General features: G+C 58.5%; 52 protein-coding genes and 2 tRNA genes (1 of these 54 running past the window's edge). 27 read left to right on the top strand and 27 right to left on the bottom strand.

All coding sequences use genetic code 11. The annotated features are described in order from the left end of the window. A partial coding sequence (gene rhuM / locus NG895_RS03980) for a RhuM family protein (RefSeq protein ID WP_252851157.1) occupies window positions 1-813 on the bottom strand: 813 nt, incomplete at its 3' end. 25 nt (window positions 814-838) lie between these two features. After that, window positions 839-1,198 carry an N-6 DNA methylase gene (locus NG895_RS03985; protein ID WP_252851158.1) on the bottom strand — a complete coding sequence of 120 codons (360 nt, stop codon included), beginning with the start codon at window positions 1,196-1,198 and terminating at the stop codon, window positions 839-841. 63 nt (window positions 1,199-1,261) lie between these two features. On the opposite strand from NG895_RS03985, the gene NG895_RS03990 reads away from it, so the two are divergent. Beyond that, window positions 1,262-1,678: a hypothetical protein gene (locus NG895_RS03990; protein WP_252851159.1), complete on the top strand. Its 417-nt coding sequence runs from the start codon at window positions 1,262-1,264 to the stop codon at window positions 1,676-1,678. Between the two features lie 224 nt (window positions 1,679-1,902). On the opposite strand, the gene NG895_RS03995 is transcribed toward NG895_RS03990, so the two are convergent. Then, a tRNA-Ser gene (locus NG895_RS03995) sits at window positions 1,903-1,984 on the bottom strand. 294 nt (window positions 1,985-2,278) lie between these two features. Here NG895_RS03995 and NG895_RS04000 point away from each other — a divergent pair. After that, on the top strand, window positions 2,279-2,575 hold the full coding sequence (locus tag NG895_RS04000; protein WP_252851160.1) for a hypothetical protein: 297 nt from the start codon (window positions 2,279-2,281) through the stop codon (window positions 2,573-2,575). Between the two features lie 87 nt (window positions 2,576-2,662). Here NG895_RS04000 and NG895_RS04005 read toward each other — a convergent pair whose 3' ends face one another. Then, window positions 2,663-3,289 carry a hypothetical protein gene (locus NG895_RS04005; protein WP_252851161.1) on the bottom strand — a complete coding sequence of 209 codons (627 nt, stop codon included), beginning with the start codon at window positions 3,287-3,289 and terminating at the stop codon, window positions 2,663-2,665. A gap of 494 nt (window positions 3,290-3,783) precedes the next feature. Between NG895_RS04005 and NG895_RS04010 the strand changes: the two genes are divergently transcribed. Together NG895_RS04010 and NG895_RS04015 are read left to right on the top strand one after the other, a co-directional pair. Further along, the gene (locus NG895_RS04010; RefSeq protein WP_252851162.1) at window positions 3,784-4,053 is read left to right on the top strand and encodes a Trm112 family protein; all 270 of its coding nucleotides are present in this window, start codon (window positions 3,784-3,786) and stop codon (window positions 4,051-4,053) included. Window positions 4,054-4,092: 39 nt separating this feature from the next. Next, on the top strand, window positions 4,093-4,431 hold the full coding sequence (locus NG895_RS04015; RefSeq protein ID WP_252851163.1) for a histidine triad nucleotide-binding protein: 339 nt from the start codon (window positions 4,093-4,095) through the stop codon (window positions 4,429-4,431). A 516-nt stretch (window positions 4,432-4,947) separates the two neighbouring features. On the opposite strand, the gene NG895_RS04020 is transcribed toward NG895_RS04015, so the two are convergent. The 3 genes from NG895_RS04020 to NG895_RS04030 all read right to left on the bottom strand — a co-directional run bounded on the left by NG895_RS04020 (window position 4,948) and on the right by NG895_RS04030 (window position 9,141). Continuing rightward, window positions 4,948-6,405, bottom strand: coding sequence for an oxidoreductase (locus NG895_RS04020; protein ID WP_252851164.1), 1,458 nt, complete (start codon window positions 6,403-6,405; stop codon window positions 4,948-4,950). A 90-nt stretch (window positions 6,406-6,495) separates the two neighbouring features. Beyond that, on the bottom strand, window positions 6,496-7,467 hold the full coding sequence (locus tag NG895_RS04025) for a lipase family protein (RefSeq protein WP_252851165.1): 972 nt from the start codon (window positions 7,465-7,467) through the stop codon (window positions 6,496-6,498). Window positions 7,468-7,605: 138 nt separating this feature from the next. Beyond that, on the bottom strand, window positions 7,606-9,141 hold the full coding sequence (locus NG895_RS04030; protein WP_252851166.1) for a CehA/McbA family metallohydrolase domain-containing protein: 1,536 nt from the start codon (window positions 9,139-9,141) through the stop codon (window positions 7,606-7,608). Between the two features lie 119 nt (window positions 9,142-9,260). On the opposite strand from NG895_RS04030, the gene NG895_RS04035 reads away from it, so the two are divergent. From NG895_RS04035 to smc, 6 genes are all read left to right on the top strand, one after another. Beyond that, window positions 9,261-10,232 carry a DnaJ C-terminal domain-containing protein gene (locus NG895_RS04035; protein WP_252851167.1) on the top strand — a complete coding sequence of 324 codons (972 nt, stop codon included), beginning with the start codon at window positions 9,261-9,263 and terminating at the stop codon, window positions 10,230-10,232. Beyond that, window positions 10,226-10,549 carry a hypothetical protein gene (locus NG895_RS04040; RefSeq protein WP_252851168.1) on the top strand — a complete coding sequence of 108 codons (324 nt, stop codon included), beginning with the start codon at window positions 10,226-10,228 and terminating at the stop codon, window positions 10,547-10,549. Before NG895_RS04035 ends, NG895_RS04040 begins: the two co-directional genes overlap by 7 nt. Before the next feature lie 58 nt (window positions 10,550-10,607). After that, window positions 10,608-10,940: a ribonuclease P protein component gene (gene rnpA, locus NG895_RS04045; RefSeq protein ID WP_252851169.1), complete on the top strand. Its 333-nt coding sequence runs from the start codon at window positions 10,608-10,610 to the stop codon at window positions 10,938-10,940. Between the two features lie 49 nt (window positions 10,941-10,989). Next, window positions 10,990-11,199, top strand: coding sequence for a membrane protein insertion efficiency factor YidD (gene yidD, locus NG895_RS04050; RefSeq protein WP_252851170.1), 210 nt, complete (start codon window positions 10,990-10,992; stop codon window positions 11,197-11,199). A 220-nt stretch (window positions 11,200-11,419) separates the two neighbouring features. Further along, window positions 11,420-13,183: a flagellar basal body P-ring protein FlgI gene (locus tag NG895_RS04055; protein ID WP_252851171.1), complete on the top strand. Its 1,764-nt coding sequence runs from the start codon at window positions 11,420-11,422 to the stop codon at window positions 13,181-13,183. A gap of 88 nt (window positions 13,184-13,271) precedes the next feature. Further along, complete coding sequence (smc, locus tag NG895_RS04060; protein ID WP_252851172.1) at window positions 13,272-16,871, top strand: chromosome segregation protein SMC; 3,600 nt, start codon at window positions 13,272-13,274, stop codon at window positions 16,869-16,871. A 38-nt stretch (window positions 16,872-16,909) separates the two neighbouring features. Here the strand turns inward: smc and NG895_RS04065 are convergent, their stop codons facing one another. The 5 genes from NG895_RS04065 to NG895_RS04085 form a co-directional block, all read right to left on the bottom strand. Next, window positions 16,910-17,227, bottom strand: a complete 318-nt coding sequence (locus tag NG895_RS04065) for a hypothetical protein (protein ID WP_252851173.1) — start codon at window positions 17,225-17,227, stop codon at window positions 16,910-16,912. 18 nt (window positions 17,228-17,245) lie between these two features. After that, window positions 17,246-18,088 (bottom strand): succinate dehydrogenase iron-sulfur subunit, encoded by an 843-nt coding sequence (sdhB, locus tag NG895_RS04070; RefSeq protein ID WP_252851174.1) that lies wholly within the window; start codon window positions 18,086-18,088, stop codon window positions 17,246-17,248. A gap of 125 nt (window positions 18,089-18,213) precedes the next feature. Further along, window positions 18,214-20,247: a succinate dehydrogenase flavoprotein subunit gene (sdhA, locus tag NG895_RS04075; RefSeq protein ID WP_252851175.1), complete on the bottom strand. Its 2,034-nt coding sequence runs from the start codon at window positions 20,245-20,247 to the stop codon at window positions 18,214-18,216. A gap of 18 nt (window positions 20,248-20,265) precedes the next feature. After that, on the bottom strand, window positions 20,266-21,135 hold the full coding sequence (locus NG895_RS04080; protein ID WP_252851176.1) for a succinate dehydrogenase cytochrome b558 subunit: 870 nt from the start codon (window positions 21,133-21,135) through the stop codon (window positions 20,266-20,268). Window positions 21,136-21,348: 213 nt separating this feature from the next. Then, on the bottom strand, window positions 21,349-22,932 hold the full coding sequence (locus tag NG895_RS04085; protein ID WP_252851177.1) for a tetratricopeptide repeat protein: 1,584 nt from the start codon (window positions 22,930-22,932) through the stop codon (window positions 21,349-21,351). Between the two features lie 422 nt (window positions 22,933-23,354). On the opposite strand from NG895_RS04085, the gene NG895_RS04090 reads away from it, so the two are divergent. Beyond that, window positions 23,355-24,602, top strand: a complete 1,248-nt coding sequence (locus tag NG895_RS04090; protein WP_252851178.1) for a TolC family protein — start codon at window positions 23,355-23,357, stop codon at window positions 24,600-24,602. A 124-nt stretch (window positions 24,603-24,726) separates the two neighbouring features. Here NG895_RS04090 and NG895_RS04095 read toward each other — a convergent pair whose 3' ends face one another. Beyond that, window positions 24,727-25,818, bottom strand: a complete 1,092-nt coding sequence (locus tag NG895_RS04095) for a DUF1559 family PulG-like putative transporter (RefSeq protein ID WP_252851179.1) — start codon at window positions 25,816-25,818, stop codon at window positions 24,727-24,729. Window positions 25,819-26,323: 505 nt separating this feature from the next. Between NG895_RS04095 and fae the strand changes: the two genes are divergently transcribed. Continuing rightward, window positions 26,324-26,821, top strand: a complete 498-nt coding sequence (gene fae / locus NG895_RS04100; protein WP_252851180.1) for a formaldehyde-activating enzyme — start codon at window positions 26,324-26,326, stop codon at window positions 26,819-26,821. Between the two features lie 638 nt (window positions 26,822-27,459). Beyond that, window positions 27,460-28,323 (top strand): NADP-dependent methylenetetrahydromethanopterin/methylenetetrahydrofolate dehydrogenase, encoded by an 864-nt coding sequence (locus NG895_RS04105; RefSeq protein ID WP_252851181.1) that lies wholly within the window; start codon window positions 27,460-27,462, stop codon window positions 28,321-28,323. 13 nt (window positions 28,324-28,336) lie between these two features. Here the strand turns inward: NG895_RS04105 and NG895_RS04110 are convergent, their stop codons facing one another. Further along, window positions 28,337-28,510, bottom strand: coding sequence for a hypothetical protein (locus NG895_RS04110; protein WP_252851182.1), 174 nt, complete (start codon window positions 28,508-28,510; stop codon window positions 28,337-28,339). A 374-nt stretch (window positions 28,511-28,884) separates the two neighbouring features. Here NG895_RS04110 and NG895_RS04115 point away from each other — a divergent pair, with 374 nt between their 5' ends. Then, entirely contained in the window at window positions 28,885-29,463 is a 579-nt protein-coding gene (locus tag NG895_RS04115; protein ID WP_252851183.1) for a hypothetical protein, read from the top strand. Between the two features lie 4 nt (window positions 29,464-29,467). On the opposite strand, the gene NG895_RS04120 is transcribed toward NG895_RS04115, so the two are convergent. Further along, window positions 29,468-30,019 (bottom strand): NUDIX hydrolase, encoded by a 552-nt coding sequence (locus NG895_RS04120; RefSeq protein WP_252851184.1) that lies wholly within the window; start codon window positions 30,017-30,019, stop codon window positions 29,468-29,470. A gap of 260 nt (window positions 30,020-30,279) precedes the next feature. Here NG895_RS04120 and egtB point away from each other — a divergent pair, with 260 nt between their 5' ends. From egtB to NG895_RS04135, 3 genes are all read left to right on the top strand, one after another. Beyond that, window positions 30,280-31,581, top strand: a complete 1,302-nt coding sequence (egtB, locus tag NG895_RS04125) for an ergothioneine biosynthesis protein EgtB (protein ID WP_252851185.1) — start codon at window positions 30,280-30,282, stop codon at window positions 31,579-31,581. Between the two features lie 57 nt (window positions 31,582-31,638). Next, window positions 31,639-32,607 carry an L-histidine N(alpha)-methyltransferase gene (egtD, locus tag NG895_RS04130; protein WP_252851186.1) on the top strand — a complete coding sequence of 323 codons (969 nt, stop codon included), beginning with the start codon at window positions 31,639-31,641 and terminating at the stop codon, window positions 32,605-32,607. An 81-nt stretch (window positions 32,608-32,688) separates the two neighbouring features. Then, window positions 32,689-32,762, top strand: a tRNA-Arg gene (locus NG895_RS04135). Between the two features lie 217 nt (window positions 32,763-32,979). Here NG895_RS04135 and NG895_RS04140 read toward each other — a convergent pair. The 6 genes from NG895_RS04140 to NG895_RS04165 form a co-directional block, all read right to left on the bottom strand. Next, complete coding sequence (locus NG895_RS04140; RefSeq protein ID WP_252851187.1) at window positions 32,980-33,312, bottom strand: hypothetical protein; 333 nt, start codon at window positions 33,310-33,312, stop codon at window positions 32,980-32,982. 511 nt (window positions 33,313-33,823) lie between these two features. Continuing rightward, window positions 33,824-34,621: a hypothetical protein gene (locus tag NG895_RS04145; RefSeq protein WP_252851188.1), complete on the bottom strand. Its 798-nt coding sequence runs from the start codon at window positions 34,619-34,621 to the stop codon at window positions 33,824-33,826. 42 nt (window positions 34,622-34,663) lie between these two features. Further along, complete coding sequence (locus tag NG895_RS04150) at window positions 34,664-35,173, bottom strand: hypothetical protein (RefSeq protein WP_252851189.1); 510 nt, start codon at window positions 35,171-35,173, stop codon at window positions 34,664-34,666. Beyond that, window positions 35,170-35,370 carry a helix-turn-helix transcriptional regulator gene (locus NG895_RS04155; protein ID WP_252851190.1) on the bottom strand — a complete coding sequence of 67 codons (201 nt, stop codon included), beginning with the start codon at window positions 35,368-35,370 and terminating at the stop codon, window positions 35,170-35,172. The genes NG895_RS04150 and NG895_RS04155 overlap by 4 nt, the downstream gene beginning before the upstream one ends. Window positions 35,371-35,463: 93 nt before the next feature. Further along, window positions 35,464-37,317: a PriCT-2 domain-containing protein gene (locus NG895_RS04160; RefSeq protein WP_252851191.1), complete on the bottom strand. Its 1,854-nt coding sequence runs from the start codon at window positions 37,315-37,317 to the stop codon at window positions 35,464-35,466. A 457-nt stretch (window positions 37,318-37,774) separates the two neighbouring features. Then, on the bottom strand, window positions 37,775-38,293 hold the full coding sequence (locus tag NG895_RS04165; RefSeq protein WP_252851192.1) for a hypothetical protein: 519 nt from the start codon (window positions 38,291-38,293) through the stop codon (window positions 37,775-37,777). Window positions 38,294-38,894: 601 nt separating this feature from the next. Here NG895_RS04165 and NG895_RS04170 point away from each other — a divergent pair. Further along, entirely contained in the window at window positions 38,895-39,578 is a 684-nt protein-coding gene (locus tag NG895_RS04170; RefSeq protein WP_252851193.1) for a recombinase family protein, read from the top strand. 1,053 nt (window positions 39,579-40,631) lie between these two features. Here NG895_RS04170 and NG895_RS04175 read toward each other — a convergent pair. Together NG895_RS04175 and NG895_RS04180 are read right to left on the bottom strand one after the other, a co-directional pair. Then, window positions 40,632-41,426: a DUF3825 domain-containing protein gene (locus NG895_RS04175; protein ID WP_252851194.1), complete on the bottom strand. Its 795-nt coding sequence runs from the start codon at window positions 41,424-41,426 to the stop codon at window positions 40,632-40,634. 316 nt (window positions 41,427-41,742) lie between these two features. Next, the gene (locus NG895_RS04180; RefSeq protein ID WP_252851195.1) at window positions 41,743-42,228 is read right to left on the bottom strand and encodes a hypothetical protein; all 486 of its coding nucleotides are present in this window, start codon (window positions 42,226-42,228) and stop codon (window positions 41,743-41,745) included. A gap of 280 nt (window positions 42,229-42,508) precedes the next feature. Here NG895_RS04180 and NG895_RS04185 point away from each other — a divergent pair, with 280 nt between their 5' ends. After that, window positions 42,509-43,129 carry a hypothetical protein gene (locus NG895_RS04185; RefSeq protein ID WP_252851196.1) on the top strand — a complete coding sequence of 207 codons (621 nt, stop codon included), beginning with the start codon at window positions 42,509-42,511 and terminating at the stop codon, window positions 43,127-43,129. A gap of 15 nt (window positions 43,130-43,144) precedes the next feature. Beyond that, window positions 43,145-45,733, top strand: coding sequence for a hypothetical protein (locus tag NG895_RS04190; protein WP_252851197.1), 2,589 nt, complete (start codon window positions 43,145-43,147; stop codon window positions 45,731-45,733). Here the strand turns inward: NG895_RS04190 and NG895_RS04195 are convergent, their stop codons facing one another. The 3 genes from NG895_RS04195 to NG895_RS04205 form a co-directional block, all read right to left on the bottom strand. Beyond that, window positions 45,734-46,885: a DNA methyltransferase gene (locus NG895_RS04195; RefSeq protein WP_252851198.1), complete on the bottom strand. Its 1,152-nt coding sequence runs from the start codon at window positions 46,883-46,885 to the stop codon at window positions 45,734-45,736. 141 nt (window positions 46,886-47,026) lie between these two features. Beyond that, on the bottom strand, window positions 47,027-47,701 hold the full coding sequence (locus tag NG895_RS04200) for a site-specific integrase (RefSeq protein WP_252851199.1): 675 nt from the start codon (window positions 47,699-47,701) through the stop codon (window positions 47,027-47,029). 280 nt (window positions 47,702-47,981) lie between these two features. After that, complete coding sequence (locus NG895_RS04205) at window positions 47,982-48,281, bottom strand: hypothetical protein (RefSeq protein WP_252851200.1); 300 nt, start codon at window positions 48,279-48,281, stop codon at window positions 47,982-47,984. Window positions 48,282-48,400: 119 nt separating this feature from the next. Here NG895_RS04205 and NG895_RS04210 point away from each other — a divergent pair, with 119 nt between their 5' ends. From NG895_RS04210 to NG895_RS04240, 7 genes are all read left to right on the top strand, one after another. Beyond that, on the top strand, window positions 48,401-48,805 hold the full coding sequence (locus NG895_RS04210) for a MarR family winged helix-turn-helix transcriptional regulator (protein WP_252851201.1): 405 nt from the start codon (window positions 48,401-48,403) through the stop codon (window positions 48,803-48,805). Window positions 48,806-48,830: 25 nt separating this feature from the next. Next, complete coding sequence (locus NG895_RS04215; RefSeq protein WP_252851202.1) at window positions 48,831-50,066, top strand: glycoside hydrolase family 53 protein; 1,236 nt, start codon at window positions 48,831-48,833, stop codon at window positions 50,064-50,066. Window positions 50,067-50,181: 115 nt separating this feature from the next. Next, on the top strand, window positions 50,182-51,150 hold the full coding sequence (locus NG895_RS04220) for a carbohydrate kinase family protein (RefSeq protein ID WP_252851203.1): 969 nt from the start codon (window positions 50,182-50,184) through the stop codon (window positions 51,148-51,150). Window positions 51,151-51,233: 83 nt separating this feature from the next. Continuing rightward, window positions 51,234-52,322, top strand: coding sequence for a TIM barrel protein (locus NG895_RS04225; protein ID WP_252851204.1), 1,089 nt, complete (start codon window positions 51,234-51,236; stop codon window positions 52,320-52,322). Further along, complete coding sequence (locus NG895_RS04230) at window positions 52,297-53,400, top strand: hypothetical protein (protein WP_252851205.1); 1,104 nt, start codon at window positions 52,297-52,299, stop codon at window positions 53,398-53,400. Before NG895_RS04225 ends, NG895_RS04230 begins: the two co-directional genes overlap by 26 nt. Before the next feature lie 74 nt (window positions 53,401-53,474). Next, window positions 53,475-54,608, top strand: a complete 1,134-nt coding sequence (locus NG895_RS04235; protein ID WP_252851206.1) for a formylglycine-generating enzyme family protein — start codon at window positions 53,475-53,477, stop codon at window positions 54,606-54,608. 60 nt (window positions 54,609-54,668) lie between these two features. Beyond that, window positions 54,669-56,060 carry a Gfo/Idh/MocA family protein gene (locus NG895_RS04240; RefSeq protein WP_252851207.1) on the top strand — a complete coding sequence of 464 codons (1,392 nt, stop codon included), beginning with the start codon at window positions 54,669-54,671 and terminating at the stop codon, window positions 56,058-56,060. Here the strand turns inward: NG895_RS04240 and NG895_RS04245 are convergent. Continuing rightward, on the bottom strand, window positions 56,000-57,671 hold the 3' portion of the coding sequence (locus NG895_RS04245) for a glycosyl hydrolase (protein ID WP_252851208.1). The gene runs 446 nt beyond the window's last position; the window shows 1,672 of its 2,118 coding nt (coding positions 447-2,118); its start codon lies beyond the right edge, outside the window; its stop codon occupies window positions 56,000-56,002. The genes NG895_RS04240 and NG895_RS04245 overlap by 61 nt on opposite strands.

Here is a 57,671-nt window from a genome sequence, read left to right on the forward strand (position 1 = left end):
AGCGAAGCAATAACCTACATCGCCATGATCAGCCTCATGTCCAAACGGCTGGCCATGGCGGAAAAATGAATTTTTAAAACACGTTCTAAGATAGTTCTTGGCCACCGTCACGTCGGTCTTACGAATCTTACCGTTGGGAGCGTTCTTCCAGGTGGTGAGCCCCATGTTGTCCTGCGACGCGTCGGCGCGGCTCCGGATGAGTTCGGCGGCCTTCATACCGGTGAATGCCCACTCCAGTTTGTTCTGCACCGTGGCAAAGAACTCTTGCGAAACTTCGGCCTTCGCGTCGTAGTCACTGCTGGTGGCGTAGATGTCGGTGATCTTCTGATAGAACCGTCGCTCGGACGCGCGAATATCGCGAATCCGTTCGAGCAACTCATCGAAGTGGTCTTGGCCGAAGGTTGTTTCCGCCGCCTTGAGCCGCTCGTCATCGAGCACGAACCCCTTGACCAGGTACTCCCGCAGCGTCTTGGTGGCCCACCGCCGGAATTGGGTGCCGCGGGGACTGCGGACTCGGTAGCCAATGGCCAGGATCATGTCGAGGTTGTAATGCTTGGTCTGGTACGACTTGCCGTCTGCGGCAGTTATGAAGTAATCCTTAATAACTGATCCTTCCTCTAACTCGTTTTCTGCCAAGAGGTTGCGGATATGAGTATTGATGTTCGCAACGGTCGTCTCGAACAGTTCGGCAATGGCCTTCTGCGGCATCCAGACGGTCTGGCCCTCGACCATTAGCCGCACCCGGGTATTGCCATCCTCGGTGGCGTAGAACAGGAAGTCGCCCTCGGAGGGGGTCGGTAGGTTCTCAGCCATTGCTGCTCCTTACAACTCGCACCATTCAAAGCCAGGACTTCGCGGCAAACCCCAGCGAATTCAGATTCTCCCGAATCGCCGCCTCTAGCTTCGCGCTCTCGGCAAACTGCTCGCCCAGCTCAGTGGTGAGCCGCTGCATCTTCTCGGCGAACGGTTCGTCGTCCTCCTCCACTTCGGCGGCGCCGACGTACCGACCGGGCGTAAGAACGTAGCCGTGTGACTTGATCTCGTCGAGCTTCGTCGATTTACAGAAGCCGGCGATGTCCTCGTAAGCTTTGCCAGCCTTCCAGGCGTGGTACGTGCCCCATTCACGGGCCAGGCAGTGGCTGCCGATCGAGGTTTGACATCTTGAACCGTTGGGTTCGACTCCCAACCGGTCCACCATTTTGACTCTTACGACGGCGCCCGACCGAACCGGCCGGACGCGCGCCGATCGAGGTTTGACGCTATGAGTTTACCCCACAACTTCCAGGCGGACAACAACAGTGACGCCGAATGGTACGAAGTCAGCAAATCGCACCGCTGTCCCATTTGCGAGAAGCCCGACTGGTGTAGTGCCACTGGTCCCCAGGGCGATCCCGATGCCGTTGTGTACATGCGTATCGAAAGCGACAACCAGCGTGGCAATGGGGGCTGGTTGCACCGCTTGCGGGAGAACTCGAAACGAGGCCCCGGCAACTCACCGAAGCCATCCGGCCAAACTGCGCCCGTGGCCACAGTGCCATCGCCGTCACTACCAAAGAGCGGAGAGCCAACGCCTTTTGAAATGGCGATCGACATCGAAGAGATCAACAAGGAGCACAAGCACTACGCCTGCTGCCGGGCCAGGAGGTTGAGTCCGCTGATCGTCTGGGGGCGATGGTGAGCGGCAAAGATGACCTGCCGCGGACTTTGCGTCTGACTGGGACCGACGATTGCGCAGCTTCTGGCGCAGCACGCAGGAAGCGATCGGGTGCAACTTCATGCAGTGAGGTGCAAGGCGCGGATGGCATTGCAGGCCACTAACAGAGCGAGAGGCAATCGCCGCAAGTCCAGAGCGGACAAGAGTTAACGCAACGCAGTGCAGCTCGGTGCGATGAGAAGCAGAAGCGGAGGGCAAGGGACTCGAACCCTCAACCCCTTGCGGGGCAACTGATTTCGAATCAGTCTGCTAGCCATTCGCATACCCTCCAGGGCTCGTTCCGCCGGACGCCCGGTGAAACTCGCTAGACCTGCAAGTTTACCGGCGCTTACAGGCCGAGGCAAGCGAGGCATCCGCGGCCGTAAAATCGGCAATTCCCGCAGCAAACCACGCTCAGCGCGCCGGATGTACCGGCCATGCGCGGCAGGATGAATCTGCCGGATTACCGAATGACTCGCCTCACGGCAGGCAGGTTCGCCGCTGCTGAGCTTGCTAGCAGGAAGTGACCGATAAACATTCTATCCGACCACTCCCTCCCGTTGTCCCCAGCAAGAGCCTCCCCGCATGGAACCTACGATCCGCATCGTCACCCGCGGTAGCAATGGCGAAATCCGCTCGAAAGACTACACCCACACCGAATCGGTGCTGAAAATGCATACGCAGATCGGCATCGACGACTGCAGCACGGACCTTGCCCTGCGCGGCATGCCGGTGTTTCGCGGCCTGATCGGTCCAATGCCCGAAGCAAAGGGTATCGTGCGGTACGAATCGCCCGAGGTGTTTGAGACGCTCACCAAGGAGTGGAGCGCCTCGGCCACGCCCAAAAGCCGTCGCCGACGCCGACGCACCACTGCCGAGTAGTCCGCAAAAAAACGGGGTGGCGAAGGTCGAAGTTGGCGACCCCGCACCCCGTTAGGAAATCAGCAGGTTGCTCCAAACACCGGGTGTTTAGCGATAACGACCGGGTGTGCTAGGCGAAACCCAGCCCATTCCCGTGCGAGGCGGATCGCTCTGCATCTGGGTACCACCAAGCGGGCGACTGGCAATGGCGGTGGCCGGCTGGGTGCTCGGTGCGACACTGGGAGTTGTGGTTGCAGGAGTCCCGGAAACAACCACGCGGTTGATCGTCTCCTGGGGCACTGCTTTGTAGGTGACCACCGGTGAAGAAACGGTCCGCGTACCGGCGACCCATTGCGTGTTGGTAACCGGCACCTGCACTGTGGCCGGGCGGTTCTCCCAGCGAGTGAACGGCTCGAGTTGGTGCGCCCAATAGGGCTGCACGAAGGGATTCAACACCCCGCGGCGGCGCGACACCCAGCGGTACTCGGTGACGGGCGTCAGGTAGTTCTGCTGGTACGACTGATAGGTAGTAGAAACCTGTGGCGTGTAGACCTGTTCCTGGCGGGTCTGATACTCGGTGGTCGGTACCATCCGCTGGGTGACGGTTTTGGTCTCCTGCCAGGTGACGCCATTGGCGTCTTTGACGATTTGCTGGGTGGTCTGGCTGCTAGCCGTGGCAGTAAGCGTGGCCAGACAAAGCGAAGCGAGAGCGACTGTTCTGTTCCGGTAGCACATGGCCCGATTTCCCTCCGTGGATATCGAGTTATGGGGAGAAGCTTCTCTACATGCGGGGCGGCCGTTCCGTTAGCCGCCCGCGAGTAATATACATCCTTTGGAGTATCGGCCCTCAACATGGTGGCTCATTAGCCGCCAACTGGGTCGGATTCCTACCAAGTACAAGTAGACGTTAGACAAACCGTTAGCCGTTAACGGGTTAGCGGCATGGGAAAACTAGTCGCGGACCTGTGCGGATTTTGGCAGATGTGCACGGATTTGGAGGAACCAGGCACCAACCCGGGTACCGGCAACTCATCCACTGCCAGCTAAGCTAGGTCGGACTCGTGTTTGATTAGAGTCGGTCCGATCCGTGTCCATCCGCTGCGATCCGCGAGAATCCGCGACGGATTTCTTTCCCACCGGGAGCTGGGCCGATGGCGACTTGCGGTTTCCAGCCCGATCGGTCAGCCTATCGGTAATCGTTGGCCAATACCGCATGAGTTTCCGCTAGCATGAAGCACGACCTGCCACTTCTGTTGCTCCGCTGCCCCGTCTCGGGTGGCCAGCTCGAGTGGCTGGCGGACGACAAGCTAGCGAGGCTGCAGCGATCGGTCGAGGCAGCCGCGGTTGTCGACCGCGATGGCGACCTGGTGACCAAGGTGCCCGAGGCCGCGATCGTCTGTCCCGCGTCGGGCTGGGTGTATCCGGTGCAGGGTGGCATTCCGGCCCTGGTGCCCGGCTCCGCCATCGCGATAGGGCAGTTTGCTGCTGCTGAATCGTAACATCTCCGCCTTCCTCCTTTCGCTTTCAGCTTTTGAATCATGTCCACCATCTTCAAAAAGATCATCGACAAGGAAATCCCCGCCAACATCATGTACGAGGACGACCAGTGCCTGGCGTTCCACGACGTCGCCCCCCAGGCGCCGACGCACGTGCTGGTGATTCCCAAGAAGGAGATCGCTTCACTCGACGAGGTGGCCGACGACGATGAAGCACTGGTGGGCCACATGTGGATGGTGATCCGCAACCTGGCCAAGGAGCTCAACCTCGGCGATGGCTATCGCGTGGTCGTGAACTGCGGTCGCGACGGCGGGCAGTCGGTCGACCATTTGCACTTTCACATCCTGGGCGGACGAAGCTTGAAGTGGCCACCGGGTTGAAATGACCAATGACGAATTGTCAATGACCAATGCCGAGCAGCCGAGGAGCTACATCTCGTCGGAAACTGCGTGACTTCAGCACAGTCATGTTTCGTTGTTATTCAGCCTCTACGGCCCAGAGCCACTCGCTAGGCAATACGCGATAGTTATCCACGGGGACAAGCTCCCAATCCTCGGCACTGCAAACTGGACAAACAATTGACGGTTCGGATCTTGGATCGCAAAGCAAGCTGATGTACTTGCTTAAGTCTGCAGGGTCGAAATAGAGCTGTCCGAGTTCTTGGTCTTCGACTGCAAACGATCCACAACAAGTCGTTCGTCTTAGCGAATAAAACGAGTTACTGCAGCCAGCCACACATCGACGAGCAAATTCAGATTGATTTACTTGCGGCATCGATTGCTTTTCGACGTAGTCGTTTCTTACCAGAAGAAAGCAAGTTTCTTTTCCGCGGAGACGTAGCTCCGCGGCTATTGGCTGAGGAGTGGATAGATCGCTCTCTGCTGAGAACTCTCCACTCAACCCTTCTTGATCTCGCTCTTGATGTCCGCCAGCTGCTGGTATTCGGGCATCGATTTGTAGACTGGATCGAGGGGATAGCAGCCCGAGACTAGTCCGTTTCTGGGAGCAGTAGTACAGTCGCTGAAGGTGCGGCAGATCTTTTTGTTCGCCAGTGGGCGGCCGGCCAGCACGTCGGCGGGCATCTCGGGATAGCTCAGCACCATGCGGCCCAAACCTACAAAGTCGGTCTTGCCCTGGCGCACAGCGGCTTGGCCCACGTTCGGCAGCCACTGCTGCAGGTAGGTGTAGCCCGAGCCGACAACCACCGAGTTGGGACAAGCTTCCTTCAACTTCGCGGTGATGGCAATCTGCCGCGCGACGCCGACCAGCGGGTCCTCGGGGGGTGAGTAGCCATCCGACGGAGGGAACAACGCCGGCCGCTGGAAGTGAGGGTTGTAGTAGGGGCTGCCGACCGAGATGCAAACCAGCGGTACATCGAGTTCTTCCAACAGCTTGAGAAACGCAATCGGCTCGGCCAGGTCGACATCCAGACCGGTCTGGTCCCCGCCAAAGGCGTGATGGTACTTGCCATCCTCTTCGAACTGCGGGACCCCTGCCCCGTCGTCGCCCGGCTTGAACGGCGGCCAGTCAACGGCACTCACCCGCACACCCAGCAGCAGTTCCGGACGCTTGGCTCGCAGACGAGTTACGAGTTCGCGGAGAAATCGGGTGCGGTTTTCGAAGCTGCCTCCGAACGGTCCGGGCCGATCGAACGCACTGAGGAACTCATGCCCCAGGTAACCGTGGCAGTGCTTCAGGTCGACAAAGTCATACCCCATGTCGGCGGCCATCGCGCCGACTTCGACGAACCGATCGATCAGGGCTTCGATCTCGTCGTCGGTCATGATGTGCAGCGTCTGCTCCATGCCGAACTTTTTGTCGAGCACCGGGTGGCGATACAGCACCTTGGGCTCGAGCCGCTTCTTGTCGTTTGGCCGTGCAAAGCGGCCGGAGTGCGTCAGCTGCAGACCCACCAGCAGATCGTCGGTCGAACCACAATGCTCGGCGTGCGTCTCGACCAGGTGGGTTCGCAGGTCGGAGATACCCTGGGCACTGCCGTCGTTCATCCACACCTGATTGGGGTTGGCACGGCCTTCGTGCGTGACGGCCACTGCTTCGCCACCCCAGATGAGCTTGGCGCCACTGAGACCAAAATTCTCCCACCGCCGACGGGTGAGTTCGGTGGGATTGCCATTCGTCTCGCCATCCCAACCTTCCATGGGGAGAATGCAGAACCGGTTGCCAATCTTCCGCCCCGCTACTTCCAACGACGCCCCCATGGGAGAGTCGGGCCCCGACTCGAGCTCCGCATCAAACGGCATCTCCACGCCCAGTGAGGCAAGATGAGCGAGAAAGTCTTCGGGCGTACGGAGTTTGGCAACGCGGGTATATGACTTAGCGGTCGAGTCGGACATGGCCTGTGAATACCTTCAAAAGTTGTAGTTTGCTGCACGCAACCTGGAGCACGCGGCCGCCCTCCTCGACCGCTTCTGGATACGGAGTACCTAATGTTGCTTTGGTGCGTCGACGGCGTGCTCTTTCGCGTGCTTGTGGTCGACGAAGTGGGGATGAGGGATCGAGCTGGCACGGCGTTGCTGACGTAGTTCCGCCAGATTCTCACGGTCGTGGGCTGGTTCCTCCTGCTCGATGGCCCGCCAAATGCCTTCGATGTAGCCCACCAGATTGTGATCGGAAAAGTGATCGATACGAAACCGCGCGAGCCCTTTCAGAAAGCCCCGCACTCGATCGCGGAACCGCCAGAAGCCACGCAGGTTGCGTACCTGCCCTCGATTGTCGAGGTAAACCTCCTTGCCGGCGTGCCGGTACCCCATCCACCGCGGCGGTACGCGGGGCACGATGTCGTTGTTGTTTACCCAACGATAGTAGTCGAGCCGGACGTAGTTCACGTAGCGATGGTCGCCGACGCGAGGTGAACCATAGGTGAACAGGCCGCACGGATTCGAGGCAATGTGCGACAGCTTGCAGCGGCCCGCACAGATGGCAGCCATGGCCCCGCCGAGCGAATGCCCGGCGAACCACAGTGGTCGCTCGTTGCTAAGCAGGGCCTGCTCGAGCCGAGGCCACAGATCGTCCACTTCGCGTTTGAACCCGCGATGGACGTGCCCCACCGTTTCGGCCACGGCGGCCACGGCGTCGAGATCGGCCTGGATGTCGTTCCATTCGGTGGGCTCGGTTCCGCGGCACACCACCACGGCGTCGTGCTCGTTACCAAACACGTAGGCCTGGGCGCCATCGCGATCGTAAAACCGCACGTCGTCCAGTCCCATCTCGTTGGCAAACACGCCGGCTTCGCCCCGCGACATATACGAGATATACGACAGCTCGGCGAACAATAGCGACTGGCGAAGCAGGCTCATCTCGGCGATCGGCCCTGTAACGACCGAACGCAGCGTAAAAGTGTTCGCGTCGTCCCGCTGGGGTCCGTCGCGTTTGGTGTTGTTTACGCCGCTTGCCATGTTCGTGGTGCCCTTGCCTGCAGTTGAACCACATGCAGCCGGCGACCCATCAAGCGGCCGGCAAACCGCTTGATTTTAACTGCTCAAACGACGCTCCTCAAGCTGAGGATGGCGGTCCAACTGGGCGGTTTAGAGAGGCTATTCGGCTTTAGACTTGGCAGACAACCCGCGAAAGAGCTCACGCGCGGTGGCCACTTCGTCGGTGGTGCAGCTTCTTGAATCGTCGCTGCGCGATTCCAATTCGTCGAGCCAGGACAGGAAGAACTCTACCGACTTGCGGCTGATACGGGGGCCGGCAGTCGACTCCACGTAGTAAGGCGCGGTGAGGGCAAATTCGCGTTTGTCGACCGTGTTGGTCTTCGCCCGCACGGCGAACCAGCCACTGGAGTCGAACGACACCGGCGGCAGCTTGCCGCCCTTCGACACCCAGTCCGACAGCCGGACCTCGACGTCGACCTGGCCATTCTTCAGGATCTCCAAATACTCTACCCTTTGTCGGCTCGCCATGTTCAGGGCGATTTGAAAGTCCAGCGTCTGGCCATCGTCCAGGCGAAACTTCGTGCCAGGAGGTTCTCCGCTTACACTCGGACGCAACAACGGTCCGTTGGTAACTACCACCGCACCATGGTCCACAGCATCCCACCACGCTGCGGGCGTAAAAGCATTCGGCAGGTGCGCATAGGTGCAGTTTATACCCAGAGGACTTTCGTTCGCGCCCGATCCACTGCCGGCCAGTGGCGATAGCTCGACACCGCAGTTGATGGTGTGGAAGTAAATGTCCTCGCCCCACAGCACCAGGCCAGACTTGCCGGGATAGAAGCTCTTGTCTCGCGGCCTGCCCTGCGGGTCTTTATCGACGATGCGCTTCCATTCGCTCTGCGAGGTGAGAAGACAGACACCATCCAACTCCCCGCTGGCCACCCACAGGGGATACTCCCACGCCGTAGGTGTTGCTGCCACCACATGCAGGCCCGCCTCCCGCGCCTGGTGAATCACTTCTAGCGATGTGACGCCGGCTGCAAGCTCTAGCGGTGGCTCTTCCAGCAACTCGTCGCTCACCAGCAGCAAAGTGCCACCGGCCAATTCCACTCGTGTAGTGTAGGGCCCCAGTGTGCGGCCGGCAGCCAGAGGAACTTGGTCGTCGACGGACTCGAGAACCAGAAAGTGCGACTTGGTCCATTTCTTGCCATCGAAAGTCCAGGCCGTGGAAGGTGCGTAAGAAATACCCTCGGTGGCCGCCACGATGGGCAGATCGCGCGACGAACGCTGCGAGTCGAGATCGCCGGCAAACCAGCCTTCGGCCGCCAGGTCGGCAAACCGCCGCATCTCGACGCTCTTGTCGTCGTCGGCATAGCGGTCGATGGTGAAACTGCCGTTCTGGGTACGGTATTCCGGTCCGGCGTCCATCTTGAACACATAATCGCCCCGCCGCAGGCCGAGCGTGGCCGTGCCGGAAAGGTAGAAATGGTCGCCCAGCTCGGCGGTGCCGACCTTTTTCAGCCGCATCGGGCGGCCGCGGGAATTTGGCAGCTCGACGCGTACCGGTATCGGCTGCCCGGTTTTGCTATCGATCGCCTGCAGGCGAAGCTCGCCATCGGCGGCCCACACCGCGGCCGGGGCCAGCATAATCGCTGCAATCAGAACCATCCGCCCAATTGTTGCATAGAACATCATGCCTCAAGTTTAGCATGCCCCACAGACGCGTTTCCGGGCGTTCTACAAAACGCCGGAGAACCGGTTAGAATTAGGAGTCCACAAACCAGCCCCTTTCCGACATGCCGATATCTAGCACTATGCCAACTGATCCCTACCAAACCCTAGGCGTCGACCGTAAGGCGTCCCACGAGGAGATCAGCAAGGCGTACCGGCAGCTTGCCCGTAAGTACCATCCCGATCTGAACCCCGACGACGAAACGGCCAAGAAGAAGTTCCAGGAAGTGCAGTCCGCGTTCGACGTACTGGGCGACGAGAAGAAGCGGAAGATGTTCGATCGCTACGGCGCCGGCTTCGAATCGATGGGGGGCGGCCCCGGCGGGGCTGGGCCCCGGCCGCAGGGATGGCCGAGTGGCGGGGCGGGTGGCAGTCATGTCGAGTTTGATATCAACGACCTGTTTGGCGCTGGCGCTCAGGGCGGTGCAGGTGCCGGCGGTTTCGCCGATTTGTTCAAACATTTTGGCGGCGGCCGCGGCGGCACGCAGGCTCCGCCCCGCCAGCAACAGCGCGGCGCCGATCTGGAATACGAGCTCACGGTGCCCTTCAACACGGCCGTCAAAGGGGGCGAGGCCTCCGTGTCGCTTCGCCGGGGAAATGGCAAGAACGAAACCATCTCCGTCAAAGTTCCCGCCGGTATCGACGATGGCAAGAAGATCCGCCTGAAAGGCCAGGGCGAGGAGAGTCACTACGGCGGGCCGTCGGGCGACATCCTGATTACGGTGCGCGTTGCGTCGCACCCGTATTTCACTCGCAATGGAAAACGGCTCGATGTGATGGTGCCCATCACGCTGGCCGAGGCCATCGAAGGGGCAAAGATCGATGTGCCCACACCGCATGGCACGGTGGCCGTGACCATTCCGCCTGGTACTTCTGGCGGCAAGAAACTACGACTGCGCGGCCAAGGGGTAAAACCAGCCAACGGCGATCCTGGCGACCTGTACGCCGAAGTGCAGATTGTCCTGCCCGACAATTTGACCGACGAACAGAAGAGCCAACTGGTCTCCGTGGCGAAGAACGACACGCGGAATCCCCGCTCTGATCTCCGATGGTGAATCTGTTTGCACAAATACCGATCCTGCTAGCCGACGAAACCAAGCAAACCGCCCTGGAGCGACTCGACCCCGATCGTCGGGCTGCCGTTATCCTGGCTCTGGTGGGATTGTCGCTGCTGGGGGTACTGTTGATCGTCATTGTCATGCTCGGGGCGCGCTGGGCGCGCCAGCGCAGGCCGCAGCGCCCCAAGCGGGCCGGTCGGCAGTCGGACGTCACGCTCGACACCTATCCCCAACGACCAAGAGTGCGTGGGGGCGAATTCCGCAGCGACGAAACCATCGTCAATCGCCCCGGTGATGGTGAGACCAAGGCGTAACACTTCGGCCCACGTTCGTGCATTACTGCCCTCCCCTCGTACCACCCGCAGTTGGCCTGTGTCCCACACTTTTCCCAAATCGCATCATTTGCTCAGTTCGGAACAATTCGATCGGGTATTTGCGGCGCGGAAGAGCCGGGGCGACAATCGATTGGTCGTATACACACTGCCCAACGGCCTGGGCCATCCCCGCCTAGGGCTGGTCGTGTCACGCAAGGTCGGCAACGCGGTGGTACGCAACCGCTGGAAGCGGCTCTTGCGCGAGGCGTTTCGCTTGAACCAGCACGACCTGCCGGCGGCAGATATCATCTGCCTGCCTCGCCCCAAGCACACGCCGACGCTCGAGTCGCTGAGCGAGTCGCTGCAAGCCCTCACCCGTCGGAAGAGATAGCCGCTGGGCATCTCGTCGAATCGTGAACCTACTGCGACTGCTAGCACGAGTGCCCGAATTCATTCTGGTAGCGATGGTGCGCGTATATCAGAAGTGCGTCAGTCCACTGATTGGGCCACATTGCCGGTTTCAGCCCTCGTGCAGCGAGTACTTCATTCAGGCAGTTAAGAAGTACGGCGCCATCCGTGGCAGTTGGCGGGGCGTGAAGCGCATTGCCCGCTGTCATCCCTGGCATCCCGGCGGATACGACCCTCCGTAGCGGCGGCACCAGGGGCGAGGTTCGATCGCCGTCGGTGCTAGCACGGCTGGCGATTTCAAGTACTTTTCAAACATCGCCTTGACCCCCTCGGTTGGCCTAGCTACTCTCCCCAGGCCAGATTTTTCCTGGGGCCAGGTTTGCGCGCAGGAAGCGCGAAAGGCTGGTCCCCTACCGTTTACGCCAGTGTGGGCGAAAGACATCGCCCGATGGAGCTCCCAGCATGACGCGACGAGCCAGCTTATCGTATCGTTCTTCTCTGATGCGCAGCCTCTCGGTGTGCGCCGCGCTTGCCACCCTCAGCACGATGGTTGGCTGCATGAGCCTGATCACACTGCCCGGTTTGCCGGGGCGCAGTAAGCCGGAAGAAAAGAAGACGCTCAAAGAACTGGCCGACGACGATACACCCGATCTGATCTCGAAGTTCACCCATCCGTTTGGATTGGACTACGTAAAGGTCGAGGCCCTGTCGATGGTCACTGGCCTGTCGGGCACCGGCGAAGATCCCCCTCCCACGCCGCAGCGGGCAGCCATGATGGCGGAAATGAATCGCATGCGGGTAGAAAACCCCGAGAAGGTGCTCGCCTCACCGGATACGGCCCTGGTGCTGATTCGCGGTATGCTTCGCCCCGGCATTCAGGAAGGCGATCGTTTCGACGTCGAAGTCCGCGTTCCGAGCAAGAGCGAAACCACCAGCCTCCGCGGTGGCTGGCTGCTCTCGGCACGACTCACCGAACTGGCCGTGCTGGGTGGTCAGATTCGCCAAGGCCATGTGCTGGGCGTAGCCGAAGGAGCCATTCTGGTTGACCCCAGCGCCAACGAGGAAGACGGCACCTACGCGACGCGGGGCCGCATTCTCGGCGGTGGTGTAGCGGCCAAGTCGCGTCCCATGGGTCTGGTAATCGACGATCGCTACAAATCAGTTCATCTGGCCGCCCAGATCGGCAAGAGTGTCAACGACCGCTTCTACATGCGAATCGATGGCCACAAGCGTGGTGTGGCCAATGCCAAGAACGACGAGCTGATCGAGATTGCCGTGCATCCGCGGTACAAGGATAACGTGGGACGCTACATGCGCGTGCTGCAAAGCCTGGCTGTGATAGAAACCGGCCGCGAACAACAAGAACGCGTCGAATTGCTCCGTGAACAGATCGCCAATCCGCTTACGGCGGCTTCGGCGGCACTACAACTCGAAGCCATTGGCGATGACCAGGCAAAGGAGATTCTGTTGCAGGCAATCTTGTCGTCCGATACCGAAGTCCGCTTCTATGCCGCGGAGTCGCTGGCCTACCTGGACGAAACTGCGGCCGTGGAAGTGCTGGCGCAAGTCGCCCGCGACGAACCCGCCTTCCGTGTTAACGCCATGGCCGCCCTGAGTGCGATGGACGACCTGGCGGCTTTCGATGCATTGCACGGCTTGCTGTCGGTCGACAGCGCCGAAACCCGATACGGCGCCTTCCGTTCGCTGTGGGCCATGAACCCGCACGATCCGCTGGTGGCCGGCGAGAACATGAATGGCAACTTCACGCTGCATCAACTGAACGTCGAAGGGCCACCGATGATCCACGTGACCAACAGCCACCGACCTGAAATTGTGCTATTCGGCAAGCAGCCTTCGCTGAAGCTGCCGTTGCTGGTCGATGCCGGTACCGGCGTCTTGATCAACGGCATGCAAGGACAGGAATTGGTCGTCAGCCGGTTCCGCACTGGCAGCGAAGCCGATCGCCGGGTGATCCAGCCAGAAGTTGACGAGCTGATTCGGGCCATCGTCGAACTGGGTGGCAACTACCCCGACGTGGTGCAGGCCTTGCAGGAAGCCAACAAGCAAGGCGCGCTGAAGTCGCGAATGCGAGTAGACGCCCTGCCACAATCGGGTCGCAAGTACTCCCGCCCTGAAGACGTGAAGGAAGGCGAAACACAGGAAGAAGAAAGCACCTTCGACCTGGCCACACCTCTCCCCGATCTGTTTGGCCGCAAATCGCGATAGGAAACCTGACACCGCCAGCGAGCCCGCCGATCAATGACTGCCAGTACGGTGCTCGCTCCCCGACCCTCGATCCTGTCCCCATCCTACGATGCTCAAAGCGCTCGAACTTTCCGGCTTCAAGAGCTTCGCGGACAAAACGCGGTTCGAGTTCCACGAAGGCGTCACCGTCGTGGTGGGGCCAAATGGTTCGGGCAAGTCGAATGTAGTCGACGCCATCAAGTGGGTGCTCGGCACCCAGAGTGCCAAGTCGCTACGTGGTTCGGAGATGACCGACGTCATCTTCAACGGATCGGGCTCGCGGGGAGCTCTGAACGCCGCGGAAGTGACGTTGGTACTCGACAACGCCGACGGCAAGTACGGGGGCGAATCGCAGGGTCGCGACGTGGCGATCACCCGCCGCGTCTACCGCAGCGGCGAAGGCGAGTATCTGATCAACGGCGGCGCCTGCCGACTGCGCGACATCCGCGACCTGCTGGCCGGTACGGGCATCGGCACCGAAGCCTACAGCATCATCGAGCAGGGCAAGGTCGACGGGTTGCTGCAGGCTTCGCCCCGCGATCGCCGGGCCATTTTCGAAGAAGCCGCTGGCATCAGCCGGTTCCGTGCCAAACGCCAGGACGCGGCTCGCCGCCTGGCGCGAGTGGAGCAAAACCTGCTGCGCCTGTCCGACATTGTCGACGAAGTGGAAAGCCGGCTGCGCAGCATCCGCATGCAAGCGGGCAAGGCCCAGCGATACCGCGAAGGGGTCAAGCGACTGAAGGAGCTGCGAACGGAAATTGGCATCGCCGACTGGTTCCGCTTCACCCAGCGCGTCGACAACGTGGCCGGCGAGTTGGCCAACTTCGCCGACGAGGACAATCAGCGCCGGGAGTGGATGGAATCGGCCGAGCAGGAACTTCCTCAACTGGAGCAAGCTGTCGCCGAAGCTCAAGCCGAATGCGAGAAGGTCGATCAGCAGATTGCCGGCATTCGCGAGCAGGTGGTCAGCAGTCAAGCAACGATCGACGGCCTTACCGGGCGCGAGGAGGATCTGCAGGCCAACATCGAGGCCCTCGAGCAGCAATGGCAGGCGGCGACGGCCCCGCAGCCGCAGGAGCCGGAGAACAACGACTCGGTTGTGACCCGCCTCGAAGTGGCCCGCAGCGAGTACGACGACCACTCCCGCAGCCTAGCCGACGCTAGCGAGAAGCTCTCGCACCACACCACGTTGGCCGCTCGACTGTCGGCACAGGTCGAGGAACTTTCCAAACGACTATCGGCCACCGACAATCGCCTGGAGCTGATGCGGGAGAAACTCTCCTCGATGGGCGAACGCCGCACCGCCAACAGTGCTGAGCTGGAATCGGCCCAAGAACAGCTGGCGCCGCTGCACCGGCAACTCGAATCGCTCCACCGGTCGGTGGCCGACGCCCGCGAGCAATTCAACCAGGCCGATTCGCACTGCCAGGCGTGCGAGCAAAAGCTCGAGTCGGCCCGCAGCGAGCTCAACCAAAACGAACAACGCCTGACCGAGGTGCGTCGCGAGTGCCAACGGGCCGAAACCGATCTGGCAGCCGGTCGACATCGAATTGAACTGATCGGCGAGCTCGATCGCCAGCAGCAGAACACCAACCAGAAGGTGCAACACTTCGTCGCCCACACCCTGGGTACGAAGCCGGTGGTGGTGGCTGACGTGCTGCACGTGGATGTCGATACCGCTCCAATCATCGAAGCGGCGCTGGGCGTGCTGGCCGAATACGTGGTGGTGCCCTCGACGGAGAAACTGCTCAACTATGCCGATCAACTGCCGGCCGACGCCCGGTTGATGCTACTCGACTGTCGCACCCCGGTGTCGGCTATCGACCAGATGGATCTGTCCGACGAGCATGGCGTGTGGGGGCGTGCCGATCAGTTCGTCGATAGCGAATCCGTGTACCAGCCGTTGGTGCGGCGATTGCTTGGCCGCACCTGGGTGGTCGACACCCTGGCCACGGCCCATCGTCTGGCCCGCCACACGGGGCATGGGCTGCACTTTGTGACAGCCGACGGCGATGTGCTGGGAGCCGAGGGAACCGTAGTAACCGGCCGGCGGGATCAAGCCCGCGCCTCGCTGACACGTCGGCACAACCTGGAAGAGCTACGCCAACAAGTCGCTCAGCTCGAACCTGCCGCCAAAAAGCTAACGGAGGAGCAGGAAAATCTGGAGCAAGCGTGCGAACGATGGCGCCACGAAGTGACCGAAGCACTCGACCGAGACCGCCAGGCCCGCGAACAACTTTCGCAGCTCCGCGAACAAATTGCTTCGGCCAGCACGGCCGAAAAGGTGGCCGGTCAACGAGCCGAGGAACTGCGCGTTCAGGCGGAGAAGCTCACCGCGGCGAGGCAACAAATCGATGTAGAAGAAACGGCCACGCGCAACGCCCTAAAGACACTCGAAGGCCAACGAGATGGATTGGCCAGCAGTTGCAGCGAATTGCGTCAGCAGTACTCGGTCGCCACGGCCGAGCAATCCACACAACGGGACCTCGTTGGACGACTGGAGGTCGAAACCGCGAAATTGCAGCAGCAGATCGATCTGCTGGAAGAGGCGGCCGTCACCACCAGTGGCGGTCCCTCGGCCGTCGACCTACGGAAGGAACTGGAACGCCAGCGGCAGGCCCTCGACGAGCGGCTGGCAAAACTGCGCGAACAGCGCGAAAAAGCCGAGGCACGTTTAACCGAACTGAAGAGCCAACTCGATGAGCAGACGCCCATCCGCGAAGCATGCCTCGCCCGGCGCAAGGAGGCCCAAGGCCGCCGCGACGCGCTGCAACAACGGCTGAGCGCCGCCCGCCGCCACGTGGACGAAACCCAATCGCGCCGTTCGCAGCTCGAAGTGACACTTGCCAAGCTGGAGCACCAACGCCAATCGCTGGTCGACCGGCTGAAGGAAGATTACGAGATCGACCTGCCCGAGGTTGCGGCCGCTGCTCCCCAGGAGCGGCCGGAGATCGATCGTAAGCAAGTGGAACAAGAGATCAACCAGATTCGTGACAGCTTGCACCGCATCGGAGCGGTGAACGTGGACGCGCTGGACGAGCTGGAAGAGATCGAGTCGCGATTTGAATCGATCTCGGCCCAGTACAACGACCTTTCGCAGGCCAAAGCAAGCCTCGAAAAGCTGATGACCAAGCTGAACACCGAAAGCCGTCAGATGTTCCTGTCGACGGTCGACACGGTGCGAGGTCACTTCCAGGAGCTGTTCCGCCGGTTGTTTGGCGGCGGCGAGGCCGATCTGATTCTCGAAGAGTACGAAAGCGAAGACGCCATGGACTGCGGCGTAGAGATCCGCGCCTGCCCACCGGGCAAGGACACGCGGACCATCTCGCTACTTTCCGGTGGCGAAAAGACGATGACCTGTGTGGCGCTGCTCTTGGCCATGTTCCGCAGCAAGCCCAGCCCGTTCTGCGTGCTGGACGAAGTGGACGCAGCCCTGGACGAGGCCAACGTCGGCCGCTTCACCGGCGTGCTGTCCGACTTCCTGTCGAACACGCAGTTCGTAGTGATCACTCACTCGAAGAAGACGATGACCGGCGCTAACACGCTGTACGGCGTCACCATGCAGGAATCGGGCATCTCGAAGCAGGTATCGGTACGTTTCGACGACGTGACCGAAGATGGATTCATCAAGCCCAGTGCGATGGGCCAATCGCTGAAGAAAGCCGCCTAGAGCCCAAGTAGTGTGGCCCCTTCAAGTCGCTCGGGCGTCTACTCGCTCGCTTCGCCCTGCGGCGGAAGTTGCTGCTCGGCCGTTTGCTCGAGCACCGAGACGGGCAAACCGATCGGGGTCATCCCCGCCGAACAAGTGCCGCTTTCGCAGTTGTTAGCCGCGCTGTCGGCGCCGCCACAGCAGGCGGGAAACGCCCCGCGGATGGAGGCACGCAACCCGGGAGCCGCAGTGGCCAACAGGTTGCCCACGATCACTGCCAGGAGCAAGGTACCGATGGCTACGCGGAGGGCTCGCAGGCCGCTGGACGAGCCGGCGGTCGGAGAACTTGCGAGTGTTTCGGTGGGCTGTTCGCTCATCGTATTCCGAACACGGGGTTACCTGTCGAAGATCTTCTTGATGGCGTGCACCGTAGTCTGTCGCCCAGCACGGGCAATCGACGTGGTGAGCGGAATCTCCTTGGGGCAAACGGCCACGCAGTTCTGAGCGTTGCCACAAACCTGAATGCCGCCGGGTCCCGATAGAGCGTTCAGCCGGTCGTCGGCCAGCATCGCGCCCGTGGCATGTCGATTGAACAGCATCGCCTGGCTGATGGGCGCGGCGCCGAGAAATTCGCTCTTTTCTGCTTCCGCCTGACGAGCCTGATGCTCTTCGATCGACTCGTTGGGTCGCCGTTCCACTTCAACTTTGGAGTACTGCGGACAAGCGTCGACACAGCAGCCGCAGGTCATGCACTCTGAGAGCGGGTAACGCTCTTCCTGCGATTCCTGCGACTCGCGCGGCCCGGCACCACGATCGTAGTAGTCGTCCACAGGCACCCAGGCTTTCACCTTTTCCAGGGCCCGGAACATTCGCGATCGGTCGACCACCAGGTCGCGGACCACGGGAAACTTGGTCATCGGCTGCAGTTCGATCTCGCCTTCGTGCTCTTCGAGCAAGCGGTCGACCAACGCCGAACACGATTGCCGCACGCGGCCATTGATCACCATCGTGCACGCACCGCAGACCTCTTCCAGGCAGTTGCAGTCCCAGGCCACGGGCGTGGTTTCCTTGCCCTCGGCGTTGCGAGCCATGGCAGCGATCTTCTGCAGAACGCTGATCACGTTGAGATTCGGTTCGTACGGTATGCGAAACGTCTCCCAGCGACTCGGCTCGCCAGGGGCGGCTTGCCGAAGGATTCGCACATCGAACGACTCCCGCTTGGTGGAACTTGCGGTCATATCTCTTGGAATTCCGTTAAACTGCCCAATTAAAACTTACTGAGGACACTCTTATTCTAGTTCGCCAGCGAGTATCGGCCAACTCGGACATCATCGGCAGGCGAAACTCTCAGCGTGCGGTACTCTTACTTATTGGCGGGCACCGGGTCGCGGGAGACTTCAGCCGCACCGTTGGCGGGCTTCTCGACACCCTGGGCCCCGGACTCTGTCTTCTTGACCTGCCGCTCCTTCCACACCGATTCGATGATGTCGCCACCGACGATACCGTACAAACGCGGACGCGGCGGAATGAGCGACGTATCGACATCTTCGTAGCTGAGCGTGGGATCGCCCTTTGAGTCGAAATCGGCGATGGTGGTCTTCAGCCACTTGCGGTTTTTCTCTTCGAACTTGTCGCACCACAGCTCGGCCTGCTGGCGGCGTTCGGTCGGATCGGTCGACTCGACACCTGGCATGTCGAACGCTGGTTTGTAATGGGCACCGCGACATTCGTCCCGAGCCAGAGCTCCCTTGAGCAGGGCCTTGGCCAGCGGGAACATGTCGAGCAGGCTCTTGGTGAACATCACATTCTGGTTGGTCCAGACACCGGTGTCGGACAGCGAGCACTTCCTGGCCCGCTCGTGCAACTCGGCAACCTTTTCGATGGCAGCGGTAAGCTGGTCGTTCACTCGCACCACGGTGGCGGCCTTGGTCATCTCCTGGCCCAACTCCTGGTGAATCAGGTACGGGTTCTCGCCGCCGGTCGGGGCCTCAAGCAGCTTCTTGTGCTCCATTTCCTTCTTCGACCGTTCGGCGCGATGCAGCAAGTCGAACTGGGCGTCCGAGGCCGATGCGTCCAGGCTCTTCAAGGCGGTTTCGATGCATGGCCCGACAAACAACCCTGTGAAGATGCACGAGAGCAGCGAGTTGGCCCCCAGGCGGTTGCCACCATGGTACTGGTAGTCGCACTCGCCGATGGCGTACAACCCCGGAATGTTGGTCTGATGGTTGCGAGGCGAGCCCGGCATCAGACCACCCGCGGCGGTCCGCTCGTAGTCGGCCCACAGGCCGCCCATCGAATAGTGCACGGCCGGGAAGATCTTCATCGGCTGGTCGCGTGGATCGACGCCCTGGAACTTCTCGTAGATGTGCAGGATGCCGCCCAGCTTGCGGTCGAGTTCTTCGCGAGGAATGTGCGTCAGATCGAGGTACACGCACTGTTTGTCCGCTTCGACGCTGAGACCTTCATTCACGCAGACATTGAAGATTTCGCGGGTAGCGATGTCACGCGGCACCAGGTTTCCGTATTTGGGATACCGTTCCTCCAGGAAGTAGTATCGCTCGCTTTCGGGAATATCCTTGGGAGCCCGTGTGTCCTGCGGAGTGCGGGGCACCCACACGCGGCCACCTTCGCCACGGGCGCTTTCGCTCATCAGGCGAAGTTTATCGGCACCGGGAATGGCGGTGGGGTGTACTTGGATGAATTCGCCGTTGGCGTATTTGGCCCCGTACTGCACGCTGCGGCTGGCAGCACTTCCGGTGCAGGCCATGCTCATCGTGCTGCGGCCGAAGATCAACCCACAGCCGCCCGTGGCCAGCACCACGGCGTCGGCCGGAAAGGCGCGGATTTCCATGGTCACTAGGTTTTGGGCCGTGGCTCCGCGGCAGCGTCCATCGTCGTCGATGATCGGGCCCAGGTAGTCCCAACCTTCGTAGATGTTTACCTTGCCTGCGGCATGCTGGCGGCGAACCTGCTCGTCCAGGGCGTACAGCAACTGCTGCCCGGTGGTGGCGCCGGCGAAGGCCGTGCGTTTGAACAACGTACCGCCGAAGCGGCGCTGGTCGCGATAGCCTTCCTGCGTGCGGTTGAACGGCACCCCCAGGCGATCCATCAGATCGATGATCTTAGGCGCCCAGTCGGCCATTTCCTTCACAGGCGGCTGGTGCTGCAGGAAGTCGCCGCCGTACACGGTGTCGTCGAAGTGCAGGTACTCGCTGTCGCCCAACTGACGAGTGGTGTCGTTCACGCTGTTGATGCCACCCTGAGCACAAGCGCTATGCGAGCGTTTGACGGGCACCAGGCTCATCAGGTCGACCGCAATGTCCAGTTCGGCCAGCTTCATCGCAGCGGCCAGGCCAGCCAGTCCGCCACCTACCACCAAGACTCGTTGCTCTGCCATTTCGTCTATTCTCCACTCTCAGTCTTCGTCGCTCGGATGGGTGGGATTCTCATCGCTGGCGGGCGTGGCCGTCAGTTCGGGAGTTTCGTCCGAATCAGCGTGATGAGCCCGCTTGTGTTCGGTGGGCGGGATCAACCCGGCCTCCACCTGAACGGTGTACATTTCGTTCTCGATGGCCTCGGCCTGCTTGATCGACTCTTCGCTGCTGCCGATCTTGCGGGCACCCCAGATGGCGCTGAGGCCGACCGCACCCAGCAGCACCGATGCCGCCAGGCAGACCTTCAAGGCGTTGGCCTGGGCGTGCGGACGAGTCCAGATGCCCCAGGTGATGCCCGCGGTCCAGACGCCATTGAACAAGTGAAACGCTGCGGCCAGCACGCCCAGGGCGTACAGCAGCGAGACCAGCATGTTCTGCATGATCAGCCCAATCGAGGAGGCCGCGTTGTACGGGCTGAACTGGGCTCCGCCCCACCGCTCGGCTACGTTGAGCCACCAGTCGAAGTGGAACCAGCCATGCGTCTGGAAGACGTGCCACAGGATGAACAGGAACAGATACAACCCAGTGGCCCGCTGCAGCGTGTACCGCCAGTTGGCCTCGTAGGGGTAGTTCTTGTTGTTGGGAATCATCCCGACGGTGATGCCAATGCCCACGAACATGTGGAACAGGATGGGCAGGAAAATAAATACCCACTCCACCAATGGCAGAATTCCGCCCATCGAATGGATGGCAAGGACGTTCTTCTGAAACGCCTGCGCACCACCGACGATGCTGGCGTTAACAAACAAATGGACGCAGACGTACCCGCCGAAAATGATGCCGGTCAAAGAATGTAACCGGCGAATCAAAAACTCATGGCGGACGAAAAACGACGGCTCAGTTCCAGCCACCGCAACACCTCGTGGGTTCGATACCAGACGGCCCGCGGTCGAGTGCACCAAAATGCACACTAAGTGCACATCTCGTTGCCAGACCGCGAGTTAGGATGACTTCTCACCCGTAGTATAGAGGGGCCGGCAAATGTCGCAAGGTGGCGAGGCATTTGGCCGGCGAGCAAAGCGTCGGCGTCGCCTCGGCCTGCCGTGGTTGCCGTTAACCGCCAATCACGCGCCAGCTGATGTGCTGAGCGTCGCCCGCTTGGCTCGGTACTGCTCCGCCAGGTCTGCCTGGCCCTGCTGTTCGAGCAAGGGAATCAGCCGGTCGTAGGCGGCGGCAAATTGCTCGTCGAAGCGAATCGCGTTGATGTACGACTTGGCGGCCTCGTCCGGCTTGCCGAGGTTGTCGTAGCACAAACCTCGCTTGTAGTAGTTGCTGGCGTTCTCGAAGTCGAGGCGAATGCACTCGTTGAAGCTATCGATAGCGCTGTCGAACTCGCCCAACTGGAAGTAGGCGTGTGCCCGATTGCGGTACGCGTCCGCATATCGGTTGCTGAACGAGATGGCCGTATTGTAAGCCCGAATGGCTTCGCGGTACTTGCCCATCTTGGCGTAGGTAATGCCTTGCCACAGATAGGCCCGTGCGTCTTCGAAGTTGAGCGATTGGGTGTCTGTCAGGTCACGCAGCGCCAATTCGTACTCGCCCATGTTGACAAAGCAGATCGCACGGCGGAAGTAGGCTTCGCCCTTCTCAGGGTTCAGGTTAATCGACTCGCCCAGTGCCTTGACGGCCTGGCCATATTCTTCGAGGAACCGGTGAGCCAGGCCTTGGTGGTAATACACTTCGCTGCGCACGTTGTCGTAGTCATGCGACTCGGGCAGCAAGTCCAACAGTTCGTCGCCCGACTTGATGCTGTCGGTAAGCGCTGCTTCGCGTTCGGCTTTGTCGTCCGCCGTCTTGCCAATCTCTTCGTACACGACGGCCAGCGTGATGTAGCCCTGCGCGAACGGCACGTCCTCTTGGCCTTTTTGAGGCTCGTACACTTCGATGGCCTTCTTGATGGCCTCGATGGCCTCGGGGTACTGCTGCTCCGCGATGTGCAGTGTTCCCATGGTCGAATAGGTCTGGTAGTCGTTCGAATCGAGTTCGACCGAGCGATTCAAGTCGGCAAACGCGTCCTCCACCTCATTCATCGAGGCATAGGCCGTACCGCGCAAACGCAGTGCTTCGGCATCGTTGGGATTCTCGTCCAGGTATTCGGTAAGCAACGGTTCGGCCTGTTCGCCGAAGCCGGCTTGATACGGACTACCAAGGGCGTACGCTTTGCCCAGCGCGAACACGTAGGGCAAGTGGGTGCGGTTGGAGTTGTGCGCGGCCTGCAAGTCGGGAAGCGCGGCACCAATAAACTGGCTCCCCATGTCCAGGTACATCTTGCCCCGCTGGTACTGCAGTTCCGCCCGCAGGGCCTTCTTCTTGGGATCGGCGCTGTTGGTCAGGTCGTCGGCTTTGCGAAAATCATCCAAGGCCTGCTGGTAGAGTTCCAGTCCGGCCCAAGCCTGCCCCCGACCAATGTAGGCAGCCGCTTCGGCGAGCGTATCGCGTTGAGCGGTCGCTGCATTGAGGATCTGCGTGTACATGTCGGTGGCTTTGTCCCACTCCTCATTCTCCAACGCGGCATTCGCCTGCTCGAAGGGATTTTGGGAGGGCGTATCTTCCGCACCAAATTCGTCCTGGGCGAAGGCGGCTGTGGTGAGCAACGCCGCGAGCAATGCAGGGCAGCAGGCGAAACGCAGGAAGTTGATCGTCGACATGTTCAGCCACCTCGGGAAAGGCCCGCCACGCCTCGCTGGCGGACAAAATGTTGCTTTGCCAGCCGCAGCGCCGGCCATTGGTATGTAGTCTTTCGGAATCGAGCGAAGCGAGATTGCACCCCGTCCGCTAGCGGTGCACAAGCGCACCTGTGCTATTCATCGTACCCCCTCCGGGCGCGGATGCCGCCCGATTGCTCGCTCGGCCCGCAATTCACGCCCCCGATGGTGGGGTCTTTCCGGTCGCAACGAAACGGGCGCTTCGTCGCTTGGGTTGTTCTACGCCAACCCTTGAGATGTGGTTCGGCGAATTTGTGGCAGGACGTTGTTAAGCTGTGACGATTCGTCACAAAGCAATTCACCCGCTCGACCGGTCCGACCGATGCAACTGTTGCGTTATGCTCTTTCCCCCCCGGTGATTTACTATGCTGAGTTATGCCCCCATCGTTTGCATGGTGCCTCTGGCACTGGCTGGTTGCTTAGCCACGGCGCAAGAAGTTACCCCCTCCACAGGGCCACTTTCACTCGACTCGGCCGAGGCCATCGCCCTCGACTCGCACCCCGGCATCTACGAGGCGGCCGCCCGAGTGCGGGCCGCGCGGGGCAACTGCGTGCAAGTGGGTCTGCCGCCGAATCCGGAGTTTGGCTACATGGGGTCCGAAATGGGCAACGATGGAGCCGCCGGGCAGCAAGGCCTCTATGCCGGGCAGACGTTCATCCGTGGCAACAAGCTGGGGCTCAACCGTCAGGTGGCCGTTCAACAGGTGCGCGAGCAACAGCAATTGCTCGAAGCGGAAAAGCTGCGAGTGCTAACCGCCGTGCGAATTGCGTTCTACGATGCCTACCTCGCGCAGCGTGAGGTTGAACTGAGTGAAGCCTTGGTCGGAGTCAGCACGAAGGCCAGCGATTCGGTGCAACAACTGTTCGAGGCGCAAGAAGCTCGACGCATCGATGTGCTGCAAGCGAACATCGAACTGAATCGCATCGAAGTCAAGCTGGCTCAGGCTCGTGCCCGGCGCGATTCGGCCTGGCGTCGATTGGCCGTGGCGATGGGACAACCCAACCTGACGGCTCAGTCCGTCGAGGCCGACCCAACCAAGCTGACCTGGCCCCACGACTGGGAATCGTCCCGTCAAATACTACTGGGCAGCAATCCCGACGTGGCCGCACTGGTTGTCGATATCCAGCGAGCCAGGGCGGCAGTCGCCCGGGCTTGTGCCGAGCCAGTCCCCGACGTCACGGCGCAACTGGCAATGCAGTACGACAATGCAACGCAAGACGCCATCGGCGGTGTCCAGGTCGGGATGCCGATTCCCATCTGGAATCGCAACCAGGGAGGCATCGCCCAGGCCCGGAGCGAGCTCACGGCAGCCTCGCGAAAGCTCGAGGCCGTGGAACTCGACTTGACGTCGCAACTCGCCGAGATGATGCGAGAGTACCAGTCGGCTAAAGCTCAAGCCGATGCCTACCAAGACAACATTCTCCGCCGGGCTCAGGAGAACATGGACCTCACGCAGCAAAGCTACAACGCCGGCGAGGCCAGCTACCTGGAACTGCTCACGGTGCAGCGAACTTACTTCGAGTCGAGCCTCGATTACCTGGCCACTCTGGGACAGGTGAACCGTAGCGTGCAAACGCTGACGGGCTTTCTGGTTGGCGCTCGCGGTGAGTGAGCGGGAGTTTGCAGAAAGCACACATTGGTCGGGCCGCGAGGAGAACACAGCGCAACAAAACAGGCCGCCGAAGCAGTAGTGCATCGGCGGCCTGCTTGTATTCTAGCCGGTTGGAAACGACCAATTAGAACTGGTCGGCCGAAACCGGGGGAAGCTTGGCATCCCGGACACCGTTGGGAGCGTAGTCCGAACGCCGAGAATTCGTGGTCATCAACTGGCCATACACGACCGGATCGATCGTCTCGACGACGAAGGTTACGCGGGCGTCGCCAAAGGACATGTTCACGCCACCGGAGTGGTTGCTGGACGGATAAGCGTAGCAGTCCGTCAACTCCGTCATGTTCCGCGGCGGAAGAAGGTCGGCGGGAATTCCGTTGATCTTCTGGTAGGTGGGCAGGCAGCTTGAATTCTCAGGGTCGGCGGTGCCGGCAGTGGTGGCCTGGTTCGACCACATGAAGCCGAACCACAAGCCGTTGTCAGCCAGCACGGAGTTCTTGTTCTGCGAGATCATGGTTGGCTGATTGCCGGAATCGACGTAGGCCCAATAGAACGAATCGAGTCGTTCGCTGACCATCACGGTGTTCGAAGCACCATCGTTAGACATGTAGTTAATCGATACCTGAGGCGGCTTGCTGTCCTCGCGGCCATCTTTGGCGCCAGATGGAATGGCGTTGAGGTTGACACTGCGATCCACGAACACGCCATTGGCTGGGTTCTCATAGACCGTGTTGCGGCTGGGATCGGTCGACATCTGGCCACTGTTGCCGACGTACGAGCACCAGGGGAAGCCGGGGATCTCGGGTGGATTGCTGGGGCATTGCAGAACTTCAAGTTCGGGAGTGTTGCCAGCAGCGGAACCGGAGAAGCTGCTCCAGTTGTCCCACAATGCTGGTTGGTCCATGTAAGGGAACAGCATCACAATCCAACTGGCCTGGCGAGCAGTCGTGTATTGCTGGTTGCTGTCCTTCGAACTTCGCACATCTTCAATGTCGTTGATGTAGCCAGGCAGGTAACCTCGAGTCGAGTCGAAGGTTGTCAGGGCCAAGCCCAACTGACGCATGTTGTTCTTGCAGGTGTTGTTGCGAGCTGCCTCGCGCGCAGCACCCACCGCAGGCAATAGCAGGGCGACCAGGGTGCCGATGATCGCGATCACGACCAGCAGTTCAACCAGGGTAAAGCCGCGGGGTATTCTGCGGCCAGCGAGTGAGTGCCTCATGTTTCTTCTCTCTTCGAATTTCGCCGCTGGGCAAGCACCGAGTTGCTGTGCGGCAGGGATGAAAGGCAGATGATAGCATCGGCCCGGTTCGCCGGGCCGAATCTGTTCCGTACGCGTGTCGCCTTTGATGAATTGTGATGACAGGAGTGAAGGTCTACGCAATTAGCGGCCATCGACCCGTGGCGACGAGGCAGGACGAGTAACCGGGCGGGTGGTGCAGTAGACACCATCGCCAATCTAAATTGTGGCAAAAACCGGGGCGTTTGTCCAGAAAACAGGTACGCCCCCGGCACCGGTCGCTTGAATAACCGCTCCATTCTGGTATTCTCCACCGCAGCGAAGCGGAGTCCGGCATGGGTCTCGCCGGAGGTCCTCCAATCGCCATTCGCCCAAAGCAGCCCCATTTCTTCCTCAAGAGGCTGTTTTTACCCAACTTCTTGGGACTGGCGGCACAAATACTCGGCTGGCCGTATCCAATAACCCCACCCTTCCAGGAGTACTAGGAATGTCCATGTTCATCGGCGAAGCCCTGACGGGCGATGGCAACGAAATCGCCCACATCGATCTGCTGCTGGGCAGTAAAGATGGTCCCGTCGGCGCAGCTTTCGCCAATGCCCTGGCTCGCCAAAGCGAAGGTCACACCAACCTGTTGGCTGTGCTGACCCCGAATCTGGCCGTGAAGCCCGCCACCGTCATGATCACGAAAGTGACCATCAAGGGGATGAAGCAGGCCGTACAAATGTTCGGACCCGCCCAGGCCGCCGTGGCCAAGGCCGTGGCCGACAGCGTGGCCGATGGCGTCATCGCTCAAGACGCCGCGGAAGATCTGGTCTGCGTCTGTGGTGTGTTTATTCACCCCGAAGCAGAAGACGACAAGAAGATCTACGAGTACAACTACGAAGCCACCAAGATGGCCATCAAGAACGCGATGGAAGGAAAGCCTTCGGCCGCTGAGATGATCGCCGGCAAAGACGAAGCAGCCCACCCGTTCCGGGGCTTCTAGCCATATTCCCTTCCCCGCGCGATTTCGCGCGGGGAAGGCGTGTTTCTCCACTGCCGTGGGGCGGGCGGACTTTGCCAGCGGGCTTGTCCCCCTGCCCGGAGTTTGTTCCAGACTGGCAGCAGCCAGGCCTCGGCGCGATCTCTGGTACAACTCTTCCTCCCGTTTCATGCTCTGGCCCAAAACCGGTTTTTTGGGCCAGGTGTGGGGAACAACGATGCATGGGCCCAAAACTCTGGGAGTTTTGTCCCCGTGGGTTTGCTGATACCCCGAGTTTTTCCGAGGTGTTTTGGCTTGCCTCGCGTCAAAACCGACCACGTTGTTCTCCGCATGTTCAGCCAGTTGTACCAATACTCGGTTGGCCCAAAACTAAGCTAGCCTCGCTTAGCTCCGCGAGCGAACTCGATGCGACCGCTCCGGCGCAGCGCGCACCGCTACCGTAACCGAACTCGCCAGAGTTCGCTTGGCGTGAGAGCACACAAGTTATCACCCTGCATTCTCCCCCGCTGCGTGTAAAAATCCTACAAGCACCGGTGAGAATCTGTAGAAAACTGGTTCTTGCTCGGTTGTCCTCCGTGGGGGAAGCCTAGGTCCCCGATCGTCGCATCCACCGAACGCCTATTTGCGAAGGCCGTGCCACCATGCCTGCCAAGATTCTCGTTTGCCTCGATACCGATCCGCAGCCCAGCGTATTCGACGGGGTCGTGGCAGTTGATGCGGGCGTCGAGCACCTGTTCCGTCACGGCGGCATCACGCCTGCGGCCGTGCAGGACCTGGTGTATGGGGCCATCTTTACCCGTGCTCCAGCCGATCTGAAAAACACGGCCATCTTTGTCGGGGGCAGCGATGTTTCGGCTGGGGAGAAGGTGCTGGCCGCGGTGACCAATACCTGCTTCGGACCCATGCGGGTGTCGGTAATGCTCGACTCCAACGGGTCCAATACCACCGCAGCCGCGGCCGTGATTGCCGCCGGGCGGCATGTCGATCTGTCGAAATCGACCGTCACGGTGCTTGCCGGCACCGGTTCAGTGGGAAAGCGGATCCTGCGGATGCTGGCCGACGACGGCGCGCGGATGCGACTCGGTTCGCGATCGCTTGAGCACGCCCAGCAAGTGGCCGATGAGGTCCGTCAGCAAGCGCCCCAGGCACAGATCGAGTGCGTGGTCACCACCGACGAAGCGGGACTGCGGAGCTCGATCGACGGTGCCCAGGTGGTGATTTCCAGTGGCCCACCGGGGGTAGCGCTATTGCCACAGAGCGTCCGCCAAGATTATCCCAACCTGAGTGTTGCGATCGATCTGAACGCGGTGCCACCCTTGGGCATCGAGGGAATTGAAGTCGCCGACAAGCGAGTCGAGCAGGGGGCGACCATCTGCTACGGGGCCATTGGGGTTGGTGGCACGAAAATGAAGATTCACCGCGCCGCAGTCGAGAAACTGTTTACGGCCAACGACCTGGTGCTCGACGCGACCGAGATCTACGAGTTGGGCAAGTCGCTGGAGTAGTAAACGCACGCTGCTAACGGCTGAGCGCCAGCAGCACCAGGAAGGTCAGCAACAACACGGTCGCCGAGCAGCATGCCACGACGATCCGAACCTTGGACCGCAGCCGAGACTTCTCCTCGGGGCTCAGAACGTTGGGATCGACCTTGGTTCTGACCGTGGGTCCAGTGTTCGCCTGCTCCGCAATCACCGCGGGCGCCCGCGGTGGTGCTTCTTCTGTTGGTGGGCGATGTTCTGCGGTTTGGGCACCCTTTGCCGAAGCTGCTGGCGCTGGCGGAGGAACGGGCGTCGACCGCTGCGGGCGAGAGGCCGGAGAGGGCGACGCCGCTGGTGCCGCGGTTGTCTTACTGGGTAACACCCGGCCACAATGCGGGCAGGTAGCCGATTCGACGCCGCTTAGCGAACTGCCGCAATGCGGACATTGGGACGGCGGGGCGGGAGTTGGTGGAGACGAGTTCGACATGGTTGTCTTCTATCGTAACTGGTCGAAGCCGAACTCTAAAGCAATAATGGCGTTTTGATATTCAATGACCTCGAAAATCTCACCCAGCGGATCGCACGGCCTTGGCCAAGAAACGTCGTCCTAACAACCGCCCCGCCAAATCGAAGGCGGGCAAATCGAAAGCCAGTGGAGACGCGCGCAGCGTGTCGTTGGTGGCTGCGTCCAGCGGGACGGGCTGGGTGCTGCGTCATCCTCGCTGTGCTCGAGATCGGGCAGAGGACATTGAAGAGGTCCACATGATGATCGAAGCCGGTGAGCTGGACGTCGCCCAGGACGAACTGCGGTGGCTGCTCTCGGGATGCAGCGACTGTCTCGAGGCTCATCTGTTGTTGGGGCAGGTGGGGCTGGACAAAGACAACGACTTTCCGCTGGCTCGCGGGCACTTTGGCTACGCCTACCAACTTGGTCTGCGGGCTTGGAAGCGGTCGGGGGAGCCAACACCTGTGCCGTACTCGCAATTGGCCAATCGCAGCTTCCACGAGTCGGGGCGCTCGCTAGCGTGGTGCCTGGAGAAGCTTGGCAAGTCGTCGATGGCCGACGAAGTGGTCGCCACGCTGCTGAAGCTCGATCCCACCGACCCACTGGAGTGTCGCCAGATGATTCGCGACCTGCGCGATACAGGCTCGCTGCCAATGCTGTAAACCACTACTTGTTTGGCAACCGTCGCTCGGCCAGGTACAAACCGGCCAGCAGCTTAAAGTCGACCCCATCGCCCGCTTCAATCTTCGCGCTGAGCCACTCGTCGGTGTTATCCAGGGCTACTTCGTGCACAATGATCGACTCCGCTTCGTCGCCGCCGCCCAAACCAGTCTTGCGCACGTTCTCGGCCAGATAGAAGGTCACGGCCTCGTCGGTCAGCCCTGGAGAGGAGTAGCCTTCGGCAAGCAACGTCCACTCGCCCGACTCGTAGCCGGTTTCTTCCAGCAACTCCCGCTGCGCGGCCGTGAGTAGCGGTTCGCCAGCCACCTCGGCCGTATCGCCTACGAGTCCTGCTGGTATTTCAATCACATTGCGTCCGACCGGTATCCGATACTGTTCTACCAGAATGACACGTCGATCGGGGGTGATAGCAACAATGCCCACCGCTCCGGAGGCAATGGTCCTAGTCGCGTATTCCCAGTGCCCCTGGCCGATCAATTCCAGGTGTTTTCCGCGATGCAGGGATACGGGTGGTGGCAGATCAGGTGATTCAGGCATGGTCGGCGATCCTTGAAGTTTAGCATTAGACTCCGACAGGTCGAAGCTCGCAACCGCATGGTTGCACAACGAGCAACTAGCCGCGAGACTGGAAGGCTAACGAGCAGTTTGCAAGTGATAGAGCAAGCGTTCGACAGCAGGGAAACCGCTGAAAGCCTTTGGCACGGGATGTGCCTTTTAGTCGTGCTTTCTTGGTGGTCGCCACCACCCGGTTTCCTATAGTCCCACGAAATCTCCACTCCACCCCGCAAACGAATTCCATGGCCAGCTCAACGGAGGCGACTGCCCCTGCACCCCCTGCGCAGGTCGACCGGCACTCCGCCCAACGCAACCTATATGCGCAGTACCGGCGGGTCCGCCAGCAGTCCGATCGGATTAGTGAACCACTAACGCCCGAAGACTGCGTGGTGCAGTCCATGCCCGACGCCAGCCCGGTTCGCTGGCATCTGGCGCATACCACCTGGTTCTTCGAGACTTTTGTTCTCAAGCAGGTGATCGAAGACTATCAGCCCGTCGATCCCGCCTTCGAGTACCTGTTCAATTCGTACTACAACCAGGTCGGTAAGCAGTTTCCCCGCCCACGCCGAGGCTTGCTCTCCCGACCAGGATTGCAGGATGTGAAGCAATACCGCCAGGCGATTGACGGCCGGATCGAAGAACTGTTGACGGGCGAGAGCCAGCTCGACGAAGGCCTTCTGCAGGTTCTCGAACTGGGGCTCCATCACGAACAGCAGCATCAAGAGTTGATCCTCACCGATGTAAAGCACATGCTTTCCTGCAATCCGTGCTGGCCTGCCTATCATCTGCCCGCCACCAAGGAACATGAAGCGCCTGCGGAGCTAAGTTGGATAACCGGGCCCGAAGGGGTTCGCTCGATGGGCTACGCAGGCAACGATTTTGCCTACGACAACGAAGGCCCGGTGCACGAAGTGCTGCTGCAACTCCACGAGTTGGCGTCGCGACTAATCACCAATGGCGAGTACCTGGAGTTCGTCGAAGCTGGTGGCTATCGTCAGCCTCAACATTGGCTCTCCTTGGGGTGGAATACCGTCGGCGAGCAGGAGTGGAATGCACCACTCTATTGGCATCAGGTCGATGGCCAGTGGTGCGAGTTCACGCTGGCGGGCCTCGAGCCACTCGATCTGGCCGCACCGGTGTGCCATGTGAGCTTCTTCGAAGCCGATGCCTACGCGCGGTGGCGGGGCGTTCGCCTGCCAACCGAGGCCGAATGGGAGCAGGCTGCCAGCGCCCGCGACGTCGAACAAGATGGCAACTTTGTGGAGAGCGGTCTCTATCACCCGATGCCTGCCAGGTCTTCAGCAGGCATGCAGCAACTGTTTGGCGACGTGTGGGAATGGACTTCCAGCCCCTATACGCCTTATCCCGGCTATCGCCCACCTGCTGGAGCGATTGGCGAGTACAACGGCAAGTTCATGTGCAACCAATACGTGTTGCGCGGTGGTTCTTGTGCGACTTCTGAAAGTCACATCCGTCCTACGTACCGCAATTTCTTTCCGCCGGACGCCCGTTGGCAGTTCACCGGCATTCGCCTGGCTCGCTAGAGTCATCCAGCACGACGATCTCTGTCCATCGCAATCACCGACGAAGAAAGTTTGTCCATGGTTTCTCAAGCTCCAATGCAATGCCCGTCGCTTACCAGCCGCGAACAGTTCCTCCGCGACGTGCTGGCCGGGTTGCGTGCGTCGCCAAAGGTGCTGCCCAGCAAGTACTTCTACGACCAACGAGGGAGTCAACTGTTCGATCAGATCTGCGAACTTCCGGAGTACTACCCCACGCGCACCGAAGTGGCCATCATGCAATCCCACGCCTCAGCGATGGGTGATCTGATTGGCCCCAACAGCATGATTATCGAGCTGGGCAGCGGCAGCAGTATGAAGACGGGATGGCTGCTGGAAAACGTGCCACGCCCGCTGTGTTATGTGCCCGTCGACATTTCAGGCGAGCATCTGCTGGAGGCCGCCGATCGCATCGCCGATCGTTTTGCCGATATTGAAGTGCTGCCGGTATGCGCGGACTTTTCGGCCGAGTTCGAATTGCCCGAGGCGGATACCGCGATCGATCGCCGCGTGGCCTATTTCCCCGGTTCGACCATTGGCAACTTCCGACCCGCCCCAGCTCGGCAACTGCTGGCGGGGATTGCAAAGCTGGTCGGCCCTGGCGGCGGACTGCTGATCGGTTTCGACCTGGAGAAGGATCGGCAGACGCTCGAGGCCGCCTATGACGATGCCGACCAGGTGACGGCCGCCTTCAACAAGAATCTGCTCCGCCGCATCAACCAAGAGCTAGGCGGCGACTTCGCCCTTGAGCAGTTCCGTCACCGGGCCGTCTACAACGAGTCTCACCGGCGCGTCGAAATGCACCTGGTAAGCCGGGTGCAGCAGGTGGTTCGCATCGACGGGGCAACCGTCCCGTTTGCCGCCGGCGAGAGCATTCGCACAGAATTGTCGCACAAGTACCGCCCCGACAGCTTCGCCCGCCTTGCCCAGTCTGCGGGTTTCACCCCCGTGCAACTGTGGACCGACCCCAAACAGCTTTTCGCCGTGGGATACTACACCGTAAAGGGCTAGACGCACCACTCCGAACCCAGCCTCCCCAACGGTGTCCGGAGAGGTTACGATAGGAACTTCCCGCGAGCCACCGCTCGCCACGCGTCCGTAGCTCAATTGGATAGAGCACTGGTCTTCGGAACCAGGGGTTGCAGGTTCGAGTCCTGCCGGGCGTGCTAGACACTTGGTGTCGAATGGGGTTAGACCTCTGGTTCTAGCCTAATCTGGCACTGGTTACCGTGCAAGTTCGACCTCCACAGCGACGGGAATGCTACCGGAGTAGTTCACGGAGCCTCTCCAACTCGCGGGCTTCTGCCTCGCGTTCCTCGCGACGTTCTTCGGCCAATCGGTCAATTGCCAACTCAAGAGCGGCTTCAAGTTGTTGTTCTGGTGTCATTTGATCCACTTTCTAACTTGTTCGGCGAACCACTTGGATGGCATCGCCTGTTCAATTTGCTCGATAGTCTGGCCCTCGGCGTACATCGCCAAGGCCAACGCTTTCGCCTCTCGGTATTTCTCAGCGGCGTACTGTTTTCGCTTTCGCTCTCGCTCGGGATTGACGTAGCGTTCAACGGTATCATCGCTGCCGTACCCAAAGTGGACTTGCATCAACACCGCGATGTCGGAGCACACCAAACCGGCTCGGTAGAGGTCCCTGGCGAACTGCATCGGGTCTTCCGGCAACGGGCCGTATCGTTCTCGATAGGCTTCCATGTCGCTTTGCATAGTTGCCTCCAAGCGAAAAAATGCCGCCGCCCCCGGCCATGTGGAGACGGCGGCCCCATAGGAAAATCCACGATGGGTATTCGTGGTCGAAAGGCCGTGCGGTTGTCCAGGCCGCACGGTACATAAGCCGGAGCCCTCAAATCCCAACTTAGTAGAGTGTTGAAAGCGACGGCCAGCCGAAAGATGTTCAAGAAAGACCGGACGCCGCTCCATGCGTGAGTTGTAAAACCTCACACCCGTGTTGCCTTGCGGCTATGTACCAGAACACGGGGTGAGGTGCCGTACCGGGCCATGGCTAGCCCTGCGTTTGTTTTGGTTGGCTAGGTTGCCGAGTGCTGATCCACTCTTCCGGACGCATGACTCGTTCCGCTTTTCCAAGGCCGGAGTCACCTAGCCGCTCGCTGGAGCCCCGCCGATACGAGGTTGCACAACCAGCGATTGACACGCCTTGTGTGCTAGGCGTGTGCTTGGTGGTCGCGGCGGCTCCTTTCAATACCGCCGCGACTCACCACTAGTCCACCGATTCACCCTGTTCAGCCGCTTCGGCTCTTGCCTGAGTCCAAGCACCAGTCGGGTCTCGACCTTCGGCCATGAGTTGTTCAGCACGGTACTTTACCGGGTCGGTTTCGCCGAGGTTGCCCAAATGGCTTCCATCGCGGATGCTAGCAATCTGGGCTTCGAGTTCGGCGATAGCCTTCAAGTTGTGTGCTTGTTCAACTTTCGCACGCTCAGTGATAAGCGTCTGCACTTCGCTGCGTAGGCGTCGCGTCTCGGCGGCGTCGCTGCCGTCCACTAGCTGCGAACGGGTCATATACAACAGGTCGACAATCCGACGCGAACCATTCTCAGCTCGCCAGTTTTCCGCCTCAATAGCATCGTCGATTTTCTTGAGATCTGGCTTCAAACGCCGTAGCTTCTCGGCGTGCTGTGCAGCCTTGTCGGCTTCTTCGACTTCGCGGGCATGTGCAGCCCGCATATCGGCCGCCAACCGCTGGTTGCGTGTCATCCCGGTGTAGTCGGGCTTGGACTCGCCACCGTCGAGTTCATCGGCCATCTTCAGCAGTTTGGGGGATTCCGGCCGCTTCGGCTTCCAGGCGTCGAACTCCATTTTCTGGGCGGGTGTGCGGTCGTCAGCCGCCACCGGCCCTGAGATAAGTTCAGCTTTTGTGGGTTCTCGCTTCAAGCGGTGGGTCATTTCGTCGAAGATTTCGTTGCTCTTCAACGTGGCTTCGGCTTCGCTCTCGACCTCGAAGTCTCCGAGAGGGGTCTTGAGAATAGTTTTGCCGTTCTTCGTGGTTCGCATGAACATTTGGTGTTACTCCATAGTTGCGGGCTACTCGCCCAAGAAAAGTTAGTTGTTGGACAGTCTCTTCTGCCCACGTCCGCGTTCTATTAACAGCTTTGCGTCCAGTCTCTCGCGTGGTTCACCAGTGAATTTGGAACACGCTTCGGACCAAGCCGCATCGCTGCGATACATGAAAGACTTCAGGTTTTCATCTTCAAGGCACATGTCAAAAATACGAGGCTGAACACTATCGACAATCCAGGCGTACTCGTTCTCATTGATAACCTCTCGGACGAGTCCGAATATCGCTTTGAGGTAGGTCCCAATAAGTAGCCGGGCTTCATCGAACGCCAGCAGGTCTTTTCGGTCGAGTCCGAGTTTCTGTGCTTGGTGTGCCAACTTTTGCTGACTGATAAGCACGCTTTCGGCCAATTTCAGACGCTTCCCTGGATCGGACTCGGCGTTGACGGCGGCCTCCAGCAGTGCCGACAACAGGTGCTGTTGCTGCTCCAACGAATCCGGCGAATTCTTTTGACGCTCGATAGCGTCCTTTAAGTTGTCGTCTTCTATGTTCATTTACTCACCCCCAGAGCACGATGGACGGCCGCGACGTTGTAGCGAACGAGTTTGCGGGCACTCACGACGGGAGCGGGAAACTGACCGGACTCGACCAGCTTGCTCAACTGGTACTTGGAGCATCCGATCAAATCACATACTTGTTTCTCGTCGTAGAGTTCTGGCTTGTCGTCCGATGGATGGACTAAGTGACTCATGTAGTTTTCCTTTCAGGTTGTTGAATTGAATGAAAACGGGCCGCCCCGGAGGGCGACCCGCATTGCGACCGTACACATGTTAGATCGCGTACACTAGTTTCCTGTCAGTTGATAACCCTTGTTCGTTCGCGAACGTCCTTGGCTGTCGGAGGTCTTGAGTGTGGTGTGCTCGATGACGCCGAGCCCAACCAACTCTTCAAGGATTTGACCTCTGGCGGGACGGCAGCCGGTGCATTTGCGAAGTTGTGTGATTGTGAGCGGCCCGCCCGCCAAGGCTGCCTTAACGTGCTCGCCCAACTCGTCCCGCTGTCGGACCTCTTTGAGTTCCTTTTCATTCGAGACGATCTCACTTCGCGGGGTGACCTCGACCTTCCAAGGGTTCTCGTCAATCGACACGGCGTATGTCGCGGACACGAAACCCGAAACGATACGCATCCACAAATCAGCGTGCCACGCCCCATCGACATAAGGCAGCCGATGTGAGACCAACACAGCTTGTCGCAACCATTCGCCGATGCCCGCCCCGGTCAGGTGATGGAGTTCCATCACTTCGCCCGGCTTGATCGAGCCTTTCGTTGAATGGTGAGCGAGCATCAACGTGATGTTGTTCACGCGGCACATATCGCCGATAGCTCGGAGCGGTTCTGCCATGGAGTAAATGGCTGTGCCATCCGCACCACCAAGGCAGAGATACAACGGGTCGATCATGAGGACTTCCGTCCCACGGTCGAGACACAGTTTTTCGAGGTCGGCAATATCACCGTCACGCATGAACCGCGGGAGGTCCTCAGTGAGCCAATAGCTACCCTTCTCGCACTGGACACCCTTCGCTTGCTCTTGGGCAATCAAAGTATCCTGCAACTTCCAGCTTCCGGACTCGCCGGTCATAAAACCGACCACCGATTTCTTGGCTTGGAACTTGTCGAACACCTTGGTGCCGGTCGCCAGTGAGACACCGACTTCCATCATGGTTGTTGTCTTGTAGGTCTTCATACCGCCACCGAACACCACCGGCATGTTCTTCACCAACAAATTCTCAATCAGGAACTCGCGGGAGAAGTCAGCCTTACGGAACTCGGACACGTCCAACACGTTGTAGCGTTGCTCTTTGCCCAAGTAGCGGATGGTGCCGAGGGTCGCGGGGTTGTCGTGCGGGTGGAATGTTGACCACTTCGCTTCGCAAGCACCTTCGCTGTACTTTGGACTTGTCTTTGACCAATCGTCCCAAAGTTGTAGACCAACCTCGGGGAACTCGTTCCACAGAGCCGCACCGACCTTGAGCCACGTGTCGTAATCATCGGCGTTGATACGGTCCAGGTGTCGGACCGCTTCGATGATGCTTGCCGTGGTTGGTTGCCGGGTTGGTTCGGGCTCGGGCTCGGGCTCGGGCTGGTATGACACCTTGTATGTTGGCGACGAGTTGCTTACCAAGTCGAACGAGTCCGCTTTCTTATCGCGGGCCGCGATCCACAGGAATGGGGGATTATCGCTGTTGAACTCGATGCCCCATTCTCGTGACATCTGGGCTCGGACGTTCTCGCCGATCTTCTGGTACTCTCGTTGCGAGTCACACGGGATCGGCTCGATGTAGAGACGACCATGGTAGCCGTTGCCTCCGGTAGACCGACAAATGTCGATCTTGCCCTTCAGCGATTCAACGAGCCGGTCGGCTTGTTCCTGTGGAATCTTTTCACCGTGATCCGTATCCAGATCAAACAGGATGTACTCGGCTTGGTTGGTCTGGCGATTCCACCCGCTGACGCCGAGCCGTAACCACTCCTCTTGTGGTGGCACGAACTTGTTCTGGGTGCCGTCTTTGTTGAAAACCTTCCAGGTGCTCGGCTCCGGGTCGTCCTCTCGCTGGTGCCTGATGGTGAGGTCGTGGCTCGGATCACAGAACCGATGCAGGTGAGGTCTGCTGTAGACCTCGACAAATTCTTGAAACACTATCTTCTCCGTTGCTTCTCCAAGTGTTGAAAAGGCCGGGGGCGGGGCGGAGAAGCATTCCCCACCCCCAGCGTTGTGACCGGAGCGACCGGCTACATTTGTTGGTCCACTGACAGACGGCGACTCACATACACACCCTCTATAGGGTGTGTGTATGTGAGTCTGTCTGTCTCTTCTGCATGTGTACCGCTGTCGTTTTGTGTCTCTTCAAATAACCCCTGTTTTGTAGGGTTAGGAGACACGGAGACAGAACGACACGACAGAACAGCACGAACGTGTACGGCTGTCGGAGACAGAACGACACGCCCGATTTGCTGTTGTGTCTCAATCGCGTCCTGATTCACGAATCCGGACGGTGCTCAGAGCGAGCTAGATCGGCATCGTGGCCGCTCGAAACATTTGGCCGCTGACCAAGCGGACGGCGTCGAAACCGTTTTAAGGTCGTGCCCAGGATGGGCTACTCTTGCTTTCGTCGGCGTTCTTCGGCCGCTCGGCGGACCTCCGGGTCGGGGTCTGCCAGTGCTCGCCGCCGGGCGTTCGCCTTCTGGCGGCTCTCGCGGCTAACTTCCTTCGCTCGCTCACTCGAAATCTGGTGACGATGGTTTTCCACGGGCAGGAACTTGCCGCCCTCAAACTCTTCCAGTTTTTCGAGCCGCTTCCCGGCAAAGTGCTTCCCCTGCATCGACGGGCACAGGATCGCTTCCTCGGGCGTCATATTCTCTTCAACAAGGCGACGCCTGAAGGTGGAGTACGTTGGGCGAGCATGAAGCCAATCTCTGTCGTCCTTTATTTCCCACCAGAATTTGTCGAGCATCTGCTCGTACAGCTTTTTGATGTTCTCTTCGTTGTTCGGTTTACGAGGCCGCACCGGCTCGCTCAGAGCCTTCTCGACCAACCAGCCACGGCTGACCCGCTTCCGGACGACCTCGTAGTCGGCACCCGCATCTTTGCAGAGTGCCTTCAGTTCTTCGCTCATTTGTCTCCTTGGTTAAGTGTTGATCTATCTCTTCCTTACCCTAACATTAGGTGAATACAGATAGTCCCACAGATGCGATTTTGCGATTTCACGGAAAGTTTTACAACATCCGCTCCCACGTATATAATACCACGGAAAACGCGGTAAAGCAAGTAATTTCTGGCATGAAAATTGGAATTAGTGTTGCGGCTTGCCGCATTTGCCGTGATAGGTGATGAAAAATCGGAGTCGATGGGGCAAAAATCGTGCCATTGTTAAAATCGGAATAGCCCGCACAGGTGTACCCTAGTGGCCTTGCGTGCACTGCATCCGTCACAATCCGGACAACCATTACACCCCTCCCAATCCATCCATCCACCACAATCCCTCTAGGCCGTCCCAGGACGGCCTCCGAGCCGCCGTAAGCCCATCCAGGCCAAGATGTTACGGCGGCCGCCAGCGGCTCGCTGGGGGCTCCTGGTCTGTTGGTGGTCGCTGTGGCCGCATATTTGAGCCGGGCTCAAATGATTGTTCCAGCATGAGGTAAAAACACCACCGTGTTGACCTTCAAATTTCTGTCAACGTCCGTTGACAGAGTCAAAAACTGAAGCATAGTTGTAGTATGAACATCGTTGTCTACTACAGAGTGAGCACCAACAAGCAAGAGCGGTCTGGCCTCGGTATCGAGGCTCAGAAGGCCGCTGTACGCGAGTACGCTCGCCGGACTGGCTACAAGGTCATCGGACGCTACACCGAAACAGAGAGCGGTACAAAGGCTGAGAGGCCACGGCTAGCCAAGGCCGTGGCCCACGCTCGCCGCTCCAAGGCTCGGTTGATCGTCGCGAAGCTGGACCGGCTCGCCCGCAACCTTGCCTTCCTCGACCAACTGCAACGCTCCAAGGTCGATTTCGCGGCATTAGACTGCGAGCACGCCAACAAGGCCATGCTGCAAATGATGATGGTCATGGCCGAATGGGAGGCCGATCAAGTCTCAGCACGCACCAAGGCCGCTCTGGCTGCTCGTAGAGAGCGTGGTTTGCCACTCGGAGCCGAGAATCCTAACTGCCGGAACCTCAAGCCAGGTGCGATGAAGCAAGGCCGCAAGCTGGGTGCCGAATCGAATCGGCGATTAGCAGACGAGGCGTACTCGGACATCCTGCCCGATATGGTCGAATGGCGGGAGCAAGGCGACACGCTTGCCGAGATAGCCACCTACCTGAATGACCAAGGCCACACCACCCGTACCGGTCGAAGCTGGTCACCCGGAACCGTTGCCAACGTGTTGCGACGTGCTGAGTTGGTCTGAATCCTAGCTGTTGGGCGGGCGGGGTGCCGGGTGGGTTCCAACGGCTCGATGATGGAGAAGTACCTAGCGACTATTCACTTGCAGCCCTAATGACTCAGACAGTATTGCTCGGAGGAATGGATGTCAGGCGTTGCACTATTGCAGACTCTAAGAGTTAGATGAACTCCTCGGTGCATGATTGAGCAATCTATGCCCCGCGTGGCGGTATTTCGTAATCCACTGACGCTCGCATTTCAGAACCCTTCTGGCGGCTTCTTTGGGGCTTTCAGGTTCTACACGTGGAACTTTCGCCAGGATTGTAACCCTTGGTCGTTTATCCTGCTCATTCAATGACCGAATCCACCGCCCTACTGCAATCGGAGAACTCTTGTCAAATGAGCAATGCTCCACGAAGCGACCATGAAGGTAAGGAGTTTTACCGACATATCGAATCTCTGTCTCTCCGTGTGACGGTTCCACGAAAAGCCCGTAGATATATTCGAGTTCGCCGACTTGTCCTACAGGGTACTCGCAATTGGGGACCATTGAATTCAGATAGTCCGTAAGTTCTGTCTTAAACCACTGAGGCGTTGTATAGTGGCCATTGCAGTTGCAAGTGAATTGGTACATGAGCCCCAATCGGTCGCCCGGAAACTCCACTCTAGATGAGTCTGAAACTAACCTGCCAGGACACCCAACCTGCCAGCCTTCGCGAATCGGACACCAATATACGACAGCTACCCTTCCGCACCCTTTTTGGCAAGGCTCAGATACCATTGCGTCCGCTTCGGTTCGAGGCCGAAGTGAAAATGGTGTGCCTACTGGGACGGCGGGACGCAGATCAACTAAGCGGCGAAAGACCGATAGGTCTTGATACTTCACGGCAAAAAACGCATCGAGAAGGTCTACGCTTGTCTTACGCCAGCCCCCATGGAAATGGTGTTGAGAATCAGCTTCGACAATGAGTCGAACGGCCTCCCGCTGCGTCTCAGATAATGAAAGTACGCCCATCAAGTTGTAGAGCAGGGAGAGAGAGATAGTCGAAGCATTTGTTGCTTCGACTTTAAAATCAGTTTACGGGTTCAGCCAATCTCGGTCCGGACGAGCAAGTTGCCTTGCGTTGTTGTATGCCATGTCCAGTGTCAGGCAAGTAGAAGCCCTGTAAAACTCTCCGTGGTCTCCGACTGTAAGTGCAAGATCAGCCTTTGACGGTTGGCTTATGCAAAGCGGCAAAAGTAGTTGCATCTTACCTTTGTAGTATTGAGGAATGGCAGTCTTGTAGTTGCGTCTTACACGTTCCTTCGCGTTATCAATTGCACCCTTTAGAAAAGTCTGAAGGGCGTGTGTGTCCATCGTATTGAATGGGGGCGGGAATCGCTTCTTGTTTTCATCAATAATGTGTTCGATGTTGACTCTTAGCTCTTTATTGGTGTCATACACGAGTGATGACGGATTAGAATAGTAATTTGCCATTTCGGGCAGCTTGCTGAAGCGGGTCATTTCGTAATCGCCCGCTTTGCACCACGCCCGAAAGTGCCACTGCGTGTCGACATCATCAAGTTTATTTGGTACACCCACACAGAAAATCTGACTTTGTCCGTCTGTCACAAGGCCAGTGTTGAAGGTAATTGACTGGCCATCGTCCGACACACAAATCTTGTCTTCCTCGGCTAGCCGTTTGTAGGTGTATATTGTGTAGTTGAAAAGAATCGGCAGCCGACGTTTTGACTCTTGGTTCTTCTGCTCGCTTTGGTACTTCCATCCGCCAGGCTCGTCTTCGGCCAATGCCGCCAACTCGTCTAACGAGTCGTCAATGCTCGGGATCATGATTAGATTGGCTAGCTTGTCAGGCCAAGTAACCTCGGACATTTTCTAGGTCCCTTTGCGGATGAGTGGAGCCAAGCTAATGCCAGCTCTTCTTGCTTGTTCAACTACGCCGATTGTACGGGATATTGACTCCCCAGCAGAGCAACAGGTTCACGAGAATGTAGCTGACTCTTGTCGGCTGGTAGTCCCTACTGTAACGCAGCCGGGAGCCCTTTGGCTACAATGGCTCTGTCCTTCAGTTGCTACTTGCTTCCCGTATGGTGCTCTGCCAAACGTTACCATTGGCCGAGTGGCCGCCGTGACCGATGACCGCAGGCCGACGATTCTGACTAACTGCGATTAAACGCAGTGCTGAAAGTTAGGTGCGGATCGTGATTTCGACGGCATCAACTCCGATGCCCAGCTGCTTGGCTATCAGTTCCTTTGCGGTGTCGAATACGTTTGCTGATACCTTCTGCGGTCGTGTCGGCTTGCCAGCCACCGGTTGCCAGTCGACAGCATCCGGGTCGATCCCCAATTCTTCGAGTGTTGTGTAATGCACAGGATTGCGACCAAATACCCACAGGTCGGGCTCGTCGATCTCGGCGTATTCGCTGATGAGGATTATGTATCGCCCTGGCTTTGTATCGCCGGGTCCCAGTCCGGAGATCTTGCCGAGCAGGAAGCCCGACTTGTGTGCTTCTGGCCCGGGTCCGTGGCCAGCTTCACCGTTGGCGTTACGGGCACAAACAAGGTAGTTCGCCTTCCGGGCATTTTTCCTGTTCAAGACCCATTCTTGCGACCCCCCAGATTCTAGGATTTCTTCGAGAGATCGAGATGTAAAGGTAACAATTGTGTCGGCCATGATTTGGTTCTCCGTGGACGGAACATGTCACATAAAATCACGCTAACATTTATGCCGACCAAGTCAATATGTATGGTGACATGTTACGTAAATATTACCACATCATGGTTGTAAGTCGGGACCTACAGGCTGAATCGACTTTGGGCAGATGTATCCCCTGTAGCTATACAGGAGAAATACAGGGAATGCGAAATACACATACAGGGAGTATTGCCTGTACGCCACAGTAGGTTACAATAAGGTTTCCTGTAAGTTACATGCGATATTGAGGACCCCGCATTTGAACAGACTACAAAAAGCCAGGAAGTCTCTCGATTCCGCCGAATCCAGCATCCGTACGCTAGTAGCGGATGCTGCGAACGCCGGAGACTATGACGAGGCTGTAAACCTAACAAATCTTGCCAAGACCCTAGCGAACTTGGCAAAATCAGTGACTCCTAACGGAGGAGAAGAAGCTGCTCAGTTGTCACCTCCCGAAACTAAAAAACGGGCGACCCACGAGCAGGAGGGGAGTGCCAAGCCACGTTCTACGAAGAAGTCAAAACGTAGGTCTTATCCGCGATTTATTCAAAGCAACGGCGACTTGGTAAAAGTCGGTTGGTCCAAGTCGGCATCGAAGGAATATCAACACAAAGCACCGCGTGAAGTGTTGAGTGCGGTTTCCAATGCACTTAAAGTTCAACGTATGGACGATGGTGTACTTCGGCCGCCACAGGAGTTCCTTCCCTTGTCAAATGTTTCCGGGGAGCAAATACCCGACTATCAATCTTATCTGTGCATCGCGTGGTTACGCGAGATTGGCATCGTCGAGCGGCATGGCCGACATGGCTACAGTGTGCCCGATCCGTCGAATATAGAGGACAGGATTGCCAATGCGTGGGAACAACTATCAAACGTCTAATCTGTAAGGGGTAATATGTCGGACAATCAATCTCTGTGCCTCGCACTCCTTTACGCTAATTCTGAAGACGAAGTGATCGCTATCCTGAAGGAGGCGGGCTACTGGGACAACCCCGACGTCTGGCGGCTTTACGGAGATCGCGACGGCAATTTTGCTGTCATCGGCAATCAGCAAAGTCGACCAGAAGCTGCTCTTGTCGAGAAGATAATAAATTCCGTGGACGCTCGGTTGATGAATGAGTGTCAGGTGAGGGGTATTAATCCCCAATCGAGTGATGCTCCGTCCAGTATACGGCAGGCGGTGTGGGAGTATTTTGAGGAGCATGGAGAAAAGCCGTTTGATCCAGAGATCGGAGGCAGCATACAGGAATGGAGTCGTTCTCGTAGAACCGAAGAATCTCGAAGAATCACAATAGCTTCCACTGGCAAGGTTTCGAGTACTTGTCTTACAGTCGCCGATCTTGGCGAAGGGCAAACACCCAATCGCATACCCGAAACGTTTCTTTCGCTAGAAAGAAGCAACAAGTTACGAATTCATTTTGTCCAGGGACAGTTCAACATGGGAGGCACTGGCGTACTGAATTTCTGTGGAACTCAGGGCTTTCAGTTGGTTATATCGAAGCGAAATCCAGCCATCGTGTCCGCGATGGGTGAAGACGATTCTTCCTCTGCGGAATGGGGATTCACCTTGGTAAGGCGTGAACGACCAGCGGTGACAAACGGTGGTGTGAAGAATTCGATGTTCACCTATCTTGCTCCGTTGGGTGCAGAAGAGCATCCCAATAGAGGTGGGATTCTTCGGTTTACAGCCGATTCTCTTCCACTAATGCCTGATGGAAACGTGGCGTATTCGCGTGAAGTCTCACACGGTTCAGTGTTGAAACTCTACGAATACGACATGAAAGGCTTCCGAGGCATGATGATGAGAAGCGACGGGCTCCTGTACAGACTTGAGCCGTTGCTTCCGGATATCGCATTGCCGATCCGTCTACACGAATGTAGGGACGGCTACGGAGGACATTCAGGTAGTTTTGACACACCATTGGCAGGATTAACCGTCCGACTAGAGAAAGGAAAAGGTGGCAATGTCGAAGATGGGTTCCCGGACACAGTGCCATTTATGGTCCATGGTCAAAAGATGGTAGCTAAGATTTACGCGTTCCGTCCCGGGAAGGCAGAACGCTACAGAACTAACCAAGGCGTATTATTGACAGTGAATGGACAGACCCATGGACACTTGCCAAAAAGCATCTTTGGCCGGAAGAGTGTGAAGTTAGGTCGGCTGGCAGACTCATTGCTTGTGACGGTCGATTGCTCCGGCTTATCGGTATCTGCGAGAGAAGATCTATTCATGACGAGTCGAGATCGCCTCCGAGATGGTGAATTGGGTAAAGCTGTAAATTCCGAGATCGAAGACATTCTTCGGCATCACGATGCATTGAAGGAACTCGCCAATAAGCGACGCAACGAAGAAGTTTCAAATCGCCTCAAGGATTCAAAGCCACTTGAAAACATCCTTCAAGAGGTAATGAAAATGTCACCAGCATTAGCCCGGTTATTCCAGCGGGGTAATAGACTCAGCCGACCGTACATGGACAGTTCGACCTCGGGTGCGGCAGCTGGCAAGACAGGTAGTAGTACGGGGAACCAGGGAAACAGTGATACCGGTGGTGTAAATGGGAATTCAGGGGTGTTTGAGGGGAAGCCGCACCCCACATACTTTAGATACCGCAATAAACCGAATGGCACTACACTTCACAGAGATTGCGAGATTGGTCGGCGTGCTCGAATTAAGTTTGAAACTGACGTGGAGAATGGCTATTTCAACCGTAGTTCATTAAAGGGGCATTATGACGTAGAAGTCTTGGAGGGAAGATTTGAAGGGTCGATGTTGAATCACAATTTGACTCTCCATGACGGTGTTGCGAACTGGAACGTCGAGATTCCAGAAGGTGCCGTTGAAGGTGAGACCTTAGTGCTCCAATGTGTCGTTAATGATGAGACACTTGTTGAACCGTTCTGCAATGTCGCTACTTTGACCGTTAAACCCAAACAGGAACATGGAGTTGGAACAAACGGCAAGCGTGACCGCACCGGCAGTAAGTCGAAAGACACCCAAAAGGGCAACCAAGGTGGCGGGGCAGGCGGCAACGGCGGCGGCACTGGTGGTAACGAACCAGACGGCATTAGCATGCCAGACATCGACGAAGTCGAGCGTGATCGGTGGGACCAATTCGGCTTCGACGAAAACTCCGCCTGCAAGATCATCGAAGATGTCGGAGAAGACGAGCGAAGCCTCTACACTTTCCACGTAAACGTGGACAACGTTTGTCTGGAAACAGAGATGAAGTATGCGAAAGGTGATCCTGCCGTGCTGAAAGCCAAGTTTGTCTACGGTAATGTGCTGATTGGATTGGCATTATTGCAGGACCATCTCAAACGCCCGCCAACGAGTGAAGACCAGTCCGAAGACTGGACGATAGAGGGGCATGTCGCGGGTATAACACGGGCTCTAGCCCCATTTGTCATTCCAATGATCGATTATCTTGGCTCGTTGGAGTCTGACGACGTTATCGCGGGGGCAGAATCGGGAGACATCGATTGACTAAGCTGCTCTGTGGACTAGCACGACCTCGCGAGCGGCAGCGGTCTTGCCCTTGAAGTTGGCGTGCCACTTTCGGTTGGGTACTTCCCGACGAATTCGGTGATATGTTTCTTTCACTTCATCATACCCAGCATCGTTCATTGCACGGAGATACTGCCTAAGGTGGCGTTCGGGTTCTGCGAAGGCGACCATTTGAACAACGTGGCCACCTTTCTTTAGACACTGCCTCACTCCGGCCATCGTTTCAGTGACTTTGACGAAGTATGGGCTGAGGTCATTCCGCCTACGTCCGGTGAATGTGTAGTATGACGCTCCCTGCCCGTCCATTGAATCGGTAATCCAGTACGGGGCAGGACTTTCCCTGCGTCCATCCACCTGCCATCGATGGTAAAGCATGTGGATTCCGGGATAGGGTGGGCTGGTGACAACCAAGGAAGCCTTATCACCAACGAAGTCACCTCCCTTGTGAATGTCGGCAGCATCGCACTGGACCAGTGTTCGGTCACATAGCCGCAATTTCTCTCGCCGATAGAGCCGTGAGTATTCTTTCAGTTCTTCGGCCATCTCGTGAGCATTGGACGCGAAACGCTCGCGAAACTCGCTTAGCGGTGTTGTTCGTTTCCGATTGTCAAACGCCCATTGTGAAGTCTTGAGAATGAGGCATCTTGCAAAGTCTCGTTCGGTCGATGTTGCTAGTTCATCTAGCCAGTGAAGGGCTATCGCAACCGCCTTTTTAAGCGGCCTAGCACTGGGCAGTGAAAGATTCTTGGCCCGAGTGTCATTCAGTATCTCTTCCAAGTCTGCTGTGGGGTATCGGAAACTCATGCGGTCTGCAACTTCATCAGCCCAGGTCGTTACGTTGTCGATGGCACCGTTGCTAAGTGGTGTTGTCTTCACCTTGGCGATGAACACCGATAGAGAGTTGATATCACATCCGTAGACACGGCGTCCCGATACGAACCCTTCCAGGATCGATGTGGCCCCGCCCATGAACGGATCAATCACCAAGTCGCCTGGCTCTGAGAACAGCCGGATGGCAGCCGCTGCGAACTCTGGGCTAAACCTGGCTGGGTAGCGATAGAAGGAATGCGTCAGCCCCTCGACCTGCCGTGAATCCATGGCTGACTGCTTGAGTTGTGAGAATATGTCCATTTGGCCACGCTCCTATATTAAATGATCTGGGGCGAATACAAAAAATCAAGAAACTGGGCTAGAGGAATCGCAGACTTTTGCGTTAGTGCTAGCACCGTTGCAATAGAGTGAAACAGGCGAAATCAGGCCGAGGCGAGACACTCAATCCAGAATGACCGAGCCATCCAGCCACCCACGGACGAAGTCGGTCGCGAGTCGTAGCGAACGCGAGTAGGTTTGCTCGCGGTAGTGCAGGGATCTAATATCGGTGCCGACGTGGCCCATGATGGCAGCGATTGCCCACTCGGGGGCGTCGCTCGCACTGGCGATTGTGCAGAACGTGCGACGCAAGCCGTAGAAGCCAACACCGGGCACGATTAAACGAACGGCTTTGTTGACTCGGAACCGATCCCACATAGGAAACGTGAGAGCGTCGACCGTCTCAGGCCAGAGCGGAGCCAGACGCGGTTGTCCGGTTTTCGGTCGGACGGTCTTCAACCAGCCGTCTTGAATCTCGTCCGGTGTGAGTTGCTGACAATCGGCGGGACCAAACCCGCAATTGAGACCGAGCAAGACCATGCTCCGCAACACACCATCAGTATCGAGTAGCTGAAGGCACTCTTCGCGGGTGAAGTGCCGCCGCTTAGTGTAACGCTGTTTGCGAATCTCGCGGGCTGGCGGGCTCTTGAGTGCGTCGCACTCTTCAACCGTGTGGTGAGTTCTCAACAAAGTGCGGGTGTGGGTAAGCCATCGTTTGAGGCTCACCGGGCTCACACGTTCGCCCCGCTTGGTGGTCGCTAGTATTTCGCGAATCTTCCATAAGTCGGACTCATTCACACTCCGTGAGCGTCCGCAAACTTCCTCAACAACCCTGCAAACGTAGGAATACTCCCACAGTGATCGTTTGGTAAGTCCTTGCTGTTTCTTGCTTTGCAGGAATTGCTCACACGTCTTAGATACTCTACATTTGAACCACATAGCACGCTCCTGATTAGTGCGTGCCTAGCGTCCGGTTGCCTGATTCGCTTGGAGCCGACGGTCCTTCGGAACCAGGGGTTGCAGGTTCGAGTCCTGCCGGGCGTGCTTTCTTTTCGTTCAGCCGAAATCGTGTTAGATGTCACTCTCCGAAGAACGGGGGTGCGGCGTCTTCGAAAGGTCCCCAAACGGTACATACTGGTTGGGGACAATAGCGGTGCACCCGTACCATGCTGAAACCGAGGAATGCTATTCCCAAGTACCGCAGGTACAATGCGTTCGGCCGCTCGACGCCCAGGGCGTGACCACGATTGGCGGTGAGGACCTTTGGCTGGCCCATCACGCGACACAGGCCGGCAATCTGGAGTTCCGCCTCGCTGATGGCCGAGTACCTGGCCTCGGGCCGGTTCCCTGATAACCGGCTAACGCTGCTGATTGACACCGTCACGCGTCTCCAAGATACTACGTATGCGTACTGGCTGGTGCAATCGCTATGCGAATGGGTAAACCGTGACGACGGGTAAGGATATCGCTCGCAATCTAAAGAAGGCGTATGCGCTCATGCATCGCCAAACCCAATCCCTGCTGTCACAGCACGACATGACGGCTGATCAGTATGTCTTGCTGGCGTTGCTCAGCATCGAAGATGGCGTCACGCAGCAAGAGCTCACGCAGCGAGCGTCGTCGGATCCGAATACCGTTCGGGCGATGCTAGTGTTGTTGGAAGAAAAGGGACTCGTCGTTCGCAAAGCCCACGTTACCGATCGGCGTGCTCGACGGGTGCTCATAACAGCCAAGGGCCGACGAAAGTACACGCTACTGGCGAAGACGCTAACGCCTCTGCAGGATGCATTGCGCGCCCCCTTCAGCGAGCCGGAGGCAAAGGCGTTCGTGGATGCTCTTCAGCGGTTTTGTGGGAGCATTCAGCAGTGGGAGTCGGACCAAGAGGCCCACACATTCAAATAGCTTTTCAACGAAAGAGGGACTGATCATGAAAGTGCAGTCATGCATGGCCACGTTCCTTACTCTTGGGTTGCTCCTGGCGATCAGCCAAGCAGCCCACGCTCAGCCCACGGAGAGTGGACCGCCAGCGGCCGAATCGAAACAAGAAGTACAAAGTGGCGGGACAGCACGCAACTTCGAATATGAGCGGCCACTGATCGGAGCCGATATTTCATGGGCGCCTTCTCAGGAGGACCGAGGGACCAAGTTCTCGGATCAGGGCGTCGAGAAGGACGTTCTCGAAATCCTGGCGGACCATAATTTCAACTGGGTTCGCCTCCGGCTATTCGTCGATCCTAAGGCAGAGAATGGGTACTCCCGGCAGGGCTACTGCGGGCTCGAACAGACCCTGGCGATGGCCAAACGCGTCGAAGCTGCCGGCATGAAACTCCTGCTCGACTTCCACTACAGCGACACCTGGGCCGATCCCGGCAAGCAGTTCACGCCTGCATCGTGGAAAGGACTCAGCGACGACGAGATAGCGGATAAGATCTACGAATACACCAACAGCGTCATCAAGCGTTTCGCCGCGGAAGGCGTGACGCCCGAGATGGTCCAGATCGGCAACGAGATCCACAACGGACTGCTTTGGCCACAGGGACGCATCAAAGACTCACCCGATACCTTCGGTACCCTGCTTCGGCGTGCTAGTGAGGCGGTCCGCGACGCCGACCCAAGTATCAAGATCATGGTGCATCCCGCGCTAGGTGGCGACAACGGTCGGTCGGTCCGGTTCTTCGACTTGGTCCTTAGTCACGACGTGGTATTCGACGTGATCGGGCAATCGTACTATCCCCAGCACCATGGGACGCTCGAGCAGTTGGAGAACAACTTGACGGACCTGGCCAAACGGTACCGCAAGCCAATTGTTGTCGTCGAGTACCAGGAGCACCGCAAAGAGGTCAACGAGATCGTCCGCGACCTGCCCGACAACTTGGGCTGGGGCACTTTCATCTGGGAGGCGACCTCGCCGCGCTGGGGTGGCCTGTTCGATCGCGACGGAGCTGCGAACGACCGAATTGATATCTACCCGGCCTTTTTCGAAAGCGTCGAGTCAACTCAGCCGCAGAGTACGAAGGCAGATGAGCAGCAAGAATCTACGGCCGAGAGCAAAGCGGGTGACATCAAGATCGTCAGGGACATCGCCTACCGCGAGTCCACATTACGGAGTTTCATGGCTCCATTCGGTGGCATCCCGAATGGCTCTCGTCCCGGCATACGATAGCATCAGCCTGTGAGCAAATGTTGCTAGAAATACTTCCGCATTTCGGGCATGCTTTTGAGATACCTCTCCGTTTGCAGTATGCCTTCGCGTTGGCCGGAAAAGCGACTTGATTTCCTTGGACCGAGAACTTGACGTAACCATCTGCGGAACGGCCGTTCTGGATGTTGTTGTCCAGCCCATCGATCTGGACCGTCCAATCGGCGGGGATCGGCTGTTTCACACCGAACCGCTGGCCGTGCATCCCGGTGGAATCGTTTCCAATACCGGTGCAGCGATGAGTCGTTACGGGATGCGTGTGGCGGCGATGACTCTGGTGGGGAAAGATGCCTTCGGAGATTTGCTCGTCGAGCGGCTTGATGACCTGGGCATCAACACCGCTGCGGTGGAGCGTCGCGAAGAAGCGACCAGCACCTCGGCCGTGCTCGTCGATAGTTGTGGTCAGCGATCGTTCGGCCACCATGTGGGAGCGTTGGCGAAATTGGATGCAGATTTTCTGTTGCAGCATGAAACCTTGCTGTCTCAGTCGCGGATGTTATTGATCGGATATCTCTCGTTAATTCCCGAGCTCGAGCCACGCCTGCCCGAAGTGCTGCAGTTGGCTCGGCGACTCGGTTGCCAGACGGTACTCGAGGCGGCAGGAAGTGGTGGCGATCCGGAGGTGGTGAAGGCGTGCTTGCCGCTGGTCGATTGTTACTTCCCCAGTCATCAAGAGGCCATCCAGGAAACGGGGGAATCGGATCCCGTCCGAATCCTATCGGCCTATCGCGATTTCGGCTGCCAGGGTGTCGTGGGTGTGAAGCTGGGAGCCGATGGCGCGGTTGTCAGTGACTCGCCCGGCGAGACAGCCCGAATCGAACCAGTCGTCCCACCTGGCAAGGTAGTCGACACAACGGGTGCAGGAGACTGCTTCCTCGGCGCGTTTCTGACCGGGATGCTGCGAGGAATGGATTGCCAAGACGCCGGCAGACTGGCGGCCGCTGCCGGGGCAGGGTGCGTCACCCGCTATGGGGCCCAAGACGGTTTGTTCGACCTGGACGAGACCTGCCGGATGGCGGGCGTGGAACCTCCCGTGGCTCGGCTGTAGCACGCAATTGCGAGAAACAAACAAGCAGGGCGACCCCGCCCCGATGAAATCCTCAGTACATTTTTAACCACAGCAAATTCCATATGAGTACATCCTCCGAATACCGATTTTCTTTTGGTCCTTGGAACATCCACGAAGGGGCCGATCCGTTTGGGCCGCCCGTTCGCCCGACCGTCGAGTTTCAACGCAAATTGGAGGTGTACAAGCAGCTTGGCTTCGACGCCGTTCAGTTGCACGACGACGATGCCGTGGCGGATCTCGAGAACAAGTCCTGGAACGACGCTCAGCAAGAAGCGAAAGCCTTGCGCAGTACGCTGGACTCGGCGGGGCTGGTAGCGGAGTTTGTCGCCCCTCGACTATGGGAAAGCGACTTGGGCGTCGACGGCGGATACACGGCCAACGATCCGCAGTGCCGCGCGTGGGCCATCGAACGCTCGAAGAAGGCGATTGACATCGCTCACCTGATGGGCACCGACTTGATCGTATTGTGGCTCGCCCGTGAGGGAACCTACATCCGTGAGTCGAAGAATGCCGCGCAGGCGTACGACTACATCATCGAAGCGATCAACGAGATGCTGGAATACAACCCGGCAATTCGCATCGCCATCGAACCAAAGCCAAATGAACCAATGGATCAGGCGTACGTGCCGACCATCGGTCACGCCCTGGCCATCGCCGAACGGACGTCGGCTCCGCACCGCGTGGGTGGGCTGATCGAAACTGCCCACGCTCAACTGGCGGGCTTGGATCCGTCGGACGAAATGGCCTTTGCCTTGGGGGCGGGTAAGCTATGGAGCGTGCATTTGAACGACCAGAACGGATTGAAGTACGATCAGGACAAGAGCTTTGGCAGCGTCGACCTGCGAGGGGCGTTCAATCAGGTTCGTGCACTCGAGGCGGCCCGGTACAGCGAGTCGGGCTGCTATATTGGACTGGATGTGAAGGCCATGCGGACCGAACGCGGCCCGATGTCCACGAAGCACCTGGCCAACAGCAAGGCGACGTTCGAGATGCTGGTGGACAAGGCCCGCTCGTTCCCCGAAGAAAAGGCTCGCGAATTGATCGAAGCGCGGGAGTACGAGTCGCTGGATCACCTGGTCATCTCCCATTTGTTGGGTCAAACGGTGAGCACGAAGCAAACGAGTCATGACAATGCTACCCAAGTCGCTTGATTCAAAGCTGAAGTCTCTGCAAAGCGACAACTCCAGCGGTGAGTTCATCTTGGCGGACGCCAAAGACGCGGACATGGCCTTTGGGCTGAGTTCGTGTGGCGAGCGAAGGCCACAGCAGTCGGACGAGCCCGCCTATCGCAGTTTGCAGGAGTACGAGGCGATCATCCGCCAGATCGTGGATCAGGGACTGGTCGACATCATGCTGATGAGCGCCCGTACGGCCGATCGCCTGGCGCGTCGCGAAGGCCTATTCGCAAACTCTGCGATGACGCCAGCGGTGCGAATGAACGACAGCACTGACATTTGGCTGGCCGGCAAGGACTATAGTTATGCCAATGAGCCATCGCTGCCGTTTTCCACGGCGAGTATCGCCCACGCCAAGACCGGAGTCGTTGATTCAGCCGACAATTCGCACGCGAGTGTCGATCTGGGGCTCTATTCCATCACGCTCAATCACGACGTAGCCCGCGATCGGGCGTCGCTGCTGGCGTATCGCGAGTTTCGTCATGAGGCGGAGCGGGCAGGGTTTCGGCACTTCCTGGAGGTATTTCCTCCTAACGCCCCAAGTGACTTGAAACCCGCCGATTACGCCCCGTTCATAGCCGATAGCATTGTCCGGCTTCTGGCGGGCGTCGCGGAGGCCGAGAGCCCGCAGTTCTTGAAGATTCCTTACCTGGGACCTCGCCTTACCGCAGCGTTGTGCGAGTTCGACCAAACCATAGTGGTTGGCATCATGGGGGGAGCGTCGGGCACCACGCACGATGCGTTCCACTTGCTGGCCGAGGCACGAAAAAGTGGCGTCCGGGCCGCACTGTTTGGTAGAAAGATAAATGGTGCGGAGGACCAACTTGCGTTTATCCAGCATTTGCGGCAAGTGGCCGATGGCGAAATTGCAGCCAGAGAAGCGGTCCGTAGTTATCATGCAGTACTGGCGAGCAACGGCATTGAGCCCAAGGTCGCACTGGAAGATGACCTCCAGCTCACGGCCGCCAGCCAGGGGCTAGGTGAGTCGGGCGTTTCCAAGGACACGGCCTCCTACTCGTCGGCCACAGCGGTTGCGAGTAGCACGGCGAGATGAATGGATTGAAAAACCAGCGCACGAGGCAGCTCATACATACGATTCGACCATTGTTCAATTAATTGCAGGTGAGAATGGACGGGCGACTTGGTATTCGTACGGTGAACGCCGCCGCGTGGCGGGAAAACCTTTACCCACTCATTCGCATGGTGGGATGCATGCTTTGCGTCTCGATGCTCTATAGCGAGACGCAGGCGCAGAGCAATTCCGACTCGCCTGACAATCGGCAGTTACTCGAACGAATCCATGCGCATATCGTCAAGCAGGCCGAGCAAGACGAGAAGGGACTTGTCGACTACACGAGCCAAATCCCTCGCACTGGCGTGGAGTACACGATGAAGGCTATCTCTGGTGGCACGTTCACTATGGGCAGCCCCGAGAGTTCACCCAACCATCAGGAGAACGAAGGTCCTCAGGTGGAGGTGAAAGTATCTCCATTCTGGATGGGCAAGTGCGAGGTCACGTGGGACGAGTACGAGCCCTTCATGGTTTCGCGTGTCGAGCGAAAAAAGAACGGCACCCGCAAAGACTACGATCCCGCGAAACATACCGTGGTGGACGCGGTGAGCGCGCCGACACCTCCCTACATGGAGATGAGTTTCGGCATGGGGCAGTCGGGCTATCCGGCGATCAGCATGACCCAGCATGCGGCCAACAAGTACTGCCAATGGTTGAGCGCACAGACCGGCCATTTCTACCGTCTGCCAACCGAGGCCGAGTGGGAGTACGCCTGCCGAGCGGGAAGTTCCTCGGAGTACTCGTTTGGCGACGATGTATCGCAGTTGGAAGACTACGCGTGGTACTACGAAAACAGCGAGCAATACGAGAAGGTGGGCACTAGAAAGCCCAACGCGTGGGGACTGCACGACATGCATGGCAACGTGATGGAGTGGACCGCCGATCGCTACGCCGAGGATTACTTCGATCAGATTCATACCAGTCCCGTGGACCCGTTCCTGCGTCCTACGAAGCTCTACCCGCGTAGCGTCCGCGGGGGCGGATGGGAGGACGACGCCGAACTGCTGCGTTGTGCCTATCGCCGCGGATCGGATCCTTCGTGGAAGATCCAGGATCCACAACTGCCCAAGAGTTTGTGGTACCACACCGACGCGATGTCGCTCGGGTTTCGCATCGTGCGTCCAAAGAAGGTGCCCACGGTGGAAGAGATGGACGCATTTTGGAACAGCGCCACAGGTTTGATTCGATAGAGGAGTTCACCTAACCACACACAATCCAGGGGTTTGTCCCTAAACTAGGCGAGGATTGAGATGAAGAACGAGACTCCAAACACCAATTCGACACGGCGGGGGTTCCTGCAGGCCGCGGGTGCCGCTTCTTTGTTGGCGGCGGTACCGCAGAACGTGTTCGCCCAAACGGGCTCCGAGGCGGGCATTCGCGTCGCCCTGGTAGGGTGCGGTGGTCGAGGTACCGGCGCCGCATTCGACGCCCTGAACGTTCAGCGTGTGCCACTGAAACTCGTAGCCATGGCGGACGTGTTTCCCGAGCGGCTGAATTCCAGCTACAACACCCTTTTGCAGTTTGTCGCCGAAACGCCCGAGAAACTCGACGTACCCGAAGATCGGAAGTTCATTGGATTCGATGCTTATCGTCAGGCAATGGACCAACTGCGTCCAGGCGATATCGTGATTCTCGCCACGCCCTTGGCATTTCGGGCGCCACACTTCGAGTACGCCATCGAACGCGGCCTGAATGTGTTTATGGAAAAGCCGCTGACGGCCGATGGCCCCACATCGCAGCGGATGCTCGAACTTGCCAAACAGGCCGACGAGAAAAACCTGAAATGCGGCGTGGGCCTGATGGTTCGCCACTGCCGAGCCAGGCAAGAGCTTCATAAACGCATCTCGGATGGCGAGATCGGCGACCTGATCACCATGCGTGGCTATCGCATGCATGGCCCGGTGGTCACTTGCTTCTCAACCCGCAAGCCAGCGGGTCGGTCGGAGTTGATGTGGCAGATCGAGCGATTTCACAGCTTTCTGTGGGCGAGCGGCGGCCTGTACAGCGACTTCAATATTCACCAGATCGACGAGCTGTGCTGGATGAAGAACGCCTGGCCGGTAAAGGCGATGGGAATTGGCGGACGTCACTACCGCGGAGACTATATTGACCAAAACTTTGATATCTACGCTATCGAGTACACCTTTGACGATGGATCGAAGTTGTTCTTCGATTCACGCATCATGGTCGGTTGCAAGAACGACATGTCGAGCGTGGCGCATGGCAGCAAAGGATCGGCCATTGTCAGCGCGTCTGGGCACTCACCAGGTAAGGTGCGAACGTTCAACTCGCAGAACCAGGACCGCAAGAGCCTGATCTGGAAGTACCCGCAACCCGAGGCCAATCCCTACCAACTGGAATGGGACGACCTGGTGGAGGCCATCGTAAACGATTCGGCCTACAACGAAGTGGAGCGTGGGGTGATTGCCAGCGTCGTCACCAGCATGGGACGCATGTCGGCGCATACTGGGCAGGAGATCACGTACGACCAGATGTTGAATTGCCCCGTTCAGCTTGCGCCCCATCTCGAGAGTTTCACGGCGGATGGCCCAGCACCGGTGATGCCCGACGCGGACGGCCGTTATCCGGTACCGCAACCTGGCATCGTGCGGGAATCGGAGTACGCGACCGCAAGCACTTGATGCTCCAGAGTGCGCGGCACATTGGTTACGTGGCGTGCACCTCGTTGCCGGAGTCGGAAGGCGCCGGCAACGGTCACGAAGCCCATCAGCAGGAGTGCGGAGGGCTCGGGAGTCGGGCTGGCAGTGCCTTGCTGCAACGTGCCGTAGTCCTGGCCAAAGTTGCTCTTCCAAACCAGGTAATCGGCGGCGGTAACGCCTGGAATGCCGTCGCCACGGTCGTTGATCGCCTGGTCGGTGGCAGCGCCGAGATGGTTGCGCCACAAGGCATAGTCGGCGAGGTCCACTATTCCATCTCCGTTGAAGTCGCCGGCTGATTGTAGCGACAGCGATCCGAAGACATCGATCTCGCGGACCAGCGGCGAGACGTACGCCTCGGTGAGACCGTCGTCGATACCAGTAAACGGATTCACTCCGTCGAAGGGGTCACGTACCAGGCCGTTCACGTCGGCTGCGGCGTAGAAATCGAATCGCATGTACTCCACCGAGGTGACCATCGGCTGCAAGTCGTCACTCGAAATGGTCACCACGGTGGCGCCGTCTGGCCCACCGGGAGTGGACGCCGAGTTTTCTGTGCCGGAGGGATCCGACTGGAAGTAGCCGAGCAATTCAAAGTTCTCACCGTCGGTGGAGGTATAAATGGCGGTGCTCGAGAAGATCCGTCCGTCCTTCCCCGCGTTGCCCGTGTGGAGGCGGATTTCGTCGATATCGTGCGGTGCCATCAAGTCGTAGACGATGGTCTTGGTGGGTGCACCTTCTGCGGGAAAATCGTTGAGTAGCCCCGTAACTCCCGAGCCCAGATCGCCGGCGCCGTCCGTAAAGGCTGCCAGACCATTGGGGTTGTTCGGATCCGTGGAGGCTGGGTTGGCCGGATGCCAGCCGTTGTCGCCGGCAAGTTCGGTGGGAATGAGTCCGTCCAGCAAGTCGGTCGAGCTATAACCTACGCTCAACCCGCTGTCGTCCATTGCATGCTCGGTCGATGCGACAATCCTCGGTCCCTGACCTTCGTTGCGGGCGACGAACTCGTGGTAAGACAGTTTCGGCTGTCCAACTCCATCGACGAGTCCCCAAGCACCTGTTACGTCGTCCGTCCATTGGTACCAGTAGGTCCGCTTGATATAGGATTGCGATTCCATGTAGTCGTAGGCCGTGGCCATGTTGTCTCGCTGCAACTCTTGTGTATTCGTGCCGACAGTTTGCCAACTGAACTCCGTTACCATGACGTCCGCCGAGTCGTTGTTGGCCGCCTGGCCCGACCGCACCGCGTTGAAGTAGTCGGCAATCTGCTCGGTTTCCAGCGCCGATCCTTGGCTGATGTAGAAGTGGTAGCCGAAGTTGTCCCACGGGTACTGGCGACCGAACTCGCCCTCGAAACTGCCCCAGACGGATGCCTGATCATAAACCTGCTGCATGTAGGGCATCGCGGTGGAGAAACTGCCGCCGATGTCGTGCGCGAGTAAGCCACCCGTGGTGAGTTGCACACCTTCCGGGCCAACCAATGCGCTGTCAGCCAGCGAGCGGTAGGTCTCGGACAGCAGATTGGCGTACACTCGAGGGAGGATGTAGGTACCTCCCGCATTTTGTGGGTCGGACGCATAGCCTGGGTTGGACCAG

The organism is Aeoliella straminimaris, from assembly GCF_024054565.1.
GTDB lineage: Bacteria > Planctomycetota > Planctomycetia > Pirellulales > Lacipirellulaceae > Aeoliella > Aeoliella straminimaris.

Coding starts and splice junctions, on each gene's coding strand:
- NG895_RS04235 (WP_252851206.1), top strand. CDS start 53,475: ATGGACGGGCGACTTGGTATTCGTACGGTGAACGCCGCCGCGTGGCGG.
- NG895_RS04020 (WP_252851164.1), bottom strand. CDS start 6,405: ATGTCCGACTCGACCGCTAAGTCATATACCCGCGTTGCCAAACTCCGT.
- NG895_RS04190 (WP_252851197.1), top strand. CDS start 43,145: ATGTCGGACAATCAATCTCTGTGCCTCGCACTCCTTTACGCTAATTCT.
- sdhB (WP_252851174.1), bottom strand. CDS start 18,088: ATGACCGCAAGTTCCACCAAGCGGGAGTCGTTCGATGTGCGAATCCTT.
- NG895_RS04240 (WP_252851207.1), top strand. CDS start 54,669: ATGAAGAACGAGACTCCAAACACCAATTCGACACGGCGGGGGTTCCTG.
- NG895_RS04065 (WP_252851173.1), bottom strand. CDS start 17,227: ATGAGCGAACAGCCCACCGAAACACTCGCAAGTTCTCCGACCGCCGGC.
- NG895_RS03985 (WP_252851158.1), bottom strand. CDS start 1,198: ATGGTGGACCGGTTGGGAGTCGAACCCAACGGTTCAAGATGTCAAACC.
- NG895_RS04225 (WP_252851204.1), top strand. CDS start 51,234: ATGAGTACATCCTCCGAATACCGATTTTCTTTTGGTCCTTGGAACATC.
- NG895_RS04025 (WP_252851165.1), bottom strand. CDS start 7,467: ATGGCAAGCGGCGTAAACAACACCAAACGCGACGGACCCCAGCGGGAC.
- NG895_RS04095 (WP_252851179.1), bottom strand. CDS start 25,818: ATGAGGCACTCACTCGCTGGCCGCAGAATACCCCGCGGCTTTACCCTG.
- NG895_RS03990 (WP_252851159.1), top strand. CDS start 1,262: ATGAGTTTACCCCACAACTTCCAGGCGGACAACAACAGTGACGCCGAA.
- NG895_RS04180 (WP_252851195.1), bottom strand. CDS start 42,228: ATGGCCGACACAATTGTTACCTTTACATCTCGATCTCTCGAAGAAATC.
- NG895_RS04230 (WP_252851205.1), top strand. CDS start 52,297: ATGACAATGCTACCCAAGTCGCTTGATTCAAAGCTGAAGTCTCTGCAA.
- NG895_RS04105 (WP_252851181.1), top strand. CDS start 27,460: ATGCCTGCCAAGATTCTCGTTTGCCTCGATACCGATCCGCAGCCCAGC.
- NG895_RS04035 (WP_252851167.1), top strand. CDS start 9,261: ATGCCAACTGATCCCTACCAAACCCTAGGCGTCGACCGTAAGGCGTCC.
- NG895_RS04195 (WP_252851198.1), bottom strand. CDS start 46,885: ATGGACATATTCTCACAACTCAAGCAGTCAGCCATGGATTCACGGCAG.
- NG895_RS04170 (WP_252851193.1), top strand. CDS start 38,895: ATGAACATCGTTGTCTACTACAGAGTGAGCACCAACAAGCAAGAGCGG.
- NG895_RS04005 (WP_252851161.1), bottom strand. CDS start 3,289: ATGTGCTACCGGAACAGAACAGTCGCTCTCGCTTCGCTTTGTCTGGCC.
- NG895_RS04000 (WP_252851160.1), top strand. CDS start 2,279: ATGGAACCTACGATCCGCATCGTCACCCGCGGTAGCAATGGCGAAATC.
- NG895_RS04015 (WP_252851163.1), top strand. CDS start 4,093: ATGTCCACCATCTTCAAAAAGATCATCGACAAGGAAATCCCCGCCAAC.
- smc (WP_252851172.1), top strand. CDS start 13,272: ATGCTCAAAGCGCTCGAACTTTCCGGCTTCAAGAGCTTCGCGGACAAA.
- NG895_RS04210 (WP_252851201.1), top strand. CDS start 48,401: ATGCATCGCCAAACCCAATCCCTGCTGTCACAGCACGACATGACGGCT.
- egtB (WP_252851185.1), top strand. CDS start 30,280: ATGGCCAGCTCAACGGAGGCGACTGCCCCTGCACCCCCTGCGCAGGTC.
- NG895_RS04150 (WP_252851189.1), bottom strand. CDS start 35,173: ATGAACATAGAAGACGACAACTTAAAGGACGCTATCGAGCGTCAAAAG.
- fae (WP_252851180.1), top strand. CDS start 26,324: ATGTCCATGTTCATCGGCGAAGCCCTGACGGGCGATGGCAACGAAATC.
- NG895_RS04040 (WP_252851168.1), top strand. CDS start 10,226: ATGGTGAATCTGTTTGCACAAATACCGATCCTGCTAGCCGACGAAACC.
- NG895_RS04090 (WP_252851178.1), top strand. CDS start 23,355: ATGCTGAGTTATGCCCCCATCGTTTGCATGGTGCCTCTGGCACTGGCT.
- NG895_RS04145 (WP_252851188.1), bottom strand. CDS start 34,621: ATGTTCATGCGAACCACGAAGAACGGCAAAACTATTCTCAAGACCCCT.
- NG895_RS04215 (WP_252851202.1), top strand. CDS start 48,831: ATGAAAGTGCAGTCATGCATGGCCACGTTCCTTACTCTTGGGTTGCTC.
- NG895_RS04010 (WP_252851162.1), top strand. CDS start 3,784: ATGAAGCACGACCTGCCACTTCTGTTGCTCCGCTGCCCCGTCTCGGGT.
- NG895_RS04120 (WP_252851184.1), bottom strand. CDS start 30,019: ATGCCTGAATCACCTGATCTGCCACCACCCGTATCCCTGCATCGCGGA.
- NG895_RS04140 (WP_252851187.1), bottom strand. CDS start 33,312: ATGCAAAGCGACATGGAAGCCTATCGAGAACGATACGGCCCGTTGCCG.
- NG895_RS04055 (WP_252851171.1), top strand. CDS start 11,420: ATGACGCGACGAGCCAGCTTATCGTATCGTTCTTCTCTGATGCGCAGC.
- sdhA (WP_252851175.1), bottom strand. CDS start 20,247: ATGGCAGAGCAACGAGTCTTGGTGGTAGGTGGCGGACTGGCTGGCCTG.
- NG895_RS04155 (WP_252851190.1), bottom strand. CDS start 35,370: ATGAGTCACTTAGTCCATCCATCGGACGACAAGCCAGAACTCTACGAC.
- NG895_RS04175 (WP_252851194.1), bottom strand. CDS start 41,426: ATGTCCGAGGTTACTTGGCCTGACAAGCTAGCCAATCTAATCATGATC.
- NG895_RS04030 (WP_252851166.1), bottom strand. CDS start 9,141: ATGATGTTCTATGCAACAATTGGGCGGATGGTTCTGATTGCAGCGATT.
- NG895_RS04165 (WP_252851192.1), bottom strand. CDS start 38,293: ATGAGCGAAGAACTGAAGGCACTCTGCAAAGATGCGGGTGCCGACTAC.
- egtD (WP_252851186.1), top strand. CDS start 31,639: ATGGTTTCTCAAGCTCCAATGCAATGCCCGTCGCTTACCAGCCGCGAA.
- NG895_RS04085 (WP_252851177.1), bottom strand. CDS start 22,932: ATGTCGACGATCAACTTCCTGCGTTTCGCCTGCTGCCCTGCATTGCTC.